This is a genomic window from Bacteroidota bacterium (assembly GCA_018266835.1).
Classification (GTDB): Bacteria; Bacteroidota; Ignavibacteria; order Tepidaquicellales; family Tepidaquicellaceae; genus JAFDZO01.
Genome location: JAFDZP010000007.1, coordinates 57,672 through 115,342 on the forward strand (window position 1 = coordinate 57,672; position 57,671 = coordinate 115,342).

Here is a 57,671-nt window from a genome sequence, read left to right on the forward strand (position 1 = left end):
ATAAAGCTGTTCAATTTCGTTTAATTCATAATAATTTTCGGCAATCAATTTATAACTCTGATGTTTGAACATAAAATTATCGGACTTAACTTTCGTTATATGCTCAAGTGATTTATTATAATCCTTACGCTGATAATACAAATGTCCCTTGCTGTAGTTCTTCATATTTTCCTGGTAAGCAGGATCAATTTCGGGAATGTACTCATCAATAAATTTCTCCAGCCAATCAAGTTCATTTCTATAAATAGCGTTTGTCAATATATAACTAAATAATAAATAATTCAGATAACCCTTCTCTCCTGCCTTGTAAATCTTCTTTTCGAGCATGCTCTTATAAATATCCAGTAGCACTGCTTTGCCTACAGAACTATGTGAGGCAATATTATTAAGCTGTACATACAAAGAGTATCTCTCACCTTCAGCAAATAACAGATAATTTTTTTCAACTAAATTGTAAAATTTGGTGAATGAGTCATGGTCATTATAATCCATCAATGCTTTTGACATGTAATAATAAATTGAAACAATATTATAATCCTTTTCCGAAATCTCTTTTATTCTGTTCAAAACTTCCTCAGTATTTAAATGACTTAAAAACTCACGCAGAATACTTTTATCATAATAAACGTTGGTATTCACTTCTGTTGCATGCAAGTTATGCATTACTTTAAACAGCTTTATAAGAAAGAAATAAATAAGATTATTTCCGTAAAGATTATTAACAGGTACTCCCATAGCATTACTGCTGAATAAAATATTATCTTCATACTGTTCATCCAGCACAGCTCGGTCCCAGTAATAATATTCATTTACTATAAGATTATCTTTATCATAATCTTTTTTGATATCGTCGTAATAATTTTTAAATGTCTTTGAGAGTCCCTTTGTCAGCAGCTCTCTGGAAACCTTTATTTTAAATTCCGTGCTATCCCTTTCATATGCTTCATTTCCAAGAAACTTCAGCAGCAATTTATATAATTCTGACATCTGATTCCGAAGCACTCCGTCATTAAAAGCTTTTCCTTTATACAGTTTACTGTAAATTTTTTCTTTCGTGAGAGCCTCATCTTTAAATTCCGGGTAATACTTTTTTAATTCTTTAAATAAAGAAACTACTGATGGCTTTTTATTAAAATAAGGAGAGGCAACAAAGTCCTCAAAGCTTTTCAGTTCTTCTTTCGAAAGGCTTGAAAGGACTTTTATAAGGTTAGAATTCAGCATAGCAGATTACAAATAAAGTTTAAAAATATTCAATTATAAGCCATAATTGAACTTTTCGAGAGTTATTAGGAATTTTTGCCCGATTACAAATTGAAAAAACTTTCTTTGAATTGAAAGCCCAAAAGCATTAGTTTGAGGCACAAATTTGATATGTCAATAAGATTAAATTCAATATTAATGCAGCCAATTTTAATTCTCAGGAATGAGAAAATTAACTCTCAGGTACTTGTAAAATACTGTAAACTTGAAAATGGCATCTGGTCTTTTACTTTAAATAATACAACTAAAAATATATATAAAGCTTTTCTGGAAAGTTATTGTAACGATTTAACAGGCAATATTTTATTTAAAGAATCTTCATCTGAGTTTTTTATCCACCCCGGCGTTATGACTGTCTCCGAAAAACAGATAGGTTTTATTATTTCTCAATTTTACCCCTCAGAAAATTTAACATCAGTTCAATATAAAATATCAGTTTGCGTCAGGCAGAAATTCGGTCCTGACTTAGGTTTTCATCACATTGAGTTATAACAAGCAATTAAAAAGTTTTTCAAAATTAAATAAAATATGCTGCAAAAATTAAAACTGTTACTTTTTATCTCCCTGTTTTTTGCAATTACTCCCTTGCTGAAAGCAGAAGTAATTGTTCAGCTGAAACCTCCTCCTCCCGGGAAGTTGAATGTTGAAAATCTCTGGTTAGTCACTTTGAAAAATATGTCGCAGACTACTTTCAAAGTTTATCTCCTTGGCCAGCTGACAGAAAATTCAGACGGATTAATATTTGAAGCAACAACGCGCGAATTTGACTTACCTCCCGGTTCAACAACTGTCACCGTCAGCGATGTAAGTCCTATCAATGCAAAGTTTCCAAAAGATAAATATAAAAATGTTTTGATGCAGACGGGTGAAGTTCCTTCAGGGAATTATACTATCTGTGTAACTGTAGAAATGAAGAACGGCTCAGTGCTGGGAAACCAATGTATAACTCATCAGGTAAATATTGCATCTGCAATAAGTTTATTCAAACCTGATAACGATGAAGTTGTTAAAGAAAAAAATCCGACATTCAGCTGGGCTCCCTTGCCGGGAAATAATCAGTACAAGTTTATCCTCGCTGAAAAAAATGGAACTCCGACGCAATCGATTAGCACACCGATTTTTGAAAAAACTGTTAACACTCCCGTGCTGGTTTATCCTCCTTCTGCAACTACTTTAATTGCAGGAAATACATATTACTGGAGAGTAACTCTTTTAGATTATAAAGGTGACCCTTCACCACAATATCAAAGTGAGATAAGAGGGTTCAAGATGTTCAAAGAAGAAACAACTCCCGTAAATAACGGCGACGGATTTATTCAGCTTGTCTCTCCAACAGATGACGGAAATCTCGATGTCTCCCAGCTTCCCGGAATAAATAACACAACATACACCGGATTCAAATTCAGCTGGAAAAAAGCGAACACAAACAAATCTATTACTAAGTACATACTAAAAATTTATAAGAAAGCGACAACAGGCCGTCAAAATATTGAGAACGCAACACCTGATTATCAGAAGGATATCACTGACGGAATAAATTCTGAAAATCAATCAACAAGCATAACGGTTGAGATGGGTATTCTTGATAAAGGTTCAGAATACTACTGGAAGATGGAAGCTTTCTCTCAATCATATATAAATCAGAATAACGGCATCGTAGGAAAAAGCGATGTCTACGCTTTCAAAGTCATAGGAGGTGAAGACCTTGCAGGCGATGTAAAAGGATTCAAGATTGGCAAATATACTATAAAGGTCTCAACTATTACAAACAAGAGTCCGTCAAATTTTGCCGGTACCGGTAAAGTTACACTATGGGCAAACGGACCTGAAGTAGATGTTAAGTTCAGCGATCTTGAAATCCAGAATTCTGCCATGCAGTGGAAGGTAACAAAAGGACAGATTCAATCAGAATTTGCCGCAGGAAAATTCAAGCCTGTAAAGCTTGACCATTCAGAAACGCAATCATTTTTTAACGGCAAAATAATAAGTCTTACCACGGAAGGTGCAACGATTCAGGGATTTATAACATCCCAGTTTCCGCTGCTTACGACTTCAAGCATAAAGATAAACGGAAACATGTACCCTGTTCCTGCCAACATTGGTATTCAGTCCACTGAAACATGGTTCAAAGTCGATCCTGATACAAAACTTTCTGTAGATAATTTAATCTGTAAAGAAGATGCAGATTACACTTTAACAGAGCCGGCAGGATTCAAAATACATTTCCTGGCTCTCAAAACATCGTTCACTCTTGTATCGAACAAACTTACTTTAAAGCTTGGCGGAATTATAACTCTGCCCGATAATATAAAACAATCTTCAGGTGATAAAATCGAAATTACTTTTGATAACCAGAAATCTTTAAAATTTTCAAAAGCTCTTAACCTTGCAGCATTCACTGTGCCTGTTAATAAAAAGAAAGATGTCAATTTGTTTGTAAAAAGTCTGACAATTGATCTGATTCCAAAAGATACATGGAAAGGCGGAGTAAGGATTGAGAACGCAACTCTCAAATTTGAATATGGCAGCGGATTTACAGATATAGATTTGACGCCAAGCAATACTTCCGGTGATTTATTTATGAATGCAAAAGGTCTTACAGCTAAGACAAGCATCACCGGTATGAATTACAAAAGTAAATTTTACGGCTTCGATTGCACAGTTGATAAATTTAATCTCGACTACAAAAACGGTGCACTCAATAATTGCAACTTCACAGGCGGTGTTTACATTCCCGTGGTCAGCTTAAACTTAAACTACAATATTCCGATAAGTGATTTTGGAATAGGTAAAGGATTTTTAGATATAGATAACACAAATCTTGGCAGCATGTATTTATTCGGCAGCGCGCCATCTGAGTATGACAGACTTAAGCTGAATTTAAAATCAGCAGTAATAAAACAAAACAAAGTTGTATTTCAATCTGATTTAACTTTAGACAATACTCAGAATAATAATCTTACAACCGGAGCAATGAATGCATACAGCTTCTTTGTAAGGTCAGATGCAGTAATCGGGTTTGAGGAAACTGAAAGCTCCCCATATAAATATCTTGATTTAGATAATTATTCAAACTCAACTTATCACGGTTACGATGTTACCATTTCAAAAATCCGTTTCAGAAATCTAAACGGCGGAAATTATTACTTCGATGTTGCAGGTAAAATAATTCTTGCAGAAGATTTATCAGGTGAAGGCGGAAGTGACTTCGGACTATCATATAAATTTTACAGAAATCCGAACAAAGGCGGAAGCGGTTCAGAGGTTTCTTACGCTAATGAAGTTGAGCAAAACGAAATAGGTGTTAGCTTTCAAAACTCGGAATCATCATACTCTGCTTCAATTAAATACATGACGGGTGACCCGACTTACGGCTCCGCTTTCATGGCATCGTTCGATATGACAATGCACGACCCGACTGAAATGATTGTATCCAGCAGAATAATATTAGGCAAAGCGCCGCAAGGATTCAAATACTGGTTTGTTGAAGCGGGAGCTGAATTTCAGAACAATCCTATTGCAATCGGTATCGGTGACTTAGGTGTTTACGGATTCAAAGGAAGAGTCTATTCAAAAATGAAACATACAGGTGTCGGTATTGGAAACAATACTTACGTTCCTGATGCAGGAACAACATTCGGAGTATATGCAGAAGTTCCTTTCATGTCAACTGAAGACGCCGGCAGAAAGATCTGGGGCAAAACTTCATTTGAAGTTACAATAGGAAATGGATTTAAAAGCATTCTCACAGGCAATGTTTACATTCTTTCAGACGGAGTCGGGAACACAAATGCAAAGATATACGGTGATGCCGTTATAACAGTAAGCACAACTCCTGCATTCTTCAGCGCAGATGTTAACGTAACTGCAAACATGGATAATGTAGTATGCGGCAAAGGCAACCTTGCATTGTACTTCGGTTCTGATACCTGGTATCTGAATGTCGGTACAAAACAAACTCCGGTTACCATGAACATCTACTGCGGACCAACAACTGCTACTGCATATGTTGATTTAAATTCTTCCAACATTGCATTCGGAGTCGGCTATTCAGTTGATTCAGGTCCCCAGCACTGGGCAATCTTCTACGGCAGAGCATGGGGCAGTGTAACTATTGATGGTAGTCTTGCCTACTCACCGTTCCAATTCACAGGCGGTGCAGTTATTACAGGCAGCGCAGAGTTGGGCTTCCACTATAATGTTTACTTCGATGAAGGTGATTTAACCGTGCTGTCAGGCTCAATTACAGCAACTCTGCAGGCAACACTTCCGAATCCTGTATGCTTTGCAGGTTCAATTAGCGCTAAAGGCTGCTTCTGGAAATTCTGTAAAACGGTAACTTTAAAAATGAGATATAAAAACGGATCTTTTGCATTTGAAGATCACTGCTAAAATAAAATTATATGAACAAATACATAAAAATAATATTTCTGATTTTAATTTTTTCACAGGTATCTTTTGCGCAAAACTCATTTGTAAGAGCAGGATACTCTCCCAAAGAAAAATCAGTAATCATAAAATGGTTTCAGGAAAAAAACCGCTTCGATGATGGAGTAAATATTTACAGAAAAGATAACACCGATAACAACTGGATAAAGCTGAACGATAAGCCGTTAAAAAAACCTGCTAAGCTTACTGAAAGCGAAGCAAAAGCAGGTGATAAGAACTCAGCCATTTATAATTACATTTTATACAATGCTCCGAAAGATGCGGTTGATTATGAGAACTGGGAATTCACTCTTATTCTCAAGACCTTGCTTGATAATGACTTTGCAAAATACGCTGCAATGAGTTATTCGGATAGCAAAGTTGAAGCAGGTAAAAAATATACTTATAAAGTAAGCTATATCAGCGGAGGTTCAGAAGTTGAATTAGCATCTTCCGATGAAACAGGTATAGATGAAGCTGCTTCAATTGTTAATAATTCATTAACCCTTCTACAGAACAACGAAAAAATATTTTGCAACTGGAATACGGAGCAGGATAAATTTATTGCTTACAATATTTACAGAGATTCAAAGAAACTAAACGACAAACCTATTTTTGTTTTTGATACAGAAAAGAAGCAGGCTTATTTATTTGCAGATTCACTTACTTCAGACGGCACTTATTCTTACACATATACCGGACTAGATGCTTTCGGAAATGAAAGTGCCCAGTCGAACAGTGTTTCTATTACAGTTGCTTCTATAAGTATACCTCCAAGAGCAACTAACGTAAGATATGATGGAAATGAAAAATTGACGTTGTTCTGGTCTATTCAGGCTTCAAACAATTTGAAAGGATTTAACATTTACAGAAGTAATGACGCTAAAGGTGAGTTTACAAAAATAAACTCTGCATTGCTATCATCCTCTGATACTTCATACGTTGATAACACTGCCGAGCAGGGAAAGAAATATTTCTACTATGTCTCCACTGAAAATAATGCAGGTATGATAAATAATTCATCAGTTATTGCCGCAGTAAGTGCAGATTTTTCAAAGCCGAACGCTCCTGAAAATTTAACAGCAGTAAGTGACTCAGTTAAGGTTCAGCTTACTTGGAATAAAAGTACTTCATCAAATGTAATCGGATATAAAGTTTACAGAAACGTAAAGGGAAACGAGAATGAGTTCATTCTCTTAACTCCTCTGCCGTTAAAAGAAACTTCATATACTGATACTCTAAGTAAAGGCGCATTGAATGATTTTTATTACAAAGTTGTAGCATTAAATCAGAAATACATTAACAGCGATTACACTCAGCCTGTTACCGTAAAGCTGAAAGATGTAGTGCCGCCATCCGTTCCATTGATTTCAAATACTTCATTTGAGAATAATTCTGTTGTATTGAAATGGATTCCGCAATTTGAATCTGACTTATCCGGATATAAAATCTATCGCTCGGAAGATAGTGTTGCAGGATTTACTGAAATATCCTCAACTGTAAAAGGTGCAAACTCATTTACAGATAATACAGTAACAGCAAACAAGACTTACTATTATAAAATCTCCTCAACAGATATTTCAGGTAACATTTCACCGCAATCAGATTTAGCAATGGTAACAACAGGTTCAGGTGAAATGCAAACACCACAGATGAAATTAAATCTTACTTACAATAAATCTGCTAACTCTGTAGATATCTCATGGGATAACGCCGGAAATACAACACCTGTAAAGGGTTATTTAGTCATGAGAAGAGACGGAGAAGATGAATTTTCATATTCAGCAAGTGAAGTAATTAGCGGATTGAATTTCAGTGATGCTAATATTGAAATCCCTGCAAAATATAATTACTCAATAAAAATTATTTATGAAAACGGTGATGTGGCAACAACACCTGAACAATCAATTGAAACAAATTAAATTTTAAAAATGAAAATTTCTAAATTATTTTTTCTTCTCCTGTTAATTTGTGGAACCTCCCAAGCACAAATTTCAATTACAATTACTCAGCCGCCGCCGAATCGCTTTTATATTGAGGATTTATGGAAAATAAAAATCATGAACGGCTCTACCACTAATAAGACCATTTATCTTAAAGGACTCATCACTGAAGCCGTGAAAGGAACTGTAATAACTGCAACAACAAAGTCATTTGTTGTTGCTCCCGGAATAAACTCTCTCACTGCGGCACAATTAGGAAGCATTGATGTTGCTTACAACGACGGCAAGATAAAAGACATTATAAAAAACACGGGCGGACTGCCTTCAGGTAAATATCAGGTTTGCGTCAGCGCTTATGAAGATGCAACTAATACTTTTCTTGCCTCCGATTGTCTGGATAGAACGATTGAAAATATTACTCCTCCGACACTTATTGCTCCTATGCATCAGTCATTGGTAGATAATAAAATCCCCGTTTTCTCATGGGTACCATCCACAACAAATAATTTCAGAAATTTTTCATATGCACTGAAAATCGTTGAAATAATTCCCGGGCAATCTGCATATGATGCCTTCGCTTCGAATCCTTTATTCTATGATAAAAGCAGTATACCTGTTAACATTTATCAGTATCCTGTTTCTGCGAGAGACTTTAACAACAAAACTTCATATGCATGGAAAGTTGAAGTTGTTGAAAACAATATTGTAATTTCGTCCAGTGATATTTATAAATTCACTTATTCCGATAAAAGCGATACATCTTATAAAAAGATGACTGGCAGGATTAAAGGGTCTAATGAGTTTAAAAACTCAAGATTTTTTACCAACGATAACTCATTACAGTTTTTAGGGGCAGCTTCCAATCCTCCCGTGAAAACCAGGTTGTTCTCCGGCAATATGAAAATTGCCTCGCAGTTCTCAAACAAGAGCGGGCTGAACCAAAGAATGCCTCCGGGCTACGGAAGACTTGAATTGAATCCGAAATTAACGCTGGGAGCGTTTCCTTTCACCATGAATGCTTTGCTTTCAAGTCTGCCCGTAACCAACACGCAGAACATTAACAACGTAAGTTTTAATTTTGAGCAGGAAGAATTTTTAGAAAATGTGAAAGCGCAGGAAAATAAATCAGGCCTTGAAAGATTTATTTCCAATTTCAGAAGAATAGGAGTAGGAACAACTTATCCTGAGTATTCAGATTTAACAGTTACAGGAGTTCCTGTTACCGGAACAAATCTGGAATTTGAACCGGGATTGATTTTGCTCGGTATCACAGGTATCAATACACAAAAATCAGTTGTGGATGACCAGAACAATTTAACTGCTCTTGACAGGAATTTTGTTGCAGGAAGAATTGGTGTAGGAACTTTTGAATCATCACACTTTCTCTTTACTTATTTGAACGGTTGGGAAAATGAAAATACTTCAAGAGTTAATACATACGCTATATCCCCTGCAAAAAACTATATGCTTGGAGTAAATGGTAAACTTTCATTTCTTGAAAACTCTTTGAACCTTGAAGCAGAAGCAAACGGTTCGCTTTTTACACGCGATAAAAATGCGCCCGAGATTGAAACATCGGCAGTTCCGGATTTGGTAAAAAATCTTTTCAATATAAATATCAGCAGCTCGTTTGATTACTCATTTGGAGTAAAAGCAAGTTACGATATTAACCAGTCCGGAACAAAAATTTCAGGGGCAGTAAAATATATAGGTCCGGGATATAAAACATTCGGCAATCCTGACTTAGTCAGTGACAGAATTCTTATTGATGGAAAGATTGAGCAGTCACTATGGAACAACAAAATTTCTCTTTCTGCTTTTGTAAGAAACTCAAAAGATAACCTAATTGACTGGAAGACATCCACAACTCAGCTAACTTCTTTCGGATTCAGTGCCTCCGTGCGACCTGAAAAACTTCCTTACTTTAGTATAAGCTACTCTCCTTTCAAGCAAAAGAATGACGTAGCAAACGATACTTTAAAAATTGATAACGACATCGCTTCATTTTCTGCAAACACAGGATACAATTTTAAGGCAGGAAATATTTATTACTTCACTGGAATAAACTTTAATAATCAGAACGCAACTTCATTCAAAGGACTCGCAGATTACAAGGTCAATTCCCTATACGTAACTGAAAATGTCAGCTTCTTAATTCCATTATCTTTTTCGGGAACGTTTGGTTATACAGGAAGTGAATACTTGGGATTATCAGATAAGATTTACAGCTATGACTTCAGCACATCGTACACTTTCTTTGATAATTTTGCGAACACTTTGGGAGTATCATACAACACGGGAAACACCGATAAAAGAACTTCGCTTTATCTTCAATCAGTATTTCCCGTATTTGATTTAGTCAAATTTGATTTGAGAGCCGAGCAGTCATTTATTACATTAGTTAATGACAGCCGCAATGAATTTATTTTCAGAGCTAACTTAAGTAAAAATTTCTGATTACTTATTAGGAGCCTCTTCCATCATATGGCAGTTCATGCATCCGAAACCTGACTGAGATTCATGAGTATATTCGGGCAGGCCTAGTAAAGCAGCCATTTTAGGTTTTACTACGCTTGCCATGAATGTCATGTAATTAGGATTATCATGTGCAATCTCTTCAAAGTTCATGTGGAGTTTTGGAATTCTTGAGTTCGGCATTTTAAAATCTCCTACCTTCACTCCGCTTCCGTGACATGTTCTGCAGTTCATAGCTGTGAATCTTGTTGAATCGAACTTGTTAAATTCTTCATACATAGCAGGCATAACAACTTTCTTCATATAATTTTTTCTTTCTTCAAAGCTCATCTTTTCCCAGTTAATAGTAGTGCTATCAGACGGCATGCTTTCAGTTTTACTTTTTTCTGATGCTTCGCTGCTGCTTCCGCTCCAGATAATTACAGGTACAAATAAAACTATCGCCAGATAGATAATAAAAGTAATGTTTTTTTTGTTCTTCATTTTTGATTTAGTTTTTAGGATGCACAATTATACGCTTAGCAGTCAATAAAATCTACTGAAAATCTTTTCACAAACTTTAGACTTAAAGATGAAGATTATAATTTGTAAGTTTGTATAAACATATTGAATAGTGAATAAAATCTATATATTAGCAGTAATATTTCTCGCAGCAACTCTGTACTCATGCACATCACCCGAAGAAAAGTGGATATCAGATTACAAACAGGTTAAGTGCGACTCCGTAAAGCTCAGCGAAAAAATTGAAGAGGAAATCAAAAAGGACTTAAAAGATACTCTTGCAGCCAAAGAAACTCTTGAAAAAGATTTAAAGCAGCTGACAGCACCTGATGAAAAAAAGCTTGCAGGATTTAACGATGCACTAAAAAAGTCAGATGCCGACTTTGATAAAAAAATTGATGAAGCAAAAGCTGAACTGAAAAAAGCAAAAGGTAAAGAGGAAGAAAAAGCAGCTAATAAAAAAATTGATGGACTGATATTTCAAAAGTCAGAAGCAGGCAAAGATATAGGGCAGAAAATATTTGTTACTAAAAATGAGATGAACAAAAAAGCTGCGGTGAAATCGCTGAAAGAAGAGATTAAGTCAAAGGAAAAATTTATTAAGGAAAAAACTGAGGACAGACGAAGTAAATATAAAGGTGAAATAAAAAGATTACAGAATAAACTTCTCGAACTTCAAAAAGATAAACCGAAAAAATTAGAAGAGGAGGCTTTCAAAAAGCAAATTGAAGCCATTGATAAAGCCCCCTGCAATTAAAAATTTTATTAATTCTAATTTATTATTCTAATTTAAAATCTTCAAAATCATTTCTTAAAAGCTTATCAAGGTTTGCATATTTTTCTAAATAATCCTGATAACTTGCTTCAATAACTTCGTATGCTTCTTCTCTTCCGTATGTGTGAGTGATTTCGCAATGCGAAGTCTCAGCACCTGGAGCATCTTTATATGTAAGGAAGTAATGTTTTAGCCTGTCAATCAAAGATGCAGGACAGTCAGTTATATCATCCCACACTCCGAAAATATTATCACCGTGCATAACTGCAATAATTTTATCATCAGCTTCGCCGCCGTCAATAAACCTGAATCCTCCTATAGGAGATGCCTGTAACAATATATCGCTGTGTGTAATTGTCTTTTCAGTTAATACACAGATATCGAGCGGGTCACCATCGCCTACGATGTTTGGTCTTCCTGTTTCTCTTCTGCAGATTTCAGCAACACGTTCAGCGCAGTATGTCTGCGGAACAAGTCCGTACGGAGTAGGACAGATGTTTGAATATTTCTGCGGGCGGTCAACTTTTAAATAACCGCTTGCTTTATCTATTTCGTATTTCACTGTGTCAGTCGGAACGATTTCTATGTAAGCCGTAACGATTGCAGGTGAGTGCTTCCCAATCGGCACTCCATGCCATGGATGTGATTTAATAATTGTTCTGATTGATCTCCAGATTGGTTCTAGTGCTTCTCTGCTCATTTTTTTGTTGTGATGTATTCTAATGATTTACGGATAAGTTCTTCCGTATTTAAATTTACGTTTGATGTTTCCTTTAAAACTTCCCTTATAATTTTCTCCGCATCGTTCCTGTTATAGCCAAGGTTTAATAAAGCTGATAACGCTTCGTATCTCGAATTTTCTTTTTCAGTTGTTATTCCGGTTCCTCCTGCTTTCACAGGCTCTGATTCCTGCATATGTTCCAGCTTAAATATTTTATCTTTCAAAGTCATGGTAACTAACTCAAGCTTTTTTGCTCCAAGTCCGGGGATTTTCATAGCAAATCTGTTATTGCCCATGATAAGCGTTACAATATCTTCAAAACTTGCGTTTGCTAATATAGTATGAGCAAGTTTTGTGCCGATTCCATTAACAGTTATCAATAGTTTGAAGATTTCTTTCTCTTTTTCATCTGCAAATCCAAACAGCTGCAGTGAATTTTCTTTTACATCTAAGTATGTAAATAAAATATATTCTGATTCTACATCAGCGCACATATCATAAGCTTTTTTAGAAACGAATATATGATAGCCGACTCCGTTCACATCCAGAATAATCTCGCTGTTCTTTCTTGATAATATTTTTCCTCTTAATAATCCTATCATATCACTTTACAGTTTTGATATATAACTTATCCGGATTTTGCTCTACAAATTTTCCCCATGAGTTTTTCTTCTTCGATACCTTAGCATGTCCGTTTTGCTTGATAACTGAATTGCTGAAGTGATGGCACAGAGCAACTGCCAGCGCATCCGATGAATCAATAAACTTTGGATTTTCCTTCAAAGAAAGAATGCTCTTTATCATAAACTGCACCTGCTCTTTGGAAGAAGCACCGTTACCTGTTACGGACTTTTTTATTTCTCTTGGGGAATATTCCGAAATTTTTAACTGAGAGTGGACTGCGGCAATAAGGGCTACTCCCCTTGCCTGTCCTAACTTTAAAGTAGACTGAATATTCTTGTGATAAAAAGCGGTTTCTATTGCGAACTCATTTGGTTTGTACTTCTCCATCTTCTCCAAACATACTTCATAAATAATTTTTAATCTTTCAGGTATTGATAATTTTTTGTTAAGATTAATCGTATCGATATCAAGCGCAGTAATCTTGTCCCTGTCAATTTCAATTATGCCTACCCCCGTAATTATTGTTCCGGGGTCAATCCCGATTATTCTCACGATTAAAAATTTTTTTTATTGTGTCAGATTATTCTGATTGAAAATCTGCATTCGTATAAACATTCTGTACGTCATCATTCTCTTCAACTGCATCAAGGAATTTCAAAACTGTTTCCTGTGCTGCGCCTTCAAGAGCAATTAAATCTTTTGTAATGTATTGGAGCGATGCGCTTTCAAATTTATAGCCTTTATCTTCTATTGCTTTTCTTACCTTGTCAAAGTTTTCCATAGAGGAAATTACTTCAAAGTAATCACCTTCATTTTTTAAGTCATCAGCGCCTGCATCGAGAATAACTTCCATAAGCTCATCTTCCGTCACGCCTTCCTTCTCAACATTGATAACTCCTTTTCTTTCAAACATCCAGCTTACTGAGCCCGTATCTCCGAAGTTACCGTTATTCTTAGACATTATATGTCTCAGCTCGGCAACTGTTCTGTTACGGTTATCGCTGATGCACTCAACAATGATTGCAATCCCGTTGGGAGCGTAGCCCTCATAGGTAAGCTCTTCGTAGTTCACGCCTTCAAGCTCGCCTGTGCCTTTTTTAATACCGCGTGTGATATTTTCCTGCGGCATGTTGTTAGCTTTGGCAGTCTTGATGGCAAGCCTTAGTCTCGGATTATCATCAGGATTTCCGCCGCCGTCTCTTGCTGCAATGGTAATTTCCTTGATAATTTTTGTAAATACTTTTCCTCTTGCTGCATCGATTGAGCCTTTCTTTCTTTTAATCGTTGCCCACTTGGAATGTCCTGACATTTTTTACTCCTTAGTTATAAATATTAAAAATTGTAATTAAAATTTTTGATTCCCCTCATTCCCAACGTCCTCGTTGGGAATGAGGGATTACGAATCCGCCGCGGCGGATTCGTAATGAGGGAAGACCTAATAAAACTTCATATCCTTAATTTTCAGCTTAATCTTTTCGTAGCCTCTCCATGCAGATTTCTCAATATTATAACATGCATCGCAGTATGCGCCTTCAATTATATTCGGTTTGTAATCATTTGAATTAAAGAACACTGCATCAAAATGATTTCCGTTGTCATCTCTTAATTTAAAAAGAGTCGTGAAATATTTTGCGTGCTTTATTTCTCCGACAATCTGTAATTTTTTTGTTGTGAAAACAGGTAAAGTATTTCCAGGCCCGAACGGCTCAAAGAAACTCAATATCTTTACAAATCTTTCGTCAATTTCTTCAAACGTAATTTCTCCGTCAACTTCTATTTCAGGAATAAGCTGCTCATCAGTTAACTCCCTTACTGCAACTTCATTAAAAACTTTTTTGAATTCGTTTATATTAGCGACTTCAATCTCCAGTCCCGCCGCATGAAAATGTCCGCCGTACTGAACAAGAAGGTTATCGCATTTCTTTAATGCTTCATAGATATTAAATCCGTTAATGCTTCGTGCGCTTCCCTTTGCAACTCCGTTAACAGTTGTAAGAACTATAGAAGGAATATTATATTTCTCCACAAGTCTTGCAGCAACAATTCCTATCACACCGGGATGCCATGAATCGTTATGAATTACGATTGCATTTTTATATTCTTCATCGGAAGAATCTTCATACATTTTAAAAGCAGTATCGGTAATATTTTTATCTATCTCGCGTCTTGTGATGTTTTCGGAGTTAAGTATATCTGAAAACTCCTGTACGTCCTGCTGATTATCAGATGTAAGCAGCTTCACTGCGCGCTTTGCATCGCCTAATCTTCCTACGGCATTAATCCTTGGAGCAACGGTATAAATAATATTGTTTGTATTAAGCTTACCGATTTCAAGTCCCGATGATTCCACCAAAGTTCTGAAAGCAGGCCTCGGAGTTGAATTTAAAATTTTAAATCCCTCTGCAACAAGAATTCTGTTCTCATCTCTTAATGAAACGATATCGGAAGCAGTAGCAATAGCAACGAAGTCCAGAAGTGAATTTGGTAACTCGGGAGTGCCTTTTAAAATCGCAATCGCCTGCATAAGCTTGAATGCAACACCCGTTCCGCATAACGCTTTGAAAGGGTAAGTGCAGTCTCTTCTTACAGGATCAATAACTGCCAGTGCCTGAGGAATATTATCGGGTGACTGATGATGGTCGCAGATAATAAACTCAACGCCTTTTGATTTTGCATACTCAATTTTATCAGCTGCAGTAATTCCGCAGTCGATAGAAACGATAAGCTTAATGCCTTCTTCGGCAGCAGTGTCGATTGATTTTTTTGATATTCCGTAACCTTCGGTAATTCTATCCGGGATATAGACTGAAGCATCTAATCCGAAATTTTTGAGGAACAGATAAAACATTGAGACTCCGCAGGTGCCGTCAACATCATAGTCACCCAGGAGCATAATTTTTTCCTGATTGTCGATAGTCTCAATGAGACGCTCGGCAGCAATTTTACAATCTTTAAGTAAGAACGGGTCGTAAAGTTTTTCTATTGTGGGACGAAAAAATTTAACTGTCTTTGCATAATTTGTAATTCCACGTAAGCATAGGAGCTTTATTACAAGGTCAGGCAACTGTACCTTGGTTTTCAGCCCTCTTATTTCATTCGTTAAATTATTAAAGTCTTCAATGCTAGATCCGTCATTATTTAGGTTTTTAAATTTCCAATTTTTATTCAATTTTCATAGATATTAATAGTGCTCAAAAAGGGACTCGAACCCTTACCCCGAGACCGGGACTGCACCCTGAATGCAGCGCGTCTACCAATTCCGCCATTTAAGCTGTTACAACATGGAAAATAAAAATAAGGCTTTGCATATTCAATGTAATCTATTTTCTATAAAATAAGCATTTTAGAAACAACTTACCTATTAGTAGGAATGGGTGAAAAATGTTTTGTTGGGAAAATTAGTTTGAGTATTTTTGAAAAGGATTTTGATTGAGTGAATTTGAATTCTTATTTTGCAGAAAAACCCGACCAAAACCCGACTTTTTTAAAATTAAAATTCTTCAGTATTGTTTTTACAACATCGGAGTGATGAAAATCCATCAAAAATCCGTCATTTTAGAAAAACTATTAAATAGGTGATATAAAATTGGTATTCTAAAATAAAATTTCATATGGTTGATCAATTGGTTTTTAATATTTATTATTTAGTTTATAAATATCCGGTATTTTTCATAATACTTATAGGAATATATTTATTTTTTTTCATCTTAACATTAAAAAATACAAAATTCAAAACGATCTCCCGTTCTAAAATATTAATCATTATAGTTGTAGCTATATTGAATTTAATATTTGTGAGCTTTATTGTGCTAAATACTTTAGAAAATGTACGGGAAATTGGTAAGCTTGAAGACAAACTTAACCATGGTGCTGAAATATTGGAAAAATACAAACTCAAAAATTTAAAATATCCTGAAAGCCTAATTGGTTTAGAAAGTGAGTTTAAATTATATAATATAGATAGTTATAAATATGAAAAATATTCTGACGGCAATATGATTTTAAAGATTAGAATTTACGATACATACAGTGATTTGTGTTATAAATCTATAAATAATGAGATTACTCTTGAGAATTATATATATTAAATTTTAGGCCGTGGTAATAAATCTATGCATTAATTTTTAAAATCCCGAGAATTGTTTTTACAATACTGAGCTGGACAAAATCCGTCAAAAATCCGTCAATTTAGAAAAAATTTTCTTTTGATTGGATTCCCGCCTTCGGGGGAATGACAAACAAAATGTTACAAAAATGTTACAATGTATGTTCCGACGCAAGAGCCCCGATAAAGCGGGATGTGCCACATCGGAACTAGAGGTCGAGTTTCCCCCTCCTTTTCAAGGAGGGGGATTAAGGGGGTGGTTAAAGTGAAGAAACAACTATTACTTACTAGTTCCCTTTAACCCCTCCCTGACCCTCCCCTTAGTAAGGGGAGGGAATATGATGTAACAATAATGTTACAATCTGTGACATCATAAAAATCATAATGATCAGTGTTCAAGAATGTTACAATTTTGCTACTTTATAAAAAGCAGAAATACCGTAAATTAATTTTACATGATAAAAGTAAAAAATCTTACCAAAAAATACGAAGCTATTATTGCGTTAAATAATATCTCGTTTGAGCTTAACAGAGGTGAAATAACGGGATTAATAGGCACTAACGGCGCGGGTAAATCCACAACGGTAAAAATTCTATCAGGACTTCTTGAATATGACTCTGGTTCAGTTTCAATAATGGATATCGATGTTTTAAAAAATCCTATTGAAGTAAAAAAGATTATCGGCTACGTTCCGGAATCACCGAATCTTTTCAATTCCCTTTCCGTGCTTGAGTATCTGAATTTCATAGGAGAAATTCGCGCAATTGATAAGCCGTTACTCAAAAAACGAATTGATAATTTCGCAAACTTCTTTGCGTTTGACCAGTACTTAAATGAGTCAATCGGAATTTTATCAAAGGGTAATAAGCAAAAGGTTCTTATTACATCTTCCCTGCTTCACAATCCTGACATAATTTATTTTGATGAGCCGCTTAACGGACTTGATGCAAACAGCATATTTGCTTTTCAGGATTTAGTCGCTTATCTCAAATCAGAAAATAAAATTATACTTTACTGTTCGCATTTATTAAACACGATTGAAAAAATTTCCGACAGGATAATTTATCTTGATAAAGGCATTATTAAAATTGATAAGCCAACGGAAGAGCTGCGAAACTCTGCTAACTATACTGACCTTGAAAACATGTTCCGTGAAATAAGCATAGCCGATGAAGCAAACAAATTTAAAGTAACTGACCTGTTTTGAAAATCTGAATAAAACAATTAAGTATTGCTGCGAATAATAATCATATTTTGTATTACAATAATATCAGCTCAGTTATTCGCACAGTCAACAACTACATTTATAGATTCTGCTTACATAAACAACTTCCTGTACACTGAGTTTGAGAATAACAGCAACACTGCGCGATTAAACTCGCGCATTAACTACAGCTTTCTCAGGCCAAAACTGTATATCACATTCAAAAATTTTTATAATTCAGATGTATCTAAACTCTCTCAGAATTTTTACAGGGACCTTGATAATCTAAAGCTTGAAGCACTATATTTAAAATCAGATAAGTTCAATTTCGGCGGCGGAGTTAAAAGCAGTATTCTTTCTGACCAGAGAATTACAGAAAGCAGTGTTAACAATAACGTCTTCGTTTACTCGACTGCAAATTATAATTTAACATCTGACATTGCATTCAAATTAAATACAGGTTACAAAAGAGAAAATCAAATTGGAGAAATTGCGTCGGGATTCAGCGGCGAGTTTAAATCAGATATACCCTATCTCAATATAGAAAATTATATTGCCCGCTCGAATCTATATTTATCCTATGATGCGCTGGATAAAAAGAAAAATTATCAGAACGAATTATACACCGAGCTTTATAAAAAATTTGCCGATGGAAGCAGCAATACAGGGATATTTAAATATTATTCGCTTCGAAGAGATTTCTTCGTTGCAGCTACTCCAAGCATCTCACAGCAAAACGGAGTAATAAATAATGTGGAGTCACGAATAGAAAACGCAGTGCAACTTGAAGATAATTTTAATTATCAGCTTTCACAAAACGGAGGGCTTAGACTCGGGGGAGTGTATCTCACAAAAACAATTAACAGGGAATTCAAATATGATGCTGACCCTCAGAACGTGTTGATAGAAAATGTTTACGATACAAAAATTCAGGAGAACAAACTGGAATTTTTCTCGGGGCTTCAATACAGTTTTTTTAATCTCGGCGCAAATATTGAAATGAATTACTCGGAGCGCTCGGAAAACCACGACTTAACAAATCCGGGTTTATATACTCCCTCACAGTTAAGTGAGCTTGAAAAAGTTGAAAAGAACAAAGATAATAATAGCAAGAAAACGAATCTTAACTACGAATTTTTTTATGATGTTTCCAAAGTTCATTCGCTTGAGTTCAAAGGGTATGCTTCCATACTTCATTATGATACTGACAGCAAAACAAATTTCGATGACAGGGATGAACAGAACCAGATATATTCTATATCACATTTGTATAACAACAAGAATGATTTTAAAGTAAAGACAACTTTTGACGTAAATATATCGAAGCTCAAATATATTTTTGCAGAGCGAAGTGCAAACAATTATACGAATAAAATTTATAAGCTGACATCGGAGAACGAGTATAAAATTCTTCCGAACCTTATAACAAGAAATTCATTTCAGGTGCTCGCAAACTATACGGTTTATGATTTTGAAGATATAATTTCACAGATAAAAAGTTTTTCGTACAGGCAGCTGAACTTAAAAGATTCGACATACTATGAACTGAACAAGCATTTTTCATTCGAGGTTTATGGCGAAGCAAAAATTTATGAACAAGGTGAATTTAATAACAATGCCTTCTCAATAAACCCTATTTTTTACAATGTGGATAGGTCTGCATTCTTTCAGGTAAACTATCGCATAAGTAATCTCGTAAAGATAAGCGGGAAGACTTCTTACTTCGAGCAGCAGATATATAATTATCAGGATGGCGAGAAACTGTTGAAGAGTACCTTCAGAACTTCAAGTGTTATGGGAAAAATATTTTTCTATCTTGGAAAAAATTCTTTGATTAACTTTACATATTCTGTTGACTACTTAAGATACGATGCAGAAGAGCAAAATTATAATACAAACAATGTTTCACTGAACGTGTTCTATAATTTTTAAAAACTAAAACGATTTTGAAAACATACAGCCTTGTACTGCCCAGCGACAGGAAAGAAATAAGCAAATTTGAAAATCTCCTTGTAGAGATTAATAATGAATTCGGAATGGCTATGGAGAAATTCATTAACTTTCAGATAGCTGCATCAGAAGCAATAGTCAACGCAATAGTTCATGGCAACAAACAAAATCCTCAGAAGAAAGTATTTGTAGAAGTAATAACAGATGAGCATAAACTTGAAATGAGAATAAAAGATGAAGGCGAAGGATTTGATGTATCCAAACTTCCCGATCCCACCGACGAAACAAACCTGTATAAAGAATCCGGCAGAGGCGTATTTATTATCCGTTCGTTAGTAGATGAGTTTTATATAGAATCAGATACTGCAGGAACACGAATGGTTCTTTTAATGCTAAAATAAAAAAATTGCAGCCGTGAAACACAGCTGCAACTCGTATCAGGTATTTCACAATACCCCGTCCTCGATACTATTTATGACTCAAAATTACCTATAGCAGATATCACTATCAAAGAAACTTTAATGTATTTGTGAGTAAAAAAAAATTGCAGCTTCTCCCCGCGAGCCGCTGCAATTTTTTGTAACAAGAAATAACAAACGTCCTGTTATTCTGCCTTAAAATTATTTTACTAAAATCATTTTCTTTGTATCTGTTCCGTTAGCAGTTTCTAATTTATAGAAGTAAATTCCTCCGGATAATTTTTCAGCATTAAAGTTTACTTCATAGCTTCCTGTATTCATCGAAACATTAACAAGCTCGGCAACTTCTTTTCCGTTGATATCGGAAACTGTTAATTTCACTGCGCCTGCTTTAACGATATCAAAAGAAATTTTTGTCGAAGGATTGAAAGGATTCGGATAGTTCTGATTCAGTCTGAACGAACTTAGAGTTTCTCTCGGGCTGTGAATTCCGACAAGGTCACCCATTTTGATAAGCATGTAATCTGCTGAACCGTAGCCTGTCATATTAATGCTGCCAAATACTGCGGAGTTACTGAAAAATCCTGTGAGAAATATGTTACCTGCGTTATCTGTTCGTAAGCAATTGCCGACATCCTGACCTGAGCCACCACCGATTTTTACCCATTGAAAATCGCCGTTGGAATTATACTTTGCAATATATGCATCTCCCTGACCGCTGCTAACTACATTTGTATTACCGAAAGTTGCTGTCTCCATGCAATAACCGGATACAAATACGCTGCCCTGGGCGTCAACTACCGTTGCATTTGCGAAGTCATAGTTTGCTCCGCCTGCGCTTTTAACCCAGATGTTGTTTCCGTTTACATCAAACTTTGATACAAAGATATCATACTGTCCTGTTGAAGTTAAGTTATTGCTTCCCATAGTCATTGAGTTTTGAAAGCAGCCTGCCCAGTAAATATTGTTTGAAGCTCTGTCAAAGCACAGTGAGCGCATATTTTCCGAACCGCTTCCGCCGAACTGTTTTACCCAAAGCTGTGTGCCGTTTAAATCATACGCTCCAAGAAATAAGTCTGCAGGTCCGTTACTTGTTAACATAACTCCGTCAAAGTTAGATGTGCCGCCGAATATTCCTGCCATGTAAAATTTATCAGTTCCGGTTGCAATGTAAGGGTAGCCGCCTGTGTTTTTTGCCCATACAGGTGTTCCGTCGGCACCAACTCTCATAACAAATTTTGCTGTACTGCTTCCGTTAGGAGGTAATGAAATTCCTCCTTCTGCAGTAAAAGTTCCGTAGTATTGACCGGTTATAAAAACATCGTTGTTAATCATAGACATGTCTACAATGAAGTCCTGTGAAGCACCGCCGTATTGTTTTACCCATTGATATTCGCCGGCAGGATTTAATTTTGCTATGAATATATCTTCACCAAGTTCTACCCCTCCTGCAGTTAAAGTAATTCCGTCAAAATGTGAAACACCCTGGAATGTACCGCCCACGTAAACATTACCGTCTTCGCCTATGAAAATTTTATCAGCTTCATCTTTCATTGAGCTTCCTGCAGATTTGAACCATAGTAAAGAACCTGCAGAATTATACTTTGCTATAAAAATATCAAAGTCGCCAAGACTTGTAACATTCACATTTTCAAAACTTGCATTGCTTTTGTAGCAGCCGGCTGTATATATGTTTCCGGAGTTATCCACACACATACCGTATCCGTAATCAGTAGATGCGCCGCCGCCTTTTTTCCCGAACTGAAAGCTTTGAGCATTTAGAACTCCGCAAAGAAGTAAAAGGAGAATTATTAATTTTGATTTCATAAGAAGAGTTTTAATTTTTAGTAAAACTACTTTAAATATGTTTATAAATCAAAAAATTTTAATTAGATTTGTGAGCTGAAACATTCTCACTTTATAAAATTAATGCATTTTATCGCATATTTTATAATATTTGTGAGATAAATTGTGAACTCTAAAATTCATCAAGAATGCTTATAGATTTGTTAAAATCGTTATCGGAAACCGAAATTTTAAGATTTGAAGAGTTCTTAAGTTCTCCATATTTCAATAAAGCTGTTTACCTTAAGAATTACTTTTTGAAATTGAAAGATTTGCATCCTCATTTTCAGAATTTTGAAGATGAAAAAATAGCTATCTTCAAATCACTTTATAATAAAGAGTATAACGATACTACAGTAAGAAAGCTAAACAGTGAGTTATTAAAATTAGCAGAAGAATTTATATCAATAAATTTATTCCGGAGTAAAAGTATTCTTAAAAATTCACTCTTACTGGAAGAGCTTGACAAAAGAAAGAATGATAAACTTTTTCAAAAAAGACTCAGTGAAACTTACTCATTGGTGGAAAATTTCAGCCTGAAAAATGAAAAGTATTTTAAGGAAATGGGAGTTTTAAACGATGCAGAAATATTGTTCCATTCAATGCGTGACAGGCGAAAAGGATTTTCAAAATATTACACTTCCATTGAAAATCTTGATAAAGCATATATCATACAAAAACTGAAAAAGATTATAATATTAATTACAGAAGACAGGCATTTTGCAAAAATCTTAAAAGACAGAAAAGAAATTGAGAGCTTCATAAAATTAATTCAGAAAAATCCATATTTTGAATTTCCGGTCATTCAGATTTTAACCAATGTGATAATGATTAACTGGGAGGCAAACGAAAAGTATTTCCATGCACTTAAGCAATTACTTTCACGTTACAAAAATGAAATTTCTATTGATGAACTTGAATGGGCTTACTTTGCGATGATGAACTTTATTGTGTTTCAGGTTAATAAAGGTAAGAAAGAATTTGCCAAAGAGGAACTGGAGCTATACAGAAACATCATATCAGATAATCTTCTGCTTTATAATGATACATTGGAATCTGTCTTATTTAAAAATATTATTTCATGCGCAGTTGATGTAGGCGATCTGAAATTTGCAGAGGATTTCAAAGATGAATATTCAAGATACATTCTTACCGATGATAAAAAAGATATTGTAGAGTATTGCAATGCAAATATAAATTATGCGAAGAAACAATATTCAACTGCTTTGGAAACACTGTCAAAAATAAATTTTACCGATGTAAATCAGAAATTCAGTCTCAGGAATCTAACATTAAAAATTTATTACGAAAGTGAAATGTATGAACAGGCAATACTGACGATTGAATCATACAAGCAAAATCTGAAAAGAGAGAAAACCCTTCCTGAAGGAATAAAAAAATTATACAGTTCTTTCATTAATTTATATCAAAAAATTTTAAAACTGAAACTCACTCCCGGAAAGTATGAGGCGCAGGCACTCCTTAAAACAATACTTAAAACTGAAACAATAGCAAAAAACTGGCTATTGGAACAGGTCAGTTATTTGATTTAATTTTTTCTAAAAATTTACATTTTTACTTAGTGATAAATCCCCTATTTTTTAAAAATTTAAAGTTACGAATATTATAAAATCCTTACATTTTATTAACAATTTATCGTTTAGATGAGCAATAAGTCAACAAAAGTTGAGGTTTTAATCCCGCTTCTTACAATTCTATCAGATTCTATATCAATATTCGGAGCATTTCTATTGTCATACTGGCTTAGATTTCTCTCTCCTTTTGTTAAATATCTGGGAGGTGAAACAGAACCGCCGCCGATAATGGGATATCTTGGCTTTGCCTTAATTACAATTCCTGTAGCAATTTTTATCTTTCAGCAGCGAAAGATGTACCGGATAAAAAGAAACGTATTCATCTTTGACGAATTTTTTGTTGTTATAAAATACGTTTCCATCTATATAATCTTCTGTATGAGTCTAATTTTCTTTTACAGAGATTTTCCATATTCAAGAGTTGTATTCGGTTTACTTTGGGTCACTGCGATTATATTTACGACTTTAGGAAGGTATCTTTTGATAAAATATGAAAAAAATCTTTACAACAAAGGAATAGGCGTGGTCAATGTAGCTATTTTCGGAATGAATGAAATGGCTTTGAAAATCTATGAACAATTTGTAATGGATAAATATGTAGGATATAATGTTACAGGATATTTTACTTATGATTTTAACGAGAACTGGCTTAAAGATAAAGTTCACCTTGGCAACTATAAAGAAATTCCTACGGTAATCCGGGAAAAGAAGATTGAGAAAATAATCATAGTTTTACCTTCCCAAAAGCATATTCTACTCGAAGAACTTATTAAGTTATGTGAAGGAATTAACATAGAGTTTATGCTTGCTCCGGATTTCATAGAAATGATAACGAGTCATTTACGAATAGAAGAAGTTAACGGAATTCCATTCATGAAATTAAAATCTGTTCCAATGAATGTATGGAACAGATTTGTTAAAAGAACTTTTGATGTTCTTGCTTCTTTGCTTTTATTAATAGTAATTTCACCCGTGATGATAGTCCTTTCATTACTTGTTAAGTTTACATCTAAAGGACCTTTATTTTATAAACAGGAACGTGTAAGCCTTGACGGGAAAAAGTTTGAAATGCTGAAGTTCCGTTCAATGAAAATTGACGCCGAAAAAAGCGGACCTCAGATGACAACCATCGATGATGACAGATATACTTCAATTGGTAAAACACTGCGAAAATATTCTTTGGATGAGCTTCCTCAATTCATTAATGTGCTTAAAGGTGAAATGAGCATCGTGGGACCCAGACCTGAGCGCGAGCATTTTATCAATACAATGAAAGATACAATAAGTAAATATCTTGAAAGGCACAGAGTTAAATCAGGGATAACAGGATGGGCTCAGGTAAATGGACTTCGAGGTACTGATACACCATTACAAACCCGCATAGAATACGATATTTATTACATTGAAAATTGGTCTTTAGTATTTGATATTAAGATAATTATCAAAACTATTAAGGAAATGTTTTTTTCAAAAACTGCATTTTAATTTTTTATAAATGATACCTGTTGTAATTTTTTATTTGCACACAATTTTTGCTGTTTATGCTTTCTGTAAGTCGTTTCAGACTGAAGGCTTAATGCAGGCCTTCCTTAATACGGGCTTCATTATAATTTTATTTTCTGTAGGCTGGACGATTTCCGATTTATTCGTCGGCTTTGCTATATCGCCAAACGGATATATGATTGACATGCCGACAAGTAAGGTTATTTTGAATCTTCTTAAAATTTCCGGCTTCTTTACACCGGGACAGGGCAGAGGAACTTTAAACCCAAAAGATTCGATTTCACTTATAGTCCTTACAGTTATGGAGTATTATTTCTACAAATTCTATTTTAGAGAAACTAAAGCTGCTTCCTAAGAAGCCAAATGAAAAAAGTCTTCACACTAATATTGCTTTTTGCAATTTCCCTTTCTTATGCATTTATTTATAAGTCCGATAGCTCAGCTGCAAACAGCATAGTTTTACAGTTTGTAACTCATAATGGCTATGGCAATAATCTTTATATAGATAATGTCACAGTTGGCCCTAAATATGACAGAGATGTTAAGGTAACTTCATTTATCAATCTTCCCTCAGATACAATTTATACACCACAATCTAGAAGATTAATATTAGATAATTTACAAATATTAGTAACAAATGTCGGAAAACTTGCAGTTGATTCCATAAAAGTCCATTTAGATATTCCGGAAATCGGATATTATTGGTATTTCAATATACCATTAGCGCAAAATGAAATTAAACTTTTAAGTTTTCCTGAAGCTGTTTTTGCTCATAATAGAACATATCACCCTATACTTTACGTTTCTGATTCTGCTGATAAAAATCACTCTAACGATACTATAAGACAAAGCTTTGGCTACTATCTTGGAGCACCTAAAAAAGTTTTATTTGAAGAATTCACCAGCGCAACAAGTTTATCCGCATCTATTAATAATCCATCATTAAATAATTTTGTAAATTCAAAATTCGACAGTATTGTTGCTATAAATTATCATCTTGGATTTCCGGCACCCGGCAATGATTCACTCTACTTAGCCGATACAATTCAGAATAAAGAAAAAGCTGATTACTATAATATAGTTGCTGTACCAAAACTAATTTTTAACGGAGCTTACTTTTCCAAGTTTCCGTTCAGTACTGAAAATCTCAAGTCTTCATTTGATACATTAAAAAATATAGGTTCTCCTATCAGTATGTCAGTTACCGATGCACGACTGGCTGGAGATACGATTAGCTCTAATATTACAATTAATGTTCTTGCCCCCGTAATGGCAGGCGATTATTATCTCCGTGTAAACGCAATTGAAAGGAGAGTTTCCTACGTTAATCCTCCGGGAACTAATGGTGAATCTGTATTCTATGATGTATTCAGGGAGGCAGTTCCGAATACACAGGGAATTTCAATTCCAACAGCAATTGGTACATATAATTATAATGTAAAATATAAAAGAAATCCTGTATGGGTGGATTCAATGGTTTACACTGCAGCATTTGTTCAGAATGATAGAACATTTGAAGTCCTTAACTGTGCGAAATCACGTTCAGGTGTTTATGAAAAATTAAAACATTACAATTTAACCGATGCTTTACCGGATTTTAAAGCAGGAAAATTCAAGCAATCACAATACGGAAAATTCGGTTCTAAACAATTTACAAAACATTCAGGAAGAAGTATTCTTGATACAACAGCTACAGATTTTTATTTAGAGCAATTTGAATCACAGGGACTTCCGTATGACTGGACACTTGCACATCAATCGGAATTATTCACTTTTCAAAATGTTTATAACAGCGGAATAAACGGACCATCATTTCCGGGCAACGGTTGTTTGAAAATGAATTTTTATGATAATACAGATATTGGACAGATGGATACGCTTTACTCCCCTATAATTTATGGAGTCACATCCCAGGATACAATAAGGTTTGATTATGCTTATGCAGGTTATCTGTACAACGAAGGTGACAGTCTCTATATAAATATCTCCACAGACGGCGGACTTACTTTTCCAAGAAATATTTTTCACAGAGGCGGAATAGGATTAGCAACTGCCTCAAGTTCTACAGTGGCATTTGTACCGGCATTGAGAACTGAGTGGAGAACTATTTCTCAATCATTGCAGGGAATTATACTGGACAGGTATTCAGTTCCGGTTGCAAATGAATTTACACTTTATCAGAACTTTCCTAATCCGTTTAATCCGTCTACTAAGATTTCATTCAATCTTCCTGCAGAATCAAAAGCATTATTAATTATTTACGATATTTCAGGCAGAGAAGTAAAACAATTGGTGAACGAAATTCTCGCGGCAGGTTTGCATGAAGTAAATTTTAACGGTGAATCTTTATCTTCTGGTATATATTTTTACAAACTGATAACCCCCGGATTTACTCAATCCAAAAAAATGGTTTTAATTAAATAATCTTAATAAAAAATAAAAGCGGGAAAATGAAATTCAAATTTTTATTGAATTTGGTACTGCTCATCTCTGTAACATGTATTTTTAATACAACATTTGCAGGAGATAGAACAGTATTAGTCGAAAGATTTACCAGCTCCACATGCGGTCCTTGCGCATCAAATAATCCTACAGTTGATGCATTCATGAATTCACTTACAAGTTCTCAGATAATGGGATTAAGCTTTCACATGAACTGGCCTTCTCCGGGAAATGACCCTATGTATATGTACAATATACCGGATAATACAACTAGAAGAACTTACTATAATGTTAATGCTATCCCACAGCTTCAGATGGATGGTATCCTGACACTTGAGCCTAACTATTCAAATGCACAGCTTACAAATGCGTTCAATACCAGAACTGCCCTGTTAAGTCCTGTTACAATCATTGTAAGACAAACAGATATCGGAACTGACAGTATGCAGGTACTTGTAACAGTATATTGCGAAACTGCAATTGCAACTCCTTCAGTTACAATGCAGGTAGCAATTATGGAAAAGCTCATTCAGTATCCTTCTCCTCCCGGAACAAACGGCGAAACATCATTCCACACCGTAATGAGAAGAATGCTTCCTAATGCAAGCGGTATTACTTTTGACTTAACACCGGGCACAAGAAAAGATTATGAATTCAGAATAAAAAAAGATGCACTTTGGAATCCTGCACAGATTCAGGCTGTAGCTTATGTTCAGACATCAAACAAAGAAGTTTTAAATTCCGCCTGGAAGCTTTCAGATTTTTGTTTACTTCCAAATACTGCTTTCAAAGTTGTAAACAGCGGCACATCACAAAATGCCAATTATAAAATTGCTGTTCCGTATATTGCAGACGGATATAATTCACCTGTTACATTCTCTGCTTCAGTAGTAGGTAATCCTGCGGGAGTTTCAGTAACTTTCCCAAGCGGTAATACTTTGAGCAATTTCCCTGACTCAGTATCAGTAAACGTTGCTTCGACAGGCAGTGTACCTGCAGGAATCTACCAGGTTGTAATTACAGGAACAAACGGTCTTGGAAAATCTCATAAAGTTTCTGTCAACTATAATATCGGCAGAAGTTTTGTAAATGTAGGAGCAAATAAACCCAGCCTTTTATTTAATGTAGATGGCAATGCATACGGTGCTTCACAATTATTCACATGGGATTTAAATTCAAATCATAACCTGAGTGTAACAACACCACAGGTATTTGCTACTACACGATATGTATTCCAGAACTGGAGCAACGGCAGCACGGATACTGCTCAGACTGTTAATATTAATACAAATATTTCGAGCTATGTCGCTAATTTCAAAACTCAGTATAAATTAACAGCAAATACAAATCCTGCCGGAATGGGAGTAACAATTCCGTCCGCAGGACAATTCTGGGATGAGAATTCAAGTGTAAGTCTTAGTGTATCTGCAACTCAGGTTTCTTATAATGGAAAGACCTATTACTTCCAGAGATGGCTTGGAGGCGGAAACAATTCTTATACGGGAACAAATCCTTCAGTCTCTTTAAATATGACTAACCCAATTAATCAGATTGCGATTTATGATACTATTGATGTCGGTATTTCTAATTTAGGAACAGGAATACCTGATAAATATAATTTATATCAGAATTATCCCAATCCTTTCAACCCGACAACAAATATAAAATTTGATATTCCAAATTCTTCATTCACTTCTTTGAAAGTTTATGATATAAACGGAAGAGAAGTCGCAGAATTATTAAGCCAAAACTTACAGGCAGGAAGATATGAATATTCTTTCAATGCATCTGCTTTATCAAGCGGAGTTTATTATTTTAAACTCGATGCAGGAGAATTTAATCAGATAAGAAAAATGATACTGGTGAAATAAATTTTAGTATAGTTTATTTATAAAAAAAGCCCTGTTGAATTAACTTTCAGCAGGGCTTTTTGTTTTCAATGTTAAGATTGTTATTTCCGGACGACAGTTTAATCTTAGCGGCAAACCTACAGTTCCTATTCCTCTGCTTACATACATGTTTGAATTTTCATTTTTATATAATCCCTCTACAAAACTGCTTACTGCTGCAGCAATTGATAAATTAAAATTTCCTAACTTGGCAAATACAATCTGACCTCCATGAGTATGTCCGCTGACTGTTAAATCTATTTTTTCTTTAGAAAAATCATTAAAGAAATACGGCTTATGGTACATAAGAATTTTGGGGATAGATTCGAATGACAGATTATTCTGCTTCATTATTTCCTTTGCATCTGTAACCGTCTTATCAAAGTATTTATAAATAACGGGGTCGTAATTTGCGCCGCTTACTCTCGTATCTTCCATTCCCATTAGTAATAATTTTTTATTATTTATCTCTAAGATTGTATTCTCGTTCCTCATTAATTTAATCGGAGTTTCATTCAAAACTGCTTTTGCCACATAATCAGCATCGTGAAAATAATCATGATTTCCCAGTGTTGCATATACTCCATACTTTGCTTTTAAATCTTTAAAAGCTTTTGTAAAAGGATAAACTTCCGTACGCTCTGAGTTTGTTAAATCTCCCGGGATAAGTATTAAGTCTGCATTATAGCTGTTAAGAATATCGGTATAATTTTTCATCTGAGATTCATTCATGTAAGGTCCCGAATGAATATCGCTTATTAATAAAATTCTCAAGCCTGCGAGTTCTGCAGGAAGATTCTCGATATAAATATTCTGGTTAGTTACTGCAAACTCATCTTTTTTAAGAACTCCTATAGTAGCGCTTGTAAATGTATAACCTGTTAATAAAATTCCGCCTGCTCTTATAAATTTCCTGCGTGACTCATCAAATTTTTTGTATTCTCTGTTCTCTTTTACCTTAGAATATTTTTGCTTAAAATAACGGAATTTATTTGTAAGATAATAAAATAAAAATACCGGCAGTTTTATCAGCTTAATGGCAAGCATTAATAGACCTAAAAATATAATTGCTGCCTGGAAGATAAAGAATGGAACTATAAATAGATTATACAGCCATTTCGGCAATGAACTGAAGTCCATTCTGTTTGTGACAAGATAAACGTAGGGAATATTAAGAATAACAAAAGGAACAATTGTTATTATTTTCCAGAATTTCTTTCTGGAATTATCATTCTTAAAAAACGGGAAGTAAGGATTTGAATTACCGAATTTTCTGAATGACCAGAATGCAAAAGATTGGATTAATCCTACAATAAGGAAGAAAAATAAAAAAAATAAAAATTTCGGTGACGCCATTTAATATATTAAACTCGTTTTATAATAAAATCGTTTCAATGTGTAATACGCAAATAGTTTTAATTTGTTAAAAAAAACCTCTTCCCGATTTTCTCAGGAAGAGGCTATTATTATTTAAAATAAAATATAACAGTCTTATATTTTTTTTGCCTGCTTTACCTTAACTGCATTATCGGAAAGACTGACATTGCCTGAAATTGAAATCTTGTCGCCGTTAGAATATTCGCTGCTAAGATTTTTCAATATTAAATCAGGAGTATTTCCCGTGACTAAATGATTATTTTCATATGTTCCTTCAGCTTTGATAAGAATATCTCTTACACTGAAACCGCCGTCTGTCACACCGTCTTTTAATTTATTAATATCAATCTTTGCATCTTTCTTAAATGTTATAGTAAAGGTCGCTTTTACCAAATCAGCTTTAACTGACTTTACAAAATCCATTGAACGGAATTCTTCTTCAACACCTTTAGCGCATAATGAGCATGTAAATCCGTCAACTCCAATGGTAGCCTGAGTAACCTGTGAATATACCATTGTAAGCGGTGACAAAAGAAATAATATAAGTACAGATATTTTTTTCATTTATTTATTATCAGTCTTTTGTTCGTTATCGTTTTTATTCATATATTTCGAAGGATTTGCTTCAAAATCCTTTATGCACATTTTACAGCAAAAATAATATTTTGTTCCTTCATATGTAGTATAAACAGTATTTTTGGCCGGTTCGTTCATTACAGGGCACATTAAATCTTTTGCATATTTCATTGGTTCGTTTTTGAAGCTTTTTACACAGTCATTACAGCAGAAATTATAATCTTTTCCAAGATAATTGAATACTACTTCTTTGCCTTTTGGAATTGATTCACCTGATACTACACAAACTGAAGCGCTGTCATTTGAAATTCCGCCAGCATTGTTTTTATCTTTGCAGCATGAAGCACTTGCGCATTTACCATTATCACAGCAGTTATTATCTTTGCAGCCCTTGCATCCACCGTCTTTGCAGCAGTTTTCAGCGCATGTGCAGTTTTCACATTTACAGTCAGTGCAGCAGCAAGCAGCAGCTACTACAACAGCTCCGCCTGAAGTTTTCTTTGAGTCACAGCTTGTCTTTGAATCGCATTCCATTTTTGAATCGCAGCATGATTTTGAATCACCGCTTTTCATTGCACAATTATCCATTGTGCAGCATCCGTTATCTGCGCAGCATGAAGCACAGTTGCCTTCAGAACAAGTACAGCTTACACATACACAATTTGTACAGCAGCATGATTTATCTTCACTGTATGAATTACTATACATAAATGCAATAGCTACCATTGCTAAAGCAAGAGCGCTTAAGAATAATTTCGTTTTCATTTGAGTTAAATTTAAATTTAGAAAATTCATTAAAATTGTCGATAAATTTTAATTCTCTAAATTCTAAGAACGCACTTGATAGTATTAATATCTTCGTTCGGAGGCGAGTGGAATGTATTTATTATAGAGTTAGAAAAACTTTTAAAGTTTTCATTACCTATTGGTAAAATTTCAGCAGGAGTAAATATCTTTAAAGTTTTTATTGTATTGGTAACTGTAAAGTTTTGTGTGAGTTCAGCGGGTTCGGTGTTAGCTTCTTTCATTTCGCAAACACAGTGGCTTACAAGTTTCACTTCTTTTTTATTTGCGCAGCAGCTTTTCGTTTCCGTTTTGTGCTTGCAGCAGCAGTCAGTCATGTCCTTCATAGAACAAAAAACACTGCTTACAACAGAGAGGTTTACTAGTGTAAACACTGCTGTTACAACCAGAATTAAAATTTTGTTATATGATGGTCTTTTTATCATTACAATAAAAATTAAGAAGAAATAACTCTATTTAAAATCCAATTTTTTGTACTACTGTCAATTCATAATATTTACCGAACTTAACACAATTTCGGTATATGTATCATAATATCCCACTGTCTGTCCGCCATAAATTACGGGATTATTTTTAAAAGCATACGACCTTTTTACCATTCCGACTTTTGAATAATAATCGTATGCAATATAGTTTGTGTCTAAAATCTCCGGATTACCTGTATAAAGCTTTCTCTGAATTTTAATACAATTATATGTTCCTGCCTGAGTCTGCACCTGTTCATAAGTAAAATATTTTTTTCTTTGTGTTTGTATAGCACCTGTGTTTCTGAAAAACCATTCAGAGTTTTGTACTATTGGATACTTTATACAGTTCGCCTGCACATTAGATAACTCATTATGGTCATTCATTAATATAGTTCTCAGATAATCAACCGGTAAATTATTTTCATTACTCTTTGTTCTGGTATTAACAGGTCTGTAAGGACCAAATCCAGGACCATAATCATCTACATATCCTATAATTACTAGCCCTGTATCAGTCTGCACGTAAAATTCTGCAGTGTTATATGCATGCGCTGGTGAAGTGTAATTTCCTCTTAACACTCTTGCATTAATTCCGTTATAGACCGTGTCATTTTTCCAGACGCTATAGCCGATTCCATCTGAAGAGTCCAGTTCGCCGCCTATGTAATTTCTTGCAGAGTCAGGATGAAAGACAAATCGCTGCGATGTCTTAAAAAACCAGTTCGAATTTAAAGCGAACGGATATTTAAAATTTGTTGATGTATCTGCCGGAGTTACGGGATTCACTATTGTGTCATCACTCTTTGAACATGAATATATTACCAGCGAAGCAGCAAATAAAAAAAGTATTTTTGAAATTAATTTACTCAATATATAAAGGGAATAAGTTTTTTAGAATTTTTCATATAATTTTTATACTCTACAAATTTCTCAGAAAGCAGCTTCTCTTCGTAATTAAGTTTTACAATAAAAATTATTATCAATGCCGCAAGTACTGAAATATTTACAACAGTAAATCTGGTTGTAATCCATATCAGTCCCAGTAAGATAACAACTGTGTAAATGGGATGCCGCACATATTTATACGGTCCTGATGTTACTAATACTGCGCTTTTAGCAGGAACAGGTAATACAGAAAAATTTTTATTCAATAATAATGCCGACCACAATCCGATTAACAACAACAGGATTTCAGAAATGAATAAAAATTTATTTTCGGGGAGGACTTGCCCGTTAACCATCAGAAATCCGGCACAGGCTAATTGCAAAATAACTATTGTAAAGGATTTAATCAAAATGAATTCAGGATTTCTTATCAGGATTTCTCTTCCCATATCTGAACCAGATGAACAATTGTATCAACTGCCTTCTGCATTTCCTGAATAGAAGTCCATTCAAGCTTTGAGTGAAACGCATGCTCGGCAGCAAAAATATTAGGAGTCGGCAAACCCATGAATGATAAACGCGAGCCATCTGTTCCTCCTCTTATAATATTTACTCTCGGAGTCATCCCTGCCCGGGTAACAGCTTCCTTTGCATAATCTACCAGCTGCGGATGTCTGTCCAGTACTTCCTTCATGTTTCTGTACTGCTCAGTAACTTCAAAATTAAATGAGGAGCGTTTGTATTTATATAAAATATTTTCAGTGATTGTTCTCAGCATGTCTTCTTTTTCTTTTAATCCTTCTACAGTAAAGTCGCGGATAATAAATTTCAAAGTCATCGATTCCACTCCGCCTTCCATTACTATCGGATGCACGAATCCTTCTTTTCCCGATGTTGTTTCAGGGGAGCATCTTCCCTTCGGCAGCGCATCTATAATTTCTGATGCAATCTTTACAGCATTCTCCATAATTCCTTTTGCAAATCCCGGGTGAGTATTAAATCCGTGTATTTGTATTTTGACAGCATCAGCAGAAAACGTTTCATCTTCTATATGTCCATATGCTTCGCCGTCCATTGTATAGCAGTAGTCAGCGGCGAGTTTTTTTAAGTCAACATTATCTACTCCCCTGCCGATTTCCTCATCAGGTGTAAATAAAATTTTTATTGTGCCATGCTTTATTTCAGGATGAGTGATTAAATGATTTACTGCATCCATTATCTCTGCAAGTCCCGCCTTATTATCTGCGCCGAGAAGTGTAGTGCCGTCAGAAGTAATTATATCACAGCCGAGATTGTTGTTGAGCTCGGGATTTTCTTCAGGTCTTAACACCTGAGTTTTATCAGCCGGCAGAACTATATCTCCGCCTGAATAATTTTTATGTATGATTGGTTTAACGTTCGCTCCGCTGGATTCAGGTGAAGTATCCATGTGCGAGCAGAAACATATCACAGGGACTTTCTTATCCGTATTTGCAGGCAGCGTTCCGTAAACGTATCCGTACTGGTCTAAATGCGCATCGGATATTCCCATTGCAAGAAGCTCTTCAACTAAAATTTTCCCAAGATTCTTTTGTTTTTCAGTGGAAGGCGAAGAAGATGAATTCATATCCGATTGTGTATCAATAGTAACGTATTTCAAAAACCTATCGGAGCAGGTGTAGTTTATATTTAGTTTTGACATAGTCTGATTTGTAGTTTTATAAAATTAATCATAAAAAAATCTTTATTTCATATTCTTTTTTTTACCTGTAAAGGTATCCGCAAAATATCACTATTAATATGTCAAAAAAAAAATTAAATTTATTTAAAAATTATATGAAAGAAATTAATTATGTAATTTGGAATGAAGGCAAACACTATGTAGCTCAGTGCCTTAATGTGGAGATTTCTTCTTTTGGTGATAGCGTAGATGAAGCCAGAAAAAATATAAAAGAAGCTATTGAACTTTACTTTGAAGGAGAGTCAGATTTAGAAATTCAAAATATTGATTCATTATTTCTTGGTAAGGAACTGGTAAATGCCTAAAGAATACTCCTCTAAAGAAATCGAAACTGTTCTAAAGAAAATAGGATTTGTTTTTATTTCTCAAAAAGGCTCACACGGCAAATTTAAAGATGATAAAGGTAAAACTGTAATTTTACCTATGAATAAAAAAGAAATACCTTTTGGAACATTCCGCAGCATCTTGCGCCAGGCAGGAATTGACTTAAATGAATTTATAAATAAACTTTCTTAACTCACCTTATTTCTTCTGTCTCATCTGCTTTTTTATCAGCATCATTTGCCCCAGATGGTAAGCATTGTGAATATTCATATTGTGTAAAGTTTCCCACCAAAGCCAGGTCTTATCAGGGTCACTGAAAGGTCGTTCATCAAATTTTTCTTCAGGAGAGTTTTTCATCGCTTCATAAAGTCCATCCATTACTTTATAAAATTTATTCAACAATTCTTCTTTTGATAAATCATTATCATCAAATGTAGGGTCATTATCTGACTTAATATGCACAGCCGGCAATGGAGTTCCTATAAAACGCATGTAATATTTTTCATTATAGAATAAAAGATGAATCACAAGCTGGCGGATTGAGTGCTGCTCTTCGCTTTCTTTCCACTTAAATTCTTCGTCTGATAAATCAGAAATTACATCTTTGAGGGGCTTGAACCAGCTTTCTTCATTATAGCAGGCAGCATACTGCTCTACCAGAAGTTGTTTAATTGTTGTTGGCATTTAAGTTACAGTATTTTTTTATAAAACTTCTCTATAGCTTTATCGCAAATATCTTGATTACTTACAGAATTCTCACTAGAATTAATTTTCCAACAAATTTTGTCGACGATATCAAAATTTGGATAGTATGTATCGGTAACATCATAATATTTATTTGTATGTTCGAACCCATTATCCTCTAACTCTCGCAAAATCACATTTAAATGAGACTCTTTAAGTGAATATTCTCTCCACCATGCCATTATTAAAATGTATCTTCCATTTCTAATTGAAATATGATTTTGCTCATTTTTAATTAACCAATTTTTATCAATTTGGTGCAAGGTACCTATAAAGATTTTTTTTAAGTCGTAAAACAATTCATCACCTAAATCTACTACATTTTTATCATAAGAATTCAACAAATTTTCTCGTTTTAGTTCTGCATTTTTTATTTCTTGTAAATCCTTAATTTTTTCGACAATATTTTTTGTTATTACCTTAAATCCTAAATTATTATAACGACTCATAATTTCTTGAGCATCACTTTTATAATCACGTCCAAAACTTCCAGCATAAATTTTTGCCTTCAAGAACCCAGAAGGTAAAGTAAAATTACTACTGGTAGGTAAAATCATATAAAAGGAATCAGATTCTTGTGTCTCTCGATCAATAATTCCATTTTTTTCAAAGATAGTCATGCCTCTTTCTCCCCAACCATCTCTAAAAAAAATTATAACCATCTTTGAGTTTTTGTAAAAAACATCATAATAAAACTCATTTCCCTTATTACCTATTATACGGTTTTTATATAATGGATAAAAAAATATTTTTAACTTTGTACTCCCAATTATTTCATTATATATTTTTTTTTACAAATTCTTCATCTTGTGTTAAAAAGGTGAAAGCTATGTCAAATTCTTTTTCTTCCATTAATTCATAATTCTAAATTCTGAATTCATAATTAAACTACTTCCCTCCCTTAAACTCCGGTCTCTTCAGACTCGCAACAAATCCTGCTGCATCGTATGCTTCATCAAGTGAAAGCGAACCGGGATTATCTCTCGGCATCTGAGTCTTCAGAAATTTCACAAGGCGTTCCATTTTGCTCATTCCTGCGCCGTCGTTAAAACTGTCGTCTCCGCAGATGGGAGGAACAAGGTATTTTACACCGATTTCCTGCGGATTTTTTAAAGTCCCCAGCCCGCCGTAAGCATGGCACGTAATACATCTTGTATCGTAAATTCTTTTCCCTTTCTCTATATCAGGCTCGCGTTTAGGGAAATCAATATCATTTATCGTTACTCCCTGCAAGTCTTTAGGAATACCTTTTGAAAGCCAGTTCATATATGCAAGAATACTTTTCAGTTCATAACTATCAGGCGGGAGCTTCCTACCATTAAGACTTCTTTCGAAGCAGTCTTCAACCCTTTCCGTTAAATCCGACATTCTGTTATGTCTTTTACTTAATGCAGGGTAACGGTTTGATACTCCTATATAGCTCATTGTATTTTTATCCATACCTCCGTTGAAGTGGCAGTTCTGACACTCAAGATTATTGCCTGCATATCGCATCGATTTATTTTCCACATCGGCACCTACTATGTTAGACGTTTCCGTTATCAGTCTGTGACCGTATCGTATCATATTTCCCAGCGAGTCATTCGGAAGCGAGTTCACATCATACTGCGGCCAGCTGCTGAAAATCCCTTTTACATAAGCTTGTATCGGGGCTTTAAAAACGAACCCTCCGATTATTACAATTAGAATAAGAACAGGAATATAAATTTTAAATTTCATTTCGTTAGTATTAAGTAGTAAGTATAATGTATAAAGTACACAGATAAAAACAACTTACAACTTTGAAACTTAAAATTTAGTAAAACTAAAATTACTTACTTAAAATTATTTATTATTATAATGCGGCCGCTGTAAAGTTAACACATATGCAGCGCAATCGTAAGCATCTTCAAGTGAAAGCGAGCCGGGTTTATTTTTTGGCATCTGAGTTTTCAGAAACTTTACAAGAAACTCCATGCTTCCCATTCCTGCTGCATCATTGAAAGAATCATTTCCGGCAATAGGCGGGATAATATATTTCACGCCTCCATGTATCTCAGGATTTTTTAAAACTCCCAGACCTAAATCAGCATGGCAGCTCATACAATTATTTGCAAAAACTGATTTCCCTCTTAAGGCATCAGGCGCGCGGTTTAGCTTTTCAACATCTTTTATATTTATTCCTTCCAGGTCCTTAGGCACTCCGCTGCTTATCCAGTTCAGGTAAGCAATAATGCTTCTCATCTCAAAATTATTTTCAGGCATTGGTCTTCCGTTCATGCTTCTTATAAAGCAGCCGTTTACTCTCTGAATTAATGAAGTTGATTGCCCTGTGGATTTATCTATAGAAGGATATCGGTTCGCAACTCCGACAAGATTGTAAGTGTTTTTTACAAGTCCTGCATCGAAGTGGCAGTTTCGGCATTCGAGATTATTGCCTGCGAAGCGCATTGCTGTATCTTTCACATCGGGACCCACAATGTTGGAAGTCTCCGTTAATAAACTATAACCGTAGCGAATCATTTTACCGGATGAATCGGCGGGCAAATCGTTTACATCAAAGCGGGGCCAGGTATCCGGGTTGGATGAAACATCTTTTGCTGATTTATTGCGGAACAGAATCACTATAACCAGAGTTATAATGACAGCTCCGGCAATATACAGGAACAAACTGAAGGTCTTTCTGTTATCTTGAGCCATAAAATTGAATGAAGGGGGAGTTTATAATTTATGTAAATATAGAAGGTTAAATTGGAAATAAAAATAATCTTTTTTGTAAGGAAGTAAGACTTGAGATATAAAAGGATAAACCTTTATATCTTAATTCTTAAATGTAAAAAACTTATTTTCAATTAATCTATCTTAACAATCATAAACTTTATGAAAAACCTCAGTTACATCTTTTTATTTTTAGTTCTCACAGGTATTGCCAATTTTTCTTACGGGCAAAAAATTGACGAAAAACTTTTATTCTCAGGCAACGGTCAAAACAACATTGACGCATTCAGTTATTATACAGACGGCAATGGAAACTATGCATTTGTAGAGTACGATAACAACACAAACCAATCCAGACTTGTCAGCAACAAAGGAAACTCCGATTACTACGATGTAGTAAATGCTGACCCCAAATTTGATAGAAGCGGAAACAACTACACAACCGCTTACAACTACAGAAAAGATACTACATATCTTGCAGATGTAAACGTTCTGCTGATGAACGGCAAAAAAGTTGCCGAGCTTGCAACAATAGATTCTTATAATGCATTCATAAACAGCTCTGACCAGTACCAGACAGTTATTACTGACGGCGATAAGCAATATATTGCTAAATTCTCCTCTGACGGAAACCTGGTAAAAACCGGACCATATGATTTCGTGAAGAGCATATATGCAGAAATAACCGATGCTCCTTCAACAATGGAAGGCGAAGATAAAATGGCACAGAATCTTTTCAAAGATAAGAACGGAAACTACGGATATATTGTAATTCAAAACGGTAAGGCTTCTATAATGTTCGGCAACGATGTTACAAGTACAAACTACACTGATATACTTGAAACAAGCTTCAGATATGATAAGAACGGAACACTTACTTACATTGCTAAGGGCAACGGATTATTTTATAGCGGTTACGGAAGTGAATTTGTTGTACAGGGTGATAAAAAATGGAACGATTTTAGTTCTGTAAATCCACCTGTGAAATTCACAAAAGATAATATTCCTGTTTACACAACAATGGACTCGATAAACGAAAACACATATTCAACCAGACTTGTTGTAGGAAACGATTATTATCCTGTTTACAGCAACGCTTCAAAGACAAGTCCTGTATCAGGTTATACAGGCGGAATTTTTGATATAAATATTGCTGATAACGGTAATATCACTTTCTCAGGACAGACACAGATTATATCAAAAAATCCTGATGGCTACGATGACTACACTTACAAAACTGTAAATGTTATAAACGGAATTGAAGGAAAGGGATATTTTAACCAGGGTGTTATCAAGTACAGTAAAGCAGGCGCAATGTTAGTCGCAGGCTCAGCTTCACAAAGCGATAAAAAAGTATCTTTGTTCATGAATACAGGAAGCGATTCTAAAGTAGTAACAGAAAAAAAATATGACGGAATAAATGATTATGATTTTATCAACGGCGGAAGCAAATTTTATTATGTAGGAGTTACATACGGTGATTATGAAAAAGGCACAAAAGATAAGAGCGATGTTTATATCAATGGTGATTTAGTCGGCAAGTATGAAAATCTTTTAGGACAGGGAACAGATGAAGGAAATTTCAACAGCATTATTTTCAATTCTGCAGGTGATTATGCATTCGTTGTACAGAACTCAAACGAAAAGAAAGTTAACGGTGAAATGACCTATGATTACACAACTGATATAGTTTCTAACAGAGATATCGATAGTCCTTCACTTCCAAATGGAAGAGATAAATTCTCCTATGTAGATAATTTAAAATTCTTAAAGAACAGCAAACTATTTTATGTAGGTTATTTATATCCTACAGATGCAACTATGGAAAGCTACCTCGTTCTTGATAGCAAGATCTTAGGCAAACCTTACAGCTCTATAAACAATCTTAAATACAACAAAGATAACAACACCATTACTTTCAGAGCTTCGAGAGGAAATAATCTTTACGACGTTACAGTAAGATTATAAAATAGTTTTAAATAATTTTTAAATTCAATCCCTTCTCTTTTAAATAAGAGGAGGGATTTTTTATTTCCAGTCTGTAACATCTATCTTCTTTCCGTCGCTTTCTAGTATCAGCGCGCCGTCCAGATCCGTTCTATAAATTTCGCTGCCGAGTAACTTCAATCTTCTTAAAACTATATCTGAAGGATGATTGTAAATATTATATAGCCCGCATGAAATCAAAGTAATCTTCGGATTACATTTAATTGCTAATGGAATCGTAGTAGATGTAATGCTTCCGTGATGACCTGCCTTTAAAATATCTGCGCTTAAAAATTTTCCGTAGCTGTTAACAATAAATCTTTCCGCCTCCTTCTCAGCATCACCTGTGAATAACACTTCCGTATCTTTATATTTGAATTTTAAAACAACTGAGCCGTTATTCAAATTTGAATTAGAATAATCTGACGATAACTTTACGAATTCTTCATTGGGAAACAAGCAGTATAGCCTGAACTCATCTGACTTGATAACATCGCCGAACCTCATCACACTTCGGGGAATTTTCTTAGCTCTGATAATGCTGTCTATGGAATTTACATAGGGACTGTTATATCTTTGCCCGCTTTCAAGAATGTTATCTACCTGAAAATTTTCAAGGATGTACTTCAATCCACCTATGTGATCCATATGCAGATGAGTGTAAACCAGTAAATCAATTTTATCTATATCGTTACGTTTTAAATAAGGAGTAACAGTATTCTCTCCTGCATTGTAGTTAAAATTTTGTCCGCCGGCATCAATCAGAATTGTTTTTCCCTCAGGAGTTTTAATAACTGCGCAGTCTCCCTGCCCTACATCAAGAAATGCAATTTTTAAATTCCTATTAAAATCTAAATTCGTCAGATAAAATGCGGCTATAATTAAAACAGCTAGAGTACCTCTGAACTTTAGATTGTATTTTTTAAGAGTGAATAGATTTATTATAAAAGCTAAATAGAGTACAAGATTCGCAAAAGAGAATTTATAAATATTAACGTAGCTGAACGGAAGCTGCGCAGAATATTTTATAAGCCAAAGCTGTGCTTTCAGGAACCAGTAATTCGTTTCTCCTATGATTGATGAGAGAAAATCCGAGAATATTCCGATAAGAATTTGTAAAAATCCCAGTGCAAGAGAGATGTTCGATGCCCAGACTGAAAATATATTTACGAATAATGCAACGAGTGATAATTTGTTGAAGTAAAGAGCAGTTAAGGGAAGCGTCCCTATTTGCGCAGCTAACGTTATAAAGAATGTTACCATCATCCAGAATAAAAATTTCTTCCACAAGGTATTTGCCTTCACTCTTTGGATAAATAAATCTTCAAATCTTTTGTATAAGAATACTATTGATATAACCGCTGCAAATGATAAAATAAAGCTTGGGTCAAATAATTGTTTTGAATCGTACAGAAGCATGAGCAATCCTGAAAATCCTATGACATTATAGATAATTATCTTCCGCTGGATTTGAAATCCCGTGAGTATAATCACTCCCATAAAAGTTGCTCTTACAATTGAAGGCGAGCTTCCCGTAAACAGGCAGTAATAGAAAAGTAAAATAATAATAATTATTAATCTGTAAGGCTGGGGAATTCTGAGAATAGAAAAAAGTATCGTAAGAAAAATAATAACGTATGCAATGTTCAGTCCCGATACAGCAATCAGGTGCATCACACCTGCATTGACGAAATCAACTTTCATTTCACGTGTTATATCCGTCCGTTCGCCTGTAACAATTGCTTTCAGAAATGCGCCTTCGTCACCGGGTACAAATCTGTTTATATTATTCAGCGCAAACTTCTTTGAAGGATAAATAATATACTTATCAAGAAAACCTAAATTATTCTTCGAAGTAACTTCATAAAAATTGTAACCGTTTACTGTAAATATTTTATCTATTCCCTGCAATTGGAGATATCTTTTGTAATCGAACTCGTCGGGATTTCTCATTGGCTCCGGAGTACTTATTCTTCCTATCAAACTTACCCTGTCCCCTTCCTCCAGTTCCTTTGCATTCTCTTCAATCTTCTGTCCGCTTTTGAAAATTCTTACTATCACATCTCCGGCAACATTAAAACTGTCCTTCATCGTAACTAAATTTTCCGACTCCAGAACAAATCTTACTCTCCCGGAATCGTAATCAGGAATATTTTTTATTATACCTGTTAACTGAACGTAATTATTTTTACCCGAATCAGGAAATTTTTTAATTGAGTTTGCTTCTGTTAAATTGAAATCTATGTTTGACTTAAATACTCCCGCGATGAAAATCAAAAGGAATAATAAGATGTGTCTGAAATTATTTTCCGGTGATTTATAAAATAAAATGAGATTAAAAAGGAATAATATTAAAACAGAATAGAAAAGATATTGAGCTGATAAGAAGAATATATTACCTGCAATCACACCCAGTGCAAAGACTATAAAAAATTTTACAGCAGGAATATTTTTCAGTAAATGCAGCATTCTATTGTAAGGATTCAGGAAATATAAATTAATATTTAAAAAATTTATACAATAATAGTTGCATCTTTTAAAAGTTATTTATATTTTTGTACAGTAATTCTGACTCACCACTACTCCCTTAAAAAAAATTCCTTGACTCACTAAACGTTTTTATTTACTAAAAACATTCTTTTTACTATAACAAATTTCTGAAACATTTTTTGTTTCATTAAATAAATCCCGAAGGTGTAATGGCAACCCCAAATTGCAATCCTAAAAAGTTATTACTGTACTATGTCCTTTTTTTCTTTGTATCATTCGTATATAAAGAGCTCTACTCCCAGCAAATCGATAATGAGTATTTGGATTTTGCACCGCGAAGTCTAAGGACTACTCTTTCTGCTGACGGTAAAATCGGTTTTGGAAAAACCGATCCGGCATTCGGAATCAATCAGATAAGATGGAATACATACCTCACATTAAAAAATAATGTTGTACTGGGAGCTGAGGTAAAATCAAATAAAGGTAATGACGCTTACTGGTATGAGTTTAGCCAAAGAACAACTAAGTTAAGCCAGTTGTATCTTCAATACAGCAATACTTATAAAGTTTTTTCTTTTGATTTTACTTTTAATATGAGATTCGGAAAGCTTGAATATTATCCGAGTTATACTGAACCGCAGTTAATTCTAGATAACATCAACCAATATCTGAACCCGCCTTCATTTTACGGTGCGCTCTTCAGTGCAGATGCAATGTTCTGGAGACCGATAAATCTGGAGGGTCATTTCAACGCTAACTCTCCTGATGTAAAAAATGATTTATATAAAGCAAACATCAACGATGCGTACCTTAGCATAAATCCAGAGACAAAATTTAAATTAGGTGCGCGTGTTTCTGCAGGAAGAATTCAGGGAACAAAGTACGGAGTGAACGAAGGTTATCTTTATTACTCACCATATATACAAAAAATTGTCCGCCTGGATGCAAGAATAGGAAAGTTACCCGGACTTGATGAAACTCCATACGGAATTAGAATCGGGGGCGAAGGATACTTTAAATATTTTGCGCTTGGAGCTTACTACGAAAGAAGAATTAACCAGCAGAATGATGAGAAATTTATCGGATTTTACTGGAGAATTATAAATCCTCCTGAGCTTGTAGGCTTTTTAAATTCCTATCAGATAATCTATGATACAAATAATGATATACTGAGATTCAATATTCCTTTTTTAACAATAAATATAAAATAAAAAAAATATGACAAAAATTTATTTTATACTTTTTTCACTCATTGTTTTTGTTTCAGGCTGCTCTTCAGTAGATGTGAACGTGCTTGAAGTTTATAAGAAGGAATTCGGTAAAAATGCGCAGAGCAAAAACGATCCGACAAAACAATTCAATAATCTTGATTTAACGCCTGTTGGGAAATATGCAGGCAAAACGACTGACGGCGGGAAAATTTCCGGTAAAGTTGCAAGCGCTTCAAACTATGAAGTTGCCTTCGCTCTTATTTCATTCGGTAAAGTTGAAAAAGGAAAGGAAACAGTTTTCAGTAATCTTAAATCAGATTCAAAAGGAAACTTCGAAATAATAAATCTGGAGCCCGGAACATACAAAATTGTTTCCATGCAGGTAGGTTACGGACTTACTATTATAGATAATATAGATTTAAATTCTCCAAATTCATCAAAAGATGTGGAATTAATTTTAAACAAAAATTAAAAAATGAAAAAATTACTCGGTTTAATTTTTGTATTATTTATTTTCAGCAACTCTTTCGCTGCAGACATTTACAAAAATTATGTAGAAGTCGAAAAAAGCGTAAAATATTATTCTACCTCTCCCGGTGAAAATATAGCAAAAGACGCAACAAATGCGCCCTGCCCGAAATATAAATCATACCAAAGAGTAGTAATCACCAGCAGTATTTCCGGCCAGATAAGTGATACCGGCTGGCAGGAAACAGGCACACAGACAACCTGCAGCCCTGTCACAACCGGCGAGGGGCAGCCTGTCTGCGATACAAGATTTTTTCCCGGAACATCGCTCGGTGACGGAGATGAAACAATTACAACATGCACAACTACTAAAACGGAGTGCGTTGAAAACTGTAATCCTCCACAATGCACTGCAAGCACTGCAACAAATACTATACAGATAACATTACCAAAATTAGATTTCATAAAAGAGAAGCTTGCAGCGGTTGCGCAGACAACCGGCTTCATCAAAAAATTTGAACTCACTGTATCAGGCGCGGTCTCAAGAAAAACAGGAGAAGAGTGCTGCCTTGCTGACCAGAACCAGCCGCCGGTAAATTACACTGAATACTCAGGCTCTGTAACAGGACAGTTAGATGTTAAGCTTGCAATTCCCGGATGGTCGTGGAGTTTGCAAAGCGAGTGGCAGGGAATTTATAAAGTTAAAGCAGAAATTTCTTTAGGGCCAACGGTTACTGTTTCTCCTTCCGCAACATTAGGCATTACAGGAAAAATGTATGACGGAAATAAATGCCCTACTTGCGTAAGCGTGGGAGTAGGTGTTTCAGTCGGAGTCGATGTTAACTTTGAAGGTAATCTTGAATGCAGAGTGAGCGCATTCGAAGGAAGCTGGTTTGAAATTAACGGAGCGTTTCAGTTACTTGCGCAGCTGGGATTAAAATCATCTATCGGAGTCAGCGGAACATATAACTGGGACGGATGTCCACAGGCGGGATTCCAGGGGAAATTTTCCTACGGTTCATTGACTGGATACGGAAAAGCCGCAGTTACAATCTGGGGAACTGAAGTAAGCTTTACAAGAGAAGTAACTCTGCTTGAAGGCGGCAACATACCTTTTTAATCTTAATTCTTTATGAAAAAAATCTTATTACTAATTATAGTATTTACATCATTTAACTTATACTCACAGAATCTGAATATAGAACTTAATAGCCTGCCATTTACAATACTCACTGATGTAAATGAGCCTGTGCTCGGTGCTTCAGTTACAACGGGAGTTTATTCAGCAGGTCTCGGACTTAATCTTGAAAGCATCATAGGTACTGACAATACTTTTACAAAACCTGAAGCCTTAATTTTGGCAGACTTTAAAGCTAAAAAGAACAGAGATAAAACTGCAATGCTTTCCCTTTATGATGACGAAAGCAAGCTGATGGCAGATTCCAAAACTGACATTGATAAAGCCGCAGAAGCTTATAAAGATTTTAAGGACTTTGAGCTAATCAGCCAGAATTCCGTAGGAGATTTTCTGAGAATAAGATATAATCTCATCAGAAACAGCGGAGGATTTTCTCCCTGGGTTGCAATGATAAGAAAAACCAACGGAAGATATTACCTGACTGAAACAGTTCCTCTCACAGGATTATTTATTCTTACATCCTCATCGCATCCGAATAATAATTCTACTGCCCCTTACGTGCCGCTTGAAACATCGGGAATGGAAAAGCTGAATTTTGTCTCAGAAGGATTTTCTGATAAGCAGGGATATTCTGATGCTAAGGAAAAGAATATCGAAGTTTTTTTCAAATGCATTAAGGACGGCAGCTCATCACGATTTTCAATTCTTAACGATATGAAAAATGCTCTGCTAACAGGAGATAAAGATAAATATCTTAACACCTGGAATGCTGAGGAAAGAAAGATGCTTGCCGGCAACGATAATTTTGAAAGCAATTTTAATCTTCAGAAGGATTTTTATAATAGAGTAAAAGAAATTATCCCAATGGGATATTTACAGACAAACGATGAGAGCGTGCTTTTTTTCAAAGTTAAGATTGACGAAACAACATCAGTTTATCAGGCAATTCCTGTAATAAATATCAATGGAAAGTACTTTTTAAAATCTGCTCTTAGCAATTATTACGGTTGGGCTATTATAAATCATCCGCTGGTAAAAGCAGGTATCTTTAATTTTTTAGAGAAATAAGTATACAGAATCATGAAAATAATTCTATCCATAATATTAATTTTTTTTATCAGCTCCCGGATTTTTTCTCAGAATTTTTACGGAGTATCCGGTTATATAAGAACACCCGATTCCAGAACCGTTCCCTTCAAAGCCGCTAATTTCGGAGCATCTATTGTGCACGACTCAAAATATATCGGTGAAGGAGACATGCATCTTTCAACAGGTGAGCATTTTGTCTATGCATTGGGAATTTATGCAGCTGCAGGTGTATTGCCGGGCTTAGAAATAAGCCTGAGGCACGGACGTCAGCTGGACAGAGAAGGACTGGAAATTTACAGCGGAAGAACCATGAGTATAAAATGGAATCCTATTGATGAGTCTGAAAAATATCCGGCATTTGCAGTCGGCATTCAGGACCTTCTCGGAGGCTCGTGCTGCCGTGATTTTAACTCACTTTATTTTACTGCATCAAAAAATTTTAAAACCGGTAAACAGATACAGACTTATGCAACTGTCGGACTCGGAACTAACCTCTGGACAAAAATAACAGGTTATGCTTATCAGAAAATAAAAGGTTTCTTTGGAGCTTTTGAAACAAATTTCACTCCGTATTTTTCTGTTATGGGCGAGTATGACTCTCAGTTTTTTAACAGCGGAGTAAAATATAACTTCAAAAATTTTATTACACTGAGAGTACTCACAACACAATTCAAGTATTACGGTGTTATGACTGACATTAAATTTTCTCTTTAAGTATCCCTGCAATTTTTCCGGCTCCCTGTAGTAATCTTGCCTTTATTAAACGGTTAATAATCGATATTTTTACCGTTATATGAACCCAGTCGAAATAATAAAACTCAAAAGAAACAAACACGCACTTACAAGACAACACATCGATTTCTTCATAACGGGCTACTTAGAAGGAAAAATTCCCGAATACCAGATGTCGGCATTACTTATGGCAATCTATTTTAACGGAATGAACGATGAAGAAACTTTCTACCTCACAGAAGCTATTCTCTATAGCGGAAAAGTTATTGATTTAGATTTTATAAATGGAGCTAAAGTTGATAAACATTCAACAGGCGGAGTAGGTGATAAAATCTCTCTCGTCCTCGCACCAGTAGTAGCAGCATGCGGAATTTATGTACCAATGATATCAGGCCGCGGTCTCGGACACACAGGCGGTACACTGGATAAGCTTGAATCAATTCCCGGATTCAAAATAGATTACCCTATCGAAGATTTCAAAAAAATTCTAGCACAAATTGGAGTAGTAATGAGCGGGCAAACTAAAGACCTTGCTCCCGCCGATAAAAGAATTTATGCGCTTCGCGATGTAACGGCTACAGTTGAAAACGTCTCGCTTATTACTGCCAGCATAATGAGCAAAAAAATTGCCGAAGGAGCAGACGGATTGGTATTTGATGTAAAAATCGGTAACGGCTCTAACCTTCCTGACTATGACTTATCATTAAAGCTTTCAAAAAATCTTTTAGAGGTCTCAAAGAAATTTGGTAAGAAGGCTATCGCGGTATTAACTGCAATGGATGAACCGCTCGGAAATAAAATCGGGAACTGGCTTGAAGTTGAAGAGTCCCTTGAGATGCTTACAGGTGTTAATATACCCGATTCAAACAAAGTGAATAACGTTCTCAGCGGAGCAATGATTTACCTCGGCGGAAAAGCAAATTCACTCGAAGAAGGTGAAAGAATATCACAGGAAAAATTATCAGACGGTACAGCACTTGATAAATTCTACGAAATGGTTTCTATACAGAACGGTGATTTAGAATATATTAAGGACTGGAAAAATTTAAAACGTCCGGCACATTCTAAGTTAATACGCGCGCAGTCAAACGGATATATTTCTGAAATGAAGGCAGTTGATTTTGGATTTGCAGCAATTGATTTAGGCTGCGGAAGAAAAAAGACTGATGATAAGATTGATTATCTTGCAGGAATTATTTTAAAGAAAAAAGTCGGTAGCGAAATAAAAGTGGGGGAACCCATCTGTGAAATATTTGCAGAAGAAGAATCAAAATTATTCCACGCAGAGGAAAGAATCCATAAAGCAATAAAATTTACTGATACAAAACCTGAAGAGAAGAAACTTATAATAGATATTTTAGACTAGAATAGATTGGCATGATTAAATTTTTTATAAAGTCAGTATCTACTCTGCTGACGCTTGCAATAATAGGATACATTGCTTATAAATATGTATCGCCGAAGCTGGAATCAGTCGGAAAAGATGAGCAGTCAGAATACATTCTTGTCGAAAGAGTAGTTGACGGAGATACATTTAAGATGGCAGGGGGAGAACGGGTGAGATTATTAGGGATAGATACGCCTGAAAAATTTCAATCGAGTAAATTAGATAAGGATTCAAAAAAATCCGGACAGGATAAAAAAACAATTCAGATTTTAGGACAGGCAGCATCGGACTATGTAAAAAAACTGGCTGAAGGAAAAAAAGTAAAATTAGTAAAAGAACCGGGAACCGATAAAGATAAATACGGTAGAAGTTTAAGATACGTTTATCTTGAAGACGGCACACTAATTAACGCAAAAATTTTACAGGACGGATATGCAAATGTATACCCGACTCCAATCTCAAAGATAGAAGAATTCAGGAAATACGAACGCGAAGCAAGAGAGAAGAAACGCGGACTATGGGGAGATGTAAAAGGACTTAAGCAATTCGAGTAAGAAATCTTTCTAAACTTAAATATATAACCCTCATGAGAATTAATTACAAATTCCTCCTGGCAGTTGTAGTATTAGCGTCTCTGGCGTTCGGATGTTCGATGTTCGGAAAAAAAGAAAACCGTCTTTATTTCTGTGAGAAATACGATCCCGTAAAAGGTGAAATAGGTGAATCTTCCAAGTTCACAACTGGAACTCTTACAGTTATGGTTGACTTAAGACCTTCAAAAACAAAAATCGGTGTATCAGATGTAAATATTAATATCACTGATAAGGCAACAGGCGAAGCAGTTGAAACTCTTCCGTTCACTGTTCAGCCGACAATGGATTATATTTATTTCAATGATGTAAAATTCGATAAACCCGGAAAATATAAAGTAAGCTGCCTTAAACCGGACGGCACTGTAGTAGTTTCAGGTGAAATTGAAATCGTAAATAAATAATGCATAAGCTCTTAATCACTTCTCTTTTTAGTATTATAATTATTTTGATGCTGTTCTGCGACTCATACTCGCAGAACGGCGTTAGAAAGAAAATTTTCGATGCGCAAAAAGATGCTGCGTATAATTTTCTTACGAATGCAAACCGCCCTTCCCCTGATTTTTCTTCCGATATGATTAATAAAGAAAAATGGGCTTTAGATATCGCAGGTGCTACGGATGGTAATTATCCCGAAGTATCAGTCACCGGAACATACGGACTAACGGATAAAATAAATCTCAGCAGCACGGTTACAGTGTTCACTACAAATTATAATCTTAACGGAAATAAATTTACGGGATTCGGAGATATTCTTCTGAACTCCAGATTTACTCTCAGCGAAGGAGAAATCTTTTCTCATTTTGCGCAGGTATCTGTGAAAATTCCGACTGCAAAATCGGATGACCAGCTTGGAACCGGTAAACCGGATTATCACGCAGGGTTAATCGGGAACTATTCAAAAGAAAATTTATCAATTGATTTATCAGCTTCGTTGGATATGCTTGGCAGACCTGACTTCCCTGTTTCAAATAAAAAACTGCCTGCAATTGTTCAGCAGGAAATTGACAGCGTGAAACAGTTTTATGATTTTACATTTCAGCCGAATTATTCTATATCATTTTATCCTACATACGCTGTTTCAGATAATGTAAGCTTATCTGCAGGAATAGATTTTTCAAGGGATATGAAGCTGAATTCAAATTCATCTACATTCTATTTAGGTTTAGGATATGACTTTTCCGATAAAGCAAGTTTCAGCTTCGGTTCGGATTTTAATATTATAAATTCTTCCGATTATAATATTTCGGGGGATTTAACTTTGAGTTTCTAAATTTTCAAAAGGGGGCTTTCTGAAAAAAATCATTTCATCATTTTCGCAAACAGAAAAACTTTTCTTTATATTTTCTTTACTTTCGTTTTGTATCTTATCGGTTAACTTATCTTTTGCACAAACTACTAAAAAGAAAACCGATGACAAACCGAAGAAAAAAAATATCTACATATCGATAGAGACATTATCACAAAAGATAAATGACTTAGATGAAGATGACAGCTTTAAGCCGAAGATTGTAAATCCTGCTTCACGATGGGGCGCAATAATGCGTCTGAACCGCGACGGAATTCTTCAGAAAAAAGAAGCAATTGATTCAATGTACAGATGGACAAATCAAATGTGGGACTATCTTGAAACTCTTGTGAAGGCAAAGAAGATGAAAAAATATTCCGATAAGGAATGGGTTTTCCCCGTGAGAGGCTATACATCTGCAGCTATCGGGGGACATAACGGAAGCGGATACATTACAAGCGGATTTGATTTTTTTGAAGTGAATTCAGGCGGACATCCGGCTCACGATATTTTTATAAGCGATGCAAATCAGGATGCAATTGATGATAATACGGGCAAGCCCGTTGAAATACTTTCTATGAGCGGAGGAATGGTTGTTGAAACGCGGACTAACTGGACTCCCGAAATGACGGACATTAAAGGCGGAAATATTGTTTATGTATATGATAACTTTACGAACGGACTTTTTTATTATGCGCATCTGAAGGAAGTTTATGTAAAGGTCGGTGATATTGTTAAGCCCGGAACAACATTAGGTATAATGGGACGCACGGGAAAGAATGCATATCCTTCACGCTCCCCAACTCATCTACACCTTATGTACGTTCGTTCGCACGACGGTGATTTACAGCCGGAAAATATTTACGATGATTTAATAAAAGATAAAACCATAAAATAATTTTTTAAACTACTAATATGAAATCTGATAAAATTCTTGAACTCGCAATTACTTTTGATGATGTCCTTCTCGTTCCCGCAAAATCCAGAGTGCTTCCCCGCGATGTTGAGCTGAAAACAAAACTGACAGCGAACATCGAGCTGAACATTCCTGTTCTCTCCTCTGCTATGGATACGGTAACTGAAAGCAATATGGCAATTGCCATTGCCCGCGAAGGCGGCATAGGTATTATTCATAAGAATATGAGCATTGCAAGGCAGGCAGATGAAGTGGATAAGGTTAAACGAAGCGAGAGCGGAATGATAATGGACCCGATAACGCTGACCTCCGATAAGAAAATAAAAGATGCGCTGGCAATTATGTCCCGCTTCAGCATATCAGGTATTCCGATTGTAGATGCGAAAAATAAATTGCAGGGAATTCTGACTAACAGGGATTTACGATTTGAGCCGAACGAAGAGACGCTTATATCTGAAATTATGACTAAGGAAAATTTAATCACTGCTCCCGCTGGTACAAATTTAACCGAAGCAGAATTAATTCTTCAGAAGCATAAAATTGAAAAGCTGCTTGTAGTGGATAAGGCAGGAAATTTAAAAGGACTAATCACATTCAAAGATATTCAGAAGAGAAAAAGATTTCCGCTCGCATGCAAAGATAAATTCGGAAGGTTAAGAGCAGGCGCTGCCGTAGGTATTGCTGCCGATACAATTGAAAGAGTAACAGCATTAGTCGCAAAAGGTGTTGATGTAATTGTAGTTGATACGGCGCACGGACACTCGCAAGGTGTTGTTGATATGGTAAAGCTTATAAAAAAATCTTTCAAAGTAGATTTAATCGCAGGCAATGTTGCAACGGGAGAAGCGACTTACGATTTAATTCAGGCAGGAGCAGACGGAATAAAGGTCGGCATCGGCGCAGGGTCAATCTGCACAACAAGAATTATTGCCGGAGTCGGAGTTCCACAGATATCTGCAATTATAGAGTGCGCTAAGATTGCTCATCAGTATAAAATACCGTTGATAGCAGATGGCGGCATAAAGCAGACGGGAGATATTCCAAAAGCAATTGCAGCAGGAGCGGATTCAATTATGGTCGGCGGAATGCTTGCAGGCACGGATGAAACCCCCGGCGAAAAAGTTTTGTATGAAGGAAGAAGCTATAAGGTTTACAGAGGTATGGGCTCACTTGAAGCAATGAAGGAAGGCTCGAAGGACAGATATTTTCAGGATGCAGAAGATGATATTAAAAAATTAGTACCTGAGGGCATTGAAGGAATTGTACCATATAAAGGAGCGCTTGGTGAGACAATTTATCAAATTGTGGGCGGACTTCGCGCTGCAATGGGTTACTGCGGAGCAAAAAATATTCACGAAATGAAAACGAAAACTAAGTTTGTTCAGATAACAAATGCAGGACTGAAAGAATCACATCCGCATGATGTGAAGATAACGAAGGAAGCGCCTAATTATAGTATAAAGTAAAAGGTTTGTAAAGTTTGTAAAGTTTGTAAAACAATTCGAAATTAAAGTTCATAAAGTTTGATAAAGATATTTTACTTTATAAACCTTATGAACTTTTTACTTTACAAACCTTATGAGTTTATTACTTTATAAACCTTATGAACATTACAAACTTTATTCTCAACGCATTCCGCTATACGAAACAATTTCCCATTTAAAAGTCAGATGATCAACAGCAATTTCAGCAGAAATATTCTGCTGAGGGCACTCTACTATATAATGAGTAATTTTTGATTCCCCCGAAGGCACCTGCCACTTATTAACCATCTTATTCACGTTATACACCGTATCATTCCATTTGAATCTCAGCACAACCATTTTCATATGATGCATATGGGCTATGACTTCAATGGGGTCTGATATAAATTTTGCTGCAGCCATAATATTACCTTTATTATTTTTACCTGTTTAATTTAGGGTAATTATAAGAGAATGTCAATTAAAGAATACTAACCCATAGGCAGGTGAGAGGCTTATACTTCATATAAAATTTTACTTATACTTTTGCAGCTCTTTGGGAACCCACCCCTCGTAATAAAACATGAACCGGAATATTCTATAATTCTTAAACTGTCACGGTCTTGTCAAGCATTATTTGAGATATTTTCCCTATTTATACTAATAGGCTCGCACATCTGTTTTTAAAAAACTGTAATTCTTATTTTATATTCTAATCAATTTTAAAATTGATTAAAGAAATGATATTAACGGAAAGCAAAATAATTTAGGATTTTTTATAACACGTGAAAAAAAAACATCATGAGGCTAATTACCAACTCCTGATTGCATCCCTACAAAAACAACAATTTAGCTCATAACTTACGAGGGGGCGTAAGTTTCGGTATAAGTTTTTCCAGTAACTTAAGCTCTCCAAAAATTTAAACTTGAACGCTCGATTTGCATTAGCTATTATTGAATAATCCGGAAATTCAAAAAATTAACCACACAAAAATGTTCAGAACAATTGAAGATTTTTCAAACGAGTGGACTTACGAATACGAAGCCACATTAAAATTATTCGGCAACTTAACCAACGAAACTCTTAATACGGAAATAAAACCGGGCGGAAGAGATATCGGCTTCCTTGCATGGCATATGGTTGAAACAATTTCTGAAATGCTCAAGACTGCAGGCTTAACTGATATCGATGAACTGCACGACTTAGATAAAAGCGTAAGAAATGTTCACAAGATAAAATCAGATTACGAACGACTTTCAAAGCAGGCGCTTGAAGCAGTCAAAGACCAGTGGACAGATGAAAAGCTGCTTGAGAAAGTCCCTATGTACGGAGAAGAATGGTATAAAGGTTTTGTACTGCAATGCTTAATATTACATCAGGCACATCACAGAGGACAAATGGAAGTATTAATGAGACAGGCAGGATTGAAGGTTACAGGAATTTACGGACCCGCTGAAGAAGAATGGTCACTGATGGGAATGGAACCGCAAAAGTAATTTTTTGTTTAATAATTAAAATTACATATACAAAATGAATCAATTTTATAATAACGGCTCAGGTATGAGTACTTCTATGCCGGGAGCAGTAGTGCAAACAGATGTAAAAAGTTTTTTGCTGAGAGTATATAACTGGATGGCAATGGGTCTGGCAATAACCGGCCTAACTGCCTTTGCAGTATCTTCATCCGATACTTTACTGCAGCTTATTTTTGGCAACCCAATTCTATTCTGGGGATTATTTATAGTGGAGTTTCTTATGGTTCTCGGGCTTTCAGCCGCGATAAATAAAATTCCGTCAATCGTTGCAATCGGATTATTTTTTGCCTACGCATTTTTGAACGGTGTAACGCTTTCGTTTATATTTTTACTTTATACACATGCGTCCATTTATTCTACGTTCTTAATATGCGCTATGATGTTTGCATCGGTAAGTGTTCTTGGCTACATTACAAAAATGGATCTTTCAAAGATGGGTTCATTTTTATTTATGGCTTTGATTGGATTAATAATCGCATCAGTCGTGAACATATTTCTGGCTAACTCAACACTGTACTGGATTATTAGCTATGCAGGTGTTTTAATTTTTGTAGGATTAACAGCTTACGATACTCAGAAAATAAAACAGATGGCATACAGCATGGAATCCGGCAGCGAAACAGGTAAAAAAGCAGCAGTTATCGGCGCGCTTCAGCTATATCTGGACTTTATCAATATGTTCTTATTTTTACTCAGAATCCTCGGAAACAGAAGATAATTTTGTTGATTTTCTATCTATTGATTCTATTGCTTCTATTAATTGATGACAATTTGACCGCAAAGATGCAAAGAATTGATATAGAGAACGCAAAGAAAATTACTAAACCAATTAAAAATTCTCGGCGGCCTTTGCTAAATCTTCGCTTCTTTGCGGTGAATACACAAATTGAGATGAGTTAAATTCTAAAGTACAACTTTCGGAAATAATAAGCTTTTAGAGTATAATTAGTATTGATTTATCGAAATAATTTATACATTATTAGGTACGGAGTGAGAACCTAGCAGGTATTCATTTCCCATATAAAATCATTTTAAAACTTCAGGAGGTCACTATAATTTAATTTACGTTTTTTTTGTAAATTAACCGTGGGATATATGGATTCAATTAAAAAAATCTTAGTAGTTATTATATTTTGCCTGTGCGCACAACTCACCTTTGCTCAAGGCAGCGGTAACAAATACGCAGGAGAATTTCTGGCAATCGGTGTCGGCGGACGACCTCTCGGAATGGGCGGAGCATATGTTGCTCTGGTTAACGATGTCACTGCAGGATACTGGAATCCCGCATCACTCTCCAGAATTAATTACCCTCAGTTTTCTTTAATGCATGATGAAAGATTCGGCAACCTTATCAATTATGATTACGGTTCTGTAGGAATTCCATTCGGTAAATCCGCTTCATTGGGATTCAGCATTATCAGAATGGGAGTAGATGACATTGCAGATACACGTAACGCTTTGATTGATCTGAACGGCAACGGAATTCTTGACCCGGGTGAAAGATTAGACCCTGATAAAATTACTTATTTCAACTCAACTGACTACGCATTCTTCCTTACTTATTCAAAGAAACAATCAGATAAATTTTCATACGGCGCTAATTTAAAAATCATAAGAAGAAACATTGCTGAAGCATCTGCATGGGGCTTAGGATTTGATGTTGGTTTAAATTATAATCCGTTCGGAAGATTTTTCTTAGGCGCTAACTTACAGGACTTGACAACAACTTATCTTTCATGGTCAACAGGAAAGAAAGAAACAATTTCACCTACTGCAAAAATCGGAACTGCATATTCAATAGATGCTCTTGGCGGAGTAATAACTCCGGCTGTTGATTTTGATGTACGCTTTGAAGGAAGAAAAGAATCAGCAAATGCTTATATCGGACCTGTCAGTTTTGATATGCACTCAGGAATTGAATACTCATTCAAAAATCTTATCAGTGTAAGAACAGGCTATAACGATTTAGGTAATCTTACTTTAGGAGCAGGCGTTAAGCTTCCAAAGCTTGCTATTGATTATTCATTTGCAAAGTTCGACGGCACAGACCAGTTAGGTAACACACATAGAATTTCCCTGGTGTTCACTCTTGAAGAAGAAAAA

General features: G+C 35.2%; 52 protein-coding genes and 1 tRNA gene (2 of these 53 cut by a window edge). 31 read left to right on the plus strand and 22 right to left on the minus strand.

Features of this window, described 5'->3' with window-relative positions; genetic code table 11:
- Positions 1–1,221, minus strand: partial view of a hypothetical protein gene (locus tag JST55_16790; GenBank protein MBS1495166.1) — the 5' portion only. Its footprint begins 216 nt before the window's first position; the window shows 1,221 of its 1,437 coding nt (coding positions 1–1,221); its start codon is at positions 1,219–1,221; its stop codon lies beyond the left edge, outside the window.
- A 150-nt stretch (positions 1,222–1,371) separates the two neighbouring features.
- On the opposite strand from JST55_16790, the gene JST55_16795 reads away from it, so the two are divergent.
- From JST55_16795 to JST55_16810, 4 genes are read left to right on the plus strand one after another with little or no spacing between them, the layout of a single operon-like run.
- On the plus strand, positions 1,372–1,752 hold the full coding sequence (locus JST55_16795) for a hypothetical protein (protein ID MBS1495167.1): 381 nt from the start codon (positions 1,372–1,374) through the stop codon (positions 1,750–1,752).
- A 36-nt stretch (positions 1,753–1,788) separates the two neighbouring features.
- Positions 1,789–5,652 (plus strand): hypothetical protein, encoded by a 3,864-nt coding sequence (locus JST55_16800; protein ID MBS1495168.1) that lies wholly within the window; start codon positions 1,789–1,791, stop codon positions 5,650–5,652.
- Positions 5,653–5,663: 11 nt separating this feature from the next.
- Positions 5,664–7,610: a hypothetical protein gene (locus tag JST55_16805; protein ID MBS1495169.1), complete on the plus strand. Its 1,947-nt coding sequence runs from the start codon at positions 5,664–5,666 to the stop codon at positions 7,608–7,610.
- 9 nt (positions 7,611–7,619) lie between these two features.
- Positions 7,620–10,088, plus strand: a complete 2,469-nt coding sequence (locus JST55_16810; protein MBS1495170.1) for a hypothetical protein — start codon at positions 7,620–7,622, stop codon at positions 10,086–10,088.
- Here JST55_16810 and JST55_16815 read toward each other — a convergent pair whose 3' ends face one another.
- Positions 10,089–10,589, minus strand: coding sequence for a hypothetical protein (locus tag JST55_16815; GenBank protein ID MBS1495171.1), 501 nt, complete (start codon positions 10,587–10,589; stop codon positions 10,089–10,091).
- 130 nt (positions 10,590–10,719) lie between these two features.
- Here JST55_16815 and JST55_16820 point away from each other — a divergent pair, with 130 nt between their 5' ends.
- Positions 10,720–11,364, plus strand: a complete 645-nt coding sequence (locus JST55_16820) for a hypothetical protein (GenBank protein ID MBS1495172.1) — start codon at positions 10,720–10,722, stop codon at positions 11,362–11,364.
- Positions 11,365–11,386: 22 nt separating this feature from the next.
- Here JST55_16820 and JST55_16825 read toward each other — a convergent pair whose 3' ends face one another.
- From JST55_16825 to JST55_16850, 6 genes are all read right to left on the minus strand, one after another.
- Positions 11,387–12,082 carry an inorganic pyrophosphatase gene (locus JST55_16825; protein ID MBS1495173.1) on the minus strand — a complete coding sequence of 232 codons (696 nt, stop codon included), beginning with the start codon at positions 12,080–12,082 and terminating at the stop codon, positions 11,387–11,389.
- Positions 12,079–12,705, minus strand: coding sequence for a Holliday junction branch migration protein RuvA (ruvA, locus tag JST55_16830; protein ID MBS1495174.1), 627 nt, complete (start codon positions 12,703–12,705; stop codon positions 12,079–12,081). The genes JST55_16825 and ruvA overlap by 4 nt, the downstream gene beginning before the upstream one ends.
- A 1-nt stretch (position 12,706) precedes the next feature.
- Positions 12,707–13,279 (minus strand): crossover junction endodeoxyribonuclease RuvC, encoded by a 573-nt coding sequence (gene ruvC, locus JST55_16835; GenBank protein MBS1495175.1) that lies wholly within the window; start codon positions 13,277–13,279, stop codon positions 12,707–12,709.
- Positions 13,280–13,307: 28 nt separating this feature from the next.
- Positions 13,308–14,036, minus strand: a complete 729-nt coding sequence (locus JST55_16840; protein MBS1495176.1) for a YebC/PmpR family DNA-binding transcriptional regulator — start codon at positions 14,034–14,036, stop codon at positions 13,308–13,310.
- A 126-nt stretch (positions 14,037–14,162) separates the two neighbouring features.
- On the minus strand, positions 14,163–15,791 hold the full coding sequence (gene recJ, locus JST55_16845) for a single-stranded-DNA-specific exonuclease RecJ (GenBank protein MBS1495177.1): 1,629 nt from the start codon (positions 15,789–15,791) through the stop codon (positions 14,163–14,165).
- Between the two features lie 124 nt (positions 15,792–15,915).
- Positions 15,916–15,999 (minus strand) — tRNA-Leu (locus JST55_16850).
- 339 nt (positions 16,000–16,338) lie between these two features.
- Here JST55_16850 and JST55_16855 point away from each other — a divergent pair.
- The 4 genes from JST55_16855 to JST55_16870 all read left to right on the plus strand — a co-directional run bounded on the left by JST55_16855 (position 16,339) and on the right by JST55_16870 (position 20,388).
- The gene (locus JST55_16855; protein MBS1495178.1) at positions 16,339–16,815 is read left to right on the plus strand and encodes a hypothetical protein; all 477 of its coding nucleotides are present in this window, start codon (positions 16,339–16,341) and stop codon (positions 16,813–16,815) included.
- A 472-nt stretch (positions 16,816–17,287) separates the two neighbouring features.
- Positions 17,288–18,040, plus strand: coding sequence for an ABC transporter ATP-binding protein (locus tag JST55_16860; GenBank protein ID MBS1495179.1), 753 nt, complete (start codon positions 17,288–17,290; stop codon positions 18,038–18,040).
- Positions 18,041–18,064: 24 nt separating this feature from the next.
- A complete protein-coding gene (locus JST55_16865; protein ID MBS1495180.1) occupies positions 18,065–19,969 on the plus strand; it encodes a hypothetical protein in 1,905 nt (634 codons plus the stop codon).
- 14 nt (positions 19,970–19,983) lie between these two features.
- Positions 19,984–20,388, plus strand: a complete 405-nt coding sequence (locus JST55_16870; protein MBS1495181.1) for an ATP-binding protein — start codon at positions 19,984–19,986, stop codon at positions 20,386–20,388.
- A 219-nt stretch (positions 20,389–20,607) separates the two neighbouring features.
- Here the strand turns inward: JST55_16870 and JST55_16875 are convergent, their stop codons facing one another.
- Positions 20,608–22,233 carry a T9SS type A sorting domain-containing protein gene (locus JST55_16875; protein ID MBS1495182.1) on the minus strand — a complete coding sequence of 542 codons (1,626 nt, stop codon included), beginning with the start codon at positions 22,231–22,233 and terminating at the stop codon, positions 20,608–20,610.
- A gap of 167 nt (positions 22,234–22,400) precedes the next feature.
- Between JST55_16875 and JST55_16880 the strand changes: the two genes are divergently transcribed.
- The 5 genes from JST55_16880 (at position 22,401) to JST55_16900 (ending at position 29,662) form a co-directional block, all read left to right on the plus strand.
- Positions 22,401–23,804, plus strand: coding sequence for a hypothetical protein (locus tag JST55_16880; GenBank protein ID MBS1495183.1), 1,404 nt, complete (start codon positions 22,401–22,403; stop codon positions 23,802–23,804).
- Positions 23,805–23,915: 111 nt separating this feature from the next.
- Positions 23,916–25,331 (plus strand): undecaprenyl-phosphate glucose phosphotransferase, encoded by a 1,416-nt coding sequence (locus JST55_16885; protein ID MBS1495184.1) that lies wholly within the window; start codon positions 23,916–23,918, stop codon positions 25,329–25,331.
- Between the two features lie 10 nt (positions 25,332–25,341).
- Positions 25,342–25,704, plus strand: coding sequence for a hypothetical protein (locus tag JST55_16890; GenBank protein MBS1495185.1), 363 nt, complete (start codon positions 25,342–25,344; stop codon positions 25,702–25,704).
- A gap of 8 nt (positions 25,705–25,712) precedes the next feature.
- Complete coding sequence (locus tag JST55_16895) at positions 25,713–27,773, plus strand: T9SS type A sorting domain-containing protein (protein ID MBS1495186.1); 2,061 nt, start codon at positions 25,713–25,715, stop codon at positions 27,771–27,773.
- Between the two features lie 26 nt (positions 27,774–27,799).
- Positions 27,800–29,662: a T9SS type A sorting domain-containing protein gene (locus JST55_16900; GenBank protein ID MBS1495187.1), complete on the plus strand. Its 1,863-nt coding sequence runs from the start codon at positions 27,800–27,802 to the stop codon at positions 29,660–29,662.
- A 39-nt stretch (positions 29,663–29,701) separates the two neighbouring features.
- On the opposite strand, the gene JST55_16905 is transcribed toward JST55_16900, so the two are convergent.
- From JST55_16905 to pepT, 7 genes are all read right to left on the minus strand, one after another.
- Positions 29,702–31,036, minus strand: coding sequence for a metallophosphoesterase (locus JST55_16905; GenBank protein MBS1495188.1), 1,335 nt, complete (start codon positions 31,034–31,036; stop codon positions 29,702–29,704).
- A 135-nt stretch (positions 31,037–31,171) separates the two neighbouring features.
- On the minus strand, positions 31,172–31,621 hold the full coding sequence (locus JST55_16910; GenBank protein MBS1495189.1) for a heavy-metal-associated domain-containing protein: 450 nt from the start codon (positions 31,619–31,621) through the stop codon (positions 31,172–31,174).
- Positions 31,622–32,398: a YHS domain-containing protein gene (locus JST55_16915; GenBank protein MBS1495190.1), complete on the minus strand. Its 777-nt coding sequence runs from the start codon at positions 32,396–32,398 to the stop codon at positions 31,622–31,624.
- Between the two features lie 56 nt (positions 32,399–32,454).
- Positions 32,455–32,862 (minus strand): hypothetical protein, encoded by a 408-nt coding sequence (locus tag JST55_16920; protein ID MBS1495191.1) that lies wholly within the window; start codon positions 32,860–32,862, stop codon positions 32,455–32,457.
- 57 nt (positions 32,863–32,919) lie between these two features.
- Positions 32,920–33,774 (minus strand): hypothetical protein, encoded by an 855-nt coding sequence (locus JST55_16925; GenBank protein MBS1495192.1) that lies wholly within the window; start codon positions 33,772–33,774, stop codon positions 32,920–32,922.
- On the minus strand, positions 33,771–34,238 hold the full coding sequence (locus JST55_16930) for an isoprenylcysteine carboxylmethyltransferase family protein (GenBank protein ID MBS1495193.1): 468 nt from the start codon (positions 34,236–34,238) through the stop codon (positions 33,771–33,773). The genes JST55_16925 and JST55_16930 overlap by 4 nt, the downstream gene beginning before the upstream one ends.
- Complete coding sequence (gene pepT, locus JST55_16935) at positions 34,220–35,470, minus strand: peptidase T (GenBank protein ID MBS1495194.1); 1,251 nt, start codon at positions 35,468–35,470, stop codon at positions 34,220–34,222. Before pepT ends, JST55_16930 begins: the two co-directional genes overlap by 19 nt.
- A 134-nt stretch (positions 35,471–35,604) precedes the next feature.
- On the opposite strand from pepT, the gene JST55_16940 reads away from it, so the two are divergent.
- Together JST55_16940 and JST55_16945 are read left to right on the plus strand one after the other, a co-directional pair.
- Complete coding sequence (locus tag JST55_16940) at positions 35,605–35,814, plus strand: type II toxin-antitoxin system HicB family antitoxin (protein MBS1495195.1); 210 nt, start codon at positions 35,605–35,607, stop codon at positions 35,812–35,814.
- Positions 35,807–36,025, plus strand: a complete 219-nt coding sequence (locus tag JST55_16945) for a type II toxin-antitoxin system HicA family toxin (GenBank protein MBS1495196.1) — start codon at positions 35,807–35,809, stop codon at positions 36,023–36,025. The genes JST55_16940 and JST55_16945 overlap by 8 nt, the downstream gene beginning before the upstream one ends.
- A 6-nt stretch (positions 36,026–36,031) precedes the next feature.
- Here JST55_16945 and JST55_16950 read toward each other — a convergent pair whose 3' ends face one another.
- From JST55_16950 to JST55_16965, 4 genes are all read right to left on the minus strand, one after another.
- Positions 36,032–36,517, minus strand: coding sequence for a DinB family protein (locus tag JST55_16950; protein ID MBS1495197.1), 486 nt, complete (start codon positions 36,515–36,517; stop codon positions 36,032–36,034).
- 5 nt (positions 36,518–36,522) lie between these two features.
- Complete coding sequence (locus JST55_16955; GenBank protein ID MBS1495198.1) at positions 36,523–37,239, minus strand: hypothetical protein; 717 nt, start codon at positions 37,237–37,239, stop codon at positions 36,523–36,525.
- A 226-nt stretch (positions 37,240–37,465) separates the two neighbouring features.
- Positions 37,466–38,296, minus strand: coding sequence for a c-type cytochrome (locus JST55_16960; GenBank protein MBS1495199.1), 831 nt, complete (start codon positions 38,294–38,296; stop codon positions 37,466–37,468).
- 105 nt (positions 38,297–38,401) lie between these two features.
- The gene (locus JST55_16965) at positions 38,402–39,256 is read right to left on the minus strand and encodes a c-type cytochrome (GenBank protein MBS1495200.1); all 855 of its coding nucleotides are present in this window, start codon (positions 39,254–39,256) and stop codon (positions 38,402–38,404) included.
- A gap of 180 nt (positions 39,257–39,436) precedes the next feature.
- Between JST55_16965 and JST55_16970 the strand changes: the two genes are divergently transcribed.
- The gene (locus tag JST55_16970; protein ID MBS1495201.1) at positions 39,437–41,242 is read left to right on the plus strand and encodes a hypothetical protein; all 1,806 of its coding nucleotides are present in this window, start codon (positions 39,437–39,439) and stop codon (positions 41,240–41,242) included.
- 60 nt (positions 41,243–41,302) lie between these two features.
- Here JST55_16970 and JST55_16975 read toward each other — a convergent pair whose 3' ends face one another.
- Entirely contained in the window at positions 41,303–43,729 is a 2,427-nt protein-coding gene (locus JST55_16975; protein MBS1495202.1) for a DNA internalization-related competence protein ComEC/Rec2, read from the minus strand.
- A 230-nt stretch (positions 43,730–43,959) separates the two neighbouring features.
- On the opposite strand from JST55_16975, the gene JST55_16980 reads away from it, so the two are divergent.
- From JST55_16980 to guaB, 11 genes are all read left to right on the plus strand, one after another.
- A complete protein-coding gene (locus tag JST55_16980; protein MBS1495203.1) occupies positions 43,960–44,961 on the plus strand; it encodes a hypothetical protein in 1,002 nt (333 codons plus the stop codon).
- A 7-nt stretch (positions 44,962–44,968) separates the two neighbouring features.
- Entirely contained in the window at positions 44,969–45,433 is a 465-nt protein-coding gene (locus JST55_16985) for a carboxypeptidase regulatory-like domain-containing protein (protein MBS1495204.1), read from the plus strand.
- Positions 45,434–45,436: 3 nt separating this feature from the next.
- Positions 45,437–46,549 carry a hypothetical protein gene (locus tag JST55_16990; protein MBS1495205.1) on the plus strand — a complete coding sequence of 371 codons (1,113 nt, stop codon included), beginning with the start codon at positions 45,437–45,439 and terminating at the stop codon, positions 46,547–46,549.
- A gap of 12 nt (positions 46,550–46,561) precedes the next feature.
- The gene (locus JST55_16995; protein MBS1495206.1) at positions 46,562–47,635 is read left to right on the plus strand and encodes a hypothetical protein; all 1,074 of its coding nucleotides are present in this window, start codon (positions 46,562–46,564) and stop codon (positions 47,633–47,635) included.
- A 12-nt stretch (positions 47,636–47,647) separates the two neighbouring features.
- A complete protein-coding gene (locus JST55_17000) occupies positions 47,648–48,370 on the plus strand; it encodes a YjbH domain-containing protein (GenBank protein ID MBS1495207.1) in 723 nt (240 codons plus the stop codon).
- A 79-nt stretch (positions 48,371–48,449) separates the two neighbouring features.
- Positions 48,450–49,754 (plus strand): thymidine phosphorylase, encoded by a 1,305-nt coding sequence (locus JST55_17005; GenBank protein ID MBS1495208.1) that lies wholly within the window; start codon positions 48,450–48,452, stop codon positions 49,752–49,754.
- A gap of 11 nt (positions 49,755–49,765) precedes the next feature.
- The gene (locus JST55_17010) at positions 49,766–50,329 is read left to right on the plus strand and encodes a thermonuclease family protein (GenBank protein ID MBS1495209.1); all 564 of its coding nucleotides are present in this window, start codon (positions 49,766–49,768) and stop codon (positions 50,327–50,329) included.
- Positions 50,330–50,361: 32 nt separating this feature from the next.
- Positions 50,362–50,769: a hypothetical protein gene (locus JST55_17015; GenBank protein ID MBS1495210.1), complete on the plus strand. Its 408-nt coding sequence runs from the start codon at positions 50,362–50,364 to the stop codon at positions 50,767–50,769.
- Positions 50,769–51,638, plus strand: a complete 870-nt coding sequence (locus tag JST55_17020; protein ID MBS1495211.1) for a hypothetical protein — start codon at positions 50,769–50,771, stop codon at positions 51,636–51,638. Before JST55_17015 ends, JST55_17020 begins: the two co-directional genes overlap by 1 nt.
- Positions 51,639–51,906: 268 nt before the next feature.
- Entirely contained in the window at positions 51,907–52,551 is a 645-nt protein-coding gene (locus tag JST55_17025) for a M23 family metallopeptidase (protein ID MBS1495212.1), read from the plus strand.
- Between the two features lie 17 nt (positions 52,552–52,568).
- A complete protein-coding gene (gene guaB, locus JST55_17030; protein MBS1495213.1) occupies positions 52,569–54,035 on the plus strand; it encodes an IMP dehydrogenase in 1,467 nt (488 codons plus the stop codon).
- 159 nt (positions 54,036–54,194) lie between these two features.
- On the opposite strand, the gene JST55_17035 is transcribed toward guaB, so the two are convergent.
- Positions 54,195–54,455, minus strand: a complete 261-nt coding sequence (locus tag JST55_17035) for a hypothetical protein (GenBank protein MBS1495214.1) — start codon at positions 54,453–54,455, stop codon at positions 54,195–54,197.
- 570 nt (positions 54,456–55,025) lie between these two features.
- On the opposite strand from JST55_17035, the gene JST55_17040 reads away from it, so the two are divergent.
- The 3 genes from JST55_17040 to JST55_17050 form a co-directional block, all read left to right on the plus strand.
- Positions 55,026–55,529: a DinB family protein gene (locus JST55_17040; GenBank protein MBS1495215.1), complete on the plus strand. Its 504-nt coding sequence runs from the start codon at positions 55,026–55,028 to the stop codon at positions 55,527–55,529.
- A 64-nt stretch (positions 55,530–55,593) separates the two neighbouring features.
- Positions 55,594–56,286 (plus strand): Bax inhibitor-1/YccA family protein, encoded by a 693-nt coding sequence (locus JST55_17045; protein MBS1495216.1) that lies wholly within the window; start codon positions 55,594–55,596, stop codon positions 56,284–56,286.
- A 377-nt stretch (positions 56,287–56,663) separates the two neighbouring features.
- Positions 56,664–57,671 carry the 5' portion of a PorV/PorQ family protein gene (locus JST55_17050; GenBank protein ID MBS1495217.1) on the plus strand. 15 nt of this gene lie beyond the right edge of the window, so 1,008 of the gene's 1,023 nt are visible here — the first part of the coding sequence; it begins with the start codon at positions 56,664–56,666; its stop codon lies beyond the right edge, outside the window.

What these genes read in the sequence shown, in the direction of transcription:
- JST55_16860 (MBS1495179.1), top strand. Translation starts at nt 17,288, where the DNA reads ATGATAAAAGTAAAAAATCTTACCAAAAAATACGAAGCTATTATTGCG.
- JST55_16965 (MBS1495200.1), bottom strand. Translation starts at nt 39,256, where the DNA reads ATGGCTCAAGATAACAGAAAGACCTTCAGTTTGTTCCTGTATATTGCC.
- JST55_16950 (MBS1495197.1), bottom strand. Translation starts at nt 36,517, where the DNA reads ATGCCAACAACAATTAAACAACTTCTGGTAGAGCAGTATGCTGCCTGC.
- JST55_16795 (MBS1495167.1), top strand. Translation starts at nt 1,372, where the DNA reads ATGTCAATAAGATTAAATTCAATATTAATGCAGCCAATTTTAATTCTC.
- JST55_17000 (MBS1495207.1), top strand. Translation starts at nt 47,648, where the DNA reads ATGAAAATAATTCTATCCATAATATTAATTTTTTTTATCAGCTCCCGG.
- JST55_16990 (MBS1495205.1), top strand. Translation starts at nt 45,437, where the DNA reads ATGAAAAAATTACTCGGTTTAATTTTTGTATTATTTATTTTCAGCAAC.
- JST55_17040 (MBS1495215.1), top strand. Translation starts at nt 55,026, where the DNA reads ATGTTCAGAACAATTGAAGATTTTTCAAACGAGTGGACTTACGAATAC.
- JST55_16940 (MBS1495195.1), top strand. Translation starts at nt 35,605, where the DNA reads ATGAAAGAAATTAATTATGTAATTTGGAATGAAGGCAAACACTATGTA.
- JST55_16875 (MBS1495182.1), bottom strand. Translation starts at nt 22,233, where the DNA reads ATGAAATCAAAATTAATAATTCTCCTTTTACTTCTTTGCGGAGTTCTA.
- JST55_16895 (MBS1495186.1), top strand. Translation starts at nt 25,713, where the DNA reads ATGAAAAAAGTCTTCACACTAATATTGCTTTTTGCAATTTCCCTTTCT.
- JST55_17025 (MBS1495212.1), top strand. Translation starts at nt 51,907, where the DNA reads ATGCGTCTGAACCGCGACGGAATTCTTCAGAAAAAAGAAGCAATTGAT.
- JST55_16805 (MBS1495169.1), top strand. Translation starts at nt 5,664, where the DNA reads ATGAACAAATACATAAAAATAATATTTCTGATTTTAATTTTTTCACAG.
- JST55_16960 (MBS1495199.1), bottom strand. Translation starts at nt 38,296, where the DNA reads ATGAAATTTAAAATTTATATTCCTGTTCTTATTCTAATTGTAATAATC.
- JST55_16890 (MBS1495185.1), top strand. Translation starts at nt 25,342, where the DNA reads ATGATACCTGTTGTAATTTTTTATTTGCACACAATTTTTGCTGTTTAT.
- JST55_16840 (MBS1495176.1), bottom strand. Translation starts at nt 14,036, where the DNA reads ATGTCAGGACATTCCAAGTGGGCAACGATTAAAAGAAAGAAAGGCTCA.
- JST55_16905 (MBS1495188.1), bottom strand. Translation starts at nt 31,036, where the DNA reads ATGGCGTCACCGAAATTTTTATTTTTTTTATTTTTCTTCCTTATTGTA.
- JST55_16975 (MBS1495202.1), bottom strand. Translation starts at nt 43,729, where the DNA reads ATGCTGCATTTACTGAAAAATATTCCTGCTGTAAAATTTTTTATAGTC.
- JST55_16855 (MBS1495178.1), top strand. Translation starts at nt 16,339, where the DNA reads ATGGTTGATCAATTGGTTTTTAATATTTATTATTTAGTTTATAAATAT.
- JST55_16985 (MBS1495204.1), top strand. Translation starts at nt 44,969, where the DNA reads ATGACAAAAATTTATTTTATACTTTTTTCACTCATTGTTTTTGTTTCA.
- JST55_17045 (MBS1495216.1), top strand. Translation starts at nt 55,594, where the DNA reads ATGAGTACTTCTATGCCGGGAGCAGTAGTGCAAACAGATGTAAAAAGT.
- JST55_16970 (MBS1495201.1), top strand. Translation starts at nt 39,437, where the DNA reads ATGAAAAACCTCAGTTACATCTTTTTATTTTTAGTTCTCACAGGTATT.
- JST55_16885 (MBS1495184.1), top strand. Translation starts at nt 23,916, where the DNA reads ATGAGCAATAAGTCAACAAAAGTTGAGGTTTTAATCCCGCTTCTTACA.
- JST55_16900 (MBS1495187.1), top strand. Translation starts at nt 27,800, where the DNA reads ATGAAATTCAAATTTTTATTGAATTTGGTACTGCTCATCTCTGTAACA.
- JST55_17035 (MBS1495214.1), bottom strand. Translation starts at nt 54,455, where the DNA reads ATGGCTGCAGCAAAATTTATATCAGACCCCATTGAAGTCATAGCCCAT.
- JST55_16930 (MBS1495193.1), bottom strand. Translation starts at nt 34,238, where the DNA reads ATGGGAAGAGAAATCCTGATAAGAAATCCTGAATTCATTTTGATTAAA.
- JST55_16955 (MBS1495198.1), bottom strand. Translation starts at nt 37,239, where the DNA reads ATGGTTATAATTTTTTTTAGAGATGGTTGGGGAGAAAGAGGCATGACT.
- JST55_16980 (MBS1495203.1), top strand. Translation starts at nt 43,960, where the DNA reads ATGGCAACCCCAAATTGCAATCCTAAAAAGTTATTACTGTACTATGTC.
- JST55_16825 (MBS1495173.1), bottom strand. Translation starts at nt 12,082, where the DNA reads ATGAGCAGAGAAGCACTAGAACCAATCTGGAGATCAATCAGAACAATT.
- JST55_16920 (MBS1495191.1), bottom strand. Translation starts at nt 32,862, where the DNA reads ATGATAAAAAGACCATCATATAACAAAATTTTAATTCTGGTTGTAACA.
- JST55_16815 (MBS1495171.1), bottom strand. Translation starts at nt 10,589, where the DNA reads ATGAAGAACAAAAAAAACATTACTTTTATTATCTATCTGGCGATAGTT.
- JST55_17020 (MBS1495211.1), top strand. Translation starts at nt 50,769, where the DNA reads ATGCATAAGCTCTTAATCACTTCTCTTTTTAGTATTATAATTATTTTG.
- JST55_17015 (MBS1495210.1), top strand. Translation starts at nt 50,362, where the DNA reads ATGAGAATTAATTACAAATTCCTCCTGGCAGTTGTAGTATTAGCGTCT.
- JST55_16915 (MBS1495190.1), bottom strand. Translation starts at nt 32,398, where the DNA reads ATGAAAACGAAATTATTCTTAAGCGCTCTTGCTTTAGCAATGGTAGCT.
- JST55_16995 (MBS1495206.1), top strand. Translation starts at nt 46,562, where the DNA reads ATGAAAAAAATCTTATTACTAATTATAGTATTTACATCATTTAACTTA.
- JST55_16945 (MBS1495196.1), top strand. Translation starts at nt 35,807, where the DNA reads ATGCCTAAAGAATACTCCTCTAAAGAAATCGAAACTGTTCTAAAGAAA.
- JST55_16810 (MBS1495170.1), top strand. Translation starts at nt 7,620, where the DNA reads ATGAAAATTTCTAAATTATTTTTTCTTCTCCTGTTAATTTGTGGAACC.
- JST55_16880 (MBS1495183.1), top strand. Translation starts at nt 22,401, where the DNA reads ATGCTTATAGATTTGTTAAAATCGTTATCGGAAACCGAAATTTTAAGA.
- ruvA (MBS1495174.1), bottom strand. Translation starts at nt 12,705, where the DNA reads ATGATAGGATTATTAAGAGGAAAAATATTATCAAGAAAGAACAGCGAG.
- JST55_17005 (MBS1495208.1), top strand. Translation starts at nt 48,450, where the DNA reads ATGAACCCAGTCGAAATAATAAAACTCAAAAGAAACAAACACGCACTT.
- pepT (MBS1495194.1), bottom strand. Translation starts at nt 35,470, where the DNA reads ATGTCAAAACTAAATATAAACTACACCTGCTCCGATAGGTTTTTGAAA.
- JST55_17010 (MBS1495209.1), top strand. Translation starts at nt 49,766, where the DNA reads ATGATTAAATTTTTTATAAAGTCAGTATCTACTCTGCTGACGCTTGCA.
- JST55_16910 (MBS1495189.1), bottom strand. Translation starts at nt 31,621, where the DNA reads ATGAAAAAAATATCTGTACTTATATTATTTCTTTTGTCACCGCTTACA.
- guaB (MBS1495213.1), top strand. Translation starts at nt 52,569, where the DNA reads ATGAAATCTGATAAAATTCTTGAACTCGCAATTACTTTTGATGATGTC.
- JST55_16800 (MBS1495168.1), top strand. Translation starts at nt 1,789, where the DNA reads ATGCTGCAAAAATTAAAACTGTTACTTTTTATCTCCCTGTTTTTTGCA.